The sequence below is a fragment of the Nonomuraea sp. NPDC049725 genome (assembly GCF_040674795.1).
Taxonomy (GTDB): domain Bacteria; phylum Actinomycetota; class Actinomycetes; order Streptosporangiales; family Streptosporangiaceae; genus Nonomuraea; species Nonomuraea ceibae.
Window position 1 is genome coordinate 1 of the sequence record NZ_JBFANJ010000026.1, and the last position, 54531, is coordinate 54531.

The 54531-nt window shown below is 69.2% G+C and carries 65 protein-coding genes and 2 tRNA genes (1 of these 67 only partly in view); 31 read left to right on the forward strand and 36 right to left on the reverse strand.

Features of this window, described 5'->3' with window-relative positions:
- Positions 1-658 precede the first annotated feature (658 nt).
- The 7 genes from AB0J53_RS41665 to rpmH form a co-directional block, all read right to left on the reverse strand.
- Complete coding sequence (locus AB0J53_RS41665) at positions 659-1579, reverse strand: ParA family protein (RefSeq protein ID WP_219504372.1); 921 nt, start codon at positions 1577-1579, stop codon at positions 659-661.
- 137 nt (positions 1580-1716) lie between these two features.
- Positions 1717-2388, reverse strand: coding sequence for a 16S rRNA (guanine(527)-N(7))-methyltransferase RsmG (gene rsmG / locus AB0J53_RS41670; protein WP_219504370.1), 672 nt, complete (start codon positions 2386-2388; stop codon positions 1717-1719).
- Between the two features lie 195 nt (positions 2389-2583).
- Positions 2584-3072, reverse strand: coding sequence for a R3H domain-containing nucleic acid-binding protein (locus AB0J53_RS41675; protein WP_219504368.1), 489 nt, complete (start codon positions 3070-3072; stop codon positions 2584-2586).
- A 20-nt stretch (positions 3073-3092) separates the two neighbouring features.
- Positions 3093-4040: a membrane protein insertase YidC gene (gene yidC / locus AB0J53_RS41680; protein WP_219504366.1), complete on the reverse strand. Its 948-nt coding sequence runs from the start codon at positions 4038-4040 to the stop codon at positions 3093-3095.
- A 4-nt stretch (positions 4041-4044) separates the two neighbouring features.
- Positions 4045-4323: a membrane protein insertion efficiency factor YidD gene (gene yidD, locus AB0J53_RS41685; protein WP_219504364.1), complete on the reverse strand. Its 279-nt coding sequence runs from the start codon at positions 4321-4323 to the stop codon at positions 4045-4047.
- Positions 4320-4682, reverse strand: coding sequence for a ribonuclease P protein component (rnpA, locus tag AB0J53_RS41690; RefSeq protein WP_219504361.1), 363 nt, complete (start codon positions 4680-4682; stop codon positions 4320-4322). The genes yidD and rnpA overlap by 4 nt, the downstream gene beginning before the upstream one ends.
- 62 nt (positions 4683-4744) lie before the next feature.
- Complete coding sequence (gene rpmH, locus AB0J53_RS41695) at positions 4745-4882, reverse strand: 50S ribosomal protein L34 (RefSeq protein ID WP_043614899.1); 138 nt, start codon at positions 4880-4882, stop codon at positions 4745-4747.
- A 476-nt stretch (positions 4883-5358) separates the two neighbouring features.
- On the opposite strand from rpmH, the gene dnaA reads away from it, so the two are divergent.
- The 9 genes from dnaA to AB0J53_RS41740 all read left to right on the forward strand — a co-directional run bounded on the left by dnaA (position 5359) and on the right by AB0J53_RS41740 (position 17136).
- Positions 5359-6930: a chromosomal replication initiator protein DnaA gene (gene dnaA, locus AB0J53_RS41700; protein ID WP_219504358.1), complete on the forward strand. Its 1572-nt coding sequence runs from the start codon at positions 5359-5361 to the stop codon at positions 6928-6930.
- Positions 6931-7454: 524 nt separating this feature from the next.
- Complete coding sequence (gene dnaN / locus AB0J53_RS41705) at positions 7455-8594, forward strand: DNA polymerase III subunit beta (protein WP_219504355.1); 1140 nt, start codon at positions 7455-7457, stop codon at positions 8592-8594.
- Positions 8595-8643: 49 nt separating this feature from the next.
- Complete coding sequence (gnd, locus tag AB0J53_RS41710; RefSeq protein ID WP_364182981.1) at positions 8644-9585, forward strand: phosphogluconate dehydrogenase (NAD(+)-dependent, decarboxylating); 942 nt, start codon at positions 8644-8646, stop codon at positions 9583-9585.
- Between the two features lie 78 nt (positions 9586-9663).
- Positions 9664-10896: a DNA replication/repair protein RecF gene (gene recF / locus AB0J53_RS41715; protein WP_219504351.1), complete on the forward strand. Its 1233-nt coding sequence runs from the start codon at positions 9664-9666 to the stop codon at positions 10894-10896.
- Entirely contained in the window at positions 10886-11386 is a 501-nt protein-coding gene (locus tag AB0J53_RS41720; protein WP_231618619.1) for a DciA family protein, read from the forward strand. The genes recF and AB0J53_RS41720 overlap by 11 nt, the downstream gene beginning before the upstream one ends.
- 299 nt (positions 11387-11685) lie before the next feature.
- Positions 11686-13629 (forward strand): DNA topoisomerase (ATP-hydrolyzing) subunit B, encoded by a 1944-nt coding sequence (gene gyrB / locus AB0J53_RS41725; protein WP_219504349.1) that lies wholly within the window; start codon positions 11686-11688, stop codon positions 13627-13629.
- A 21-nt stretch (positions 13630-13650) separates the two neighbouring features.
- Positions 13651-16164: a DNA gyrase subunit A gene (gyrA, locus tag AB0J53_RS41730; RefSeq protein ID WP_364182986.1), complete on the forward strand. Its 2514-nt coding sequence runs from the start codon at positions 13651-13653 to the stop codon at positions 16162-16164.
- A gap of 3 nt (positions 16165-16167) precedes the next feature.
- Complete coding sequence (locus AB0J53_RS41735; RefSeq protein WP_364182988.1) at positions 16168-16938, forward strand: DUF3566 domain-containing protein; 771 nt, start codon at positions 16168-16170, stop codon at positions 16936-16938.
- Between the two features lie 124 nt (positions 16939-17062).
- Positions 17063-17136: transfer RNA gene (locus AB0J53_RS41740), tRNA-Ile, on the forward strand.
- A 71-nt stretch (positions 17137-17207) separates the two neighbouring features.
- Here AB0J53_RS41740 and AB0J53_RS41745 read toward each other — a convergent pair.
- From AB0J53_RS41745 to AB0J53_RS41785, 9 genes are all read right to left on the reverse strand, one after another.
- A complete protein-coding gene (locus AB0J53_RS41745) occupies positions 17208-18770 on the reverse strand; it encodes an oleate hydratase (protein ID WP_364182991.1) in 1563 nt (520 codons plus the stop codon).
- A gap of 107 nt (positions 18771-18877) precedes the next feature.
- Positions 18878-19315, reverse strand: a complete 438-nt coding sequence (locus tag AB0J53_RS41750) for a GNAT family N-acetyltransferase (RefSeq protein ID WP_364182994.1) — start codon at positions 19313-19315, stop codon at positions 18878-18880.
- A 129-nt stretch (positions 19316-19444) separates the two neighbouring features.
- Entirely contained in the window at positions 19445-19657 is a 213-nt protein-coding gene (locus AB0J53_RS41755; protein ID WP_364182997.1) for a hypothetical protein, read from the reverse strand.
- Between the two features lie 272 nt (positions 19658-19929).
- Positions 19930-20322: a hypothetical protein gene (locus AB0J53_RS41760; protein WP_219504333.1), complete on the reverse strand. Its 393-nt coding sequence runs from the start codon at positions 20320-20322 to the stop codon at positions 19930-19932.
- A 62-nt stretch (positions 20323-20384) separates the two neighbouring features.
- The gene (locus tag AB0J53_RS41765; protein ID WP_219504332.1) at positions 20385-20819 is read right to left on the reverse strand and encodes a protein-tyrosine phosphatase family protein; all 435 of its coding nucleotides are present in this window, start codon (positions 20817-20819) and stop codon (positions 20385-20387) included.
- Positions 20816-21364, reverse strand: a complete 549-nt coding sequence (locus tag AB0J53_RS41770; protein ID WP_357582873.1) for a CGNR zinc finger domain-containing protein — start codon at positions 21362-21364, stop codon at positions 20816-20818. The genes AB0J53_RS41765 and AB0J53_RS41770 overlap by 4 nt, the downstream gene beginning before the upstream one ends.
- 40 nt (positions 21365-21404) lie before the next feature.
- On the reverse strand, positions 21405-22481 hold the full coding sequence (locus AB0J53_RS41775; protein WP_364183001.1) for a LacI family DNA-binding transcriptional regulator: 1077 nt from the start codon (positions 22479-22481) through the stop codon (positions 21405-21407).
- 12 nt (positions 22482-22493) lie between these two features.
- A complete protein-coding gene (locus AB0J53_RS41780) occupies positions 22494-23339 on the reverse strand; it encodes a PfkB family carbohydrate kinase (protein ID WP_364183004.1) in 846 nt (281 codons plus the stop codon).
- Positions 23339-24340, reverse strand: coding sequence for an SIS domain-containing protein (locus AB0J53_RS41785; protein ID WP_364183007.1), 1002 nt, complete (start codon positions 24338-24340; stop codon positions 23339-23341). Before AB0J53_RS41785 ends, AB0J53_RS41780 begins: the two co-directional genes overlap by 1 nt.
- 169 nt (positions 24341-24509) lie before the next feature.
- On the opposite strand from AB0J53_RS41785, the gene AB0J53_RS41790 reads away from it, so the two are divergent.
- The 6 genes from AB0J53_RS41790 (at position 24510) to AB0J53_RS41815 (ending at position 29925) form a co-directional block, all read left to right on the forward strand.
- A complete protein-coding gene (locus AB0J53_RS41790; RefSeq protein WP_364183010.1) occupies positions 24510-25832 on the forward strand; it encodes an ABC transporter substrate-binding protein in 1323 nt (440 codons plus the stop codon).
- 8 nt (positions 25833-25840) lie between these two features.
- Positions 25841-26716, forward strand: a complete 876-nt coding sequence (locus AB0J53_RS41795) for a sugar ABC transporter permease (RefSeq protein WP_357582883.1) — start codon at positions 25841-25843, stop codon at positions 26714-26716.
- A complete protein-coding gene (locus AB0J53_RS41800; protein ID WP_364183013.1) occupies positions 26713-27546 on the forward strand; it encodes a carbohydrate ABC transporter permease in 834 nt (277 codons plus the stop codon). The genes AB0J53_RS41795 and AB0J53_RS41800 overlap by 4 nt, the downstream gene beginning before the upstream one ends.
- Before the next feature lies 1 nt (position 27547).
- Positions 27548-28363 (forward strand): TIM barrel protein, encoded by an 816-nt coding sequence (locus AB0J53_RS41805; RefSeq protein WP_364183016.1) that lies wholly within the window; start codon positions 27548-27550, stop codon positions 28361-28363.
- 70 nt (positions 28364-28433) lie between these two features.
- Positions 28434-29045: an RNA polymerase sigma factor gene (locus tag AB0J53_RS41810; RefSeq protein ID WP_219504320.1), complete on the forward strand. Its 612-nt coding sequence runs from the start codon at positions 28434-28436 to the stop codon at positions 29043-29045.
- A 1-nt stretch (position 29046) separates the two neighbouring features.
- Positions 29047-29925, forward strand: a complete 879-nt coding sequence (locus tag AB0J53_RS41815; RefSeq protein WP_364183178.1) for a CU044_5270 family protein — start codon at positions 29047-29049, stop codon at positions 29923-29925.
- 3 nt (positions 29926-29928) lie between these two features.
- Here the strand turns inward: AB0J53_RS41815 and AB0J53_RS41820 are convergent, their stop codons facing one another.
- Genes AB0J53_RS41820 through AB0J53_RS41830 form a run of 3 tightly spaced genes read right to left on the reverse strand, consistent with a single transcriptional unit; the run spans position 29929 to position 32451 of the window.
- Positions 29929-30537 (reverse strand): response regulator transcription factor, encoded by a 609-nt coding sequence (locus tag AB0J53_RS41820; protein WP_364183019.1) that lies wholly within the window; start codon positions 30535-30537, stop codon positions 29929-29931.
- Positions 30538-30595: 58 nt separating this feature from the next.
- On the reverse strand, positions 30596-31798 hold the full coding sequence (locus AB0J53_RS41825) for a HAMP domain-containing sensor histidine kinase (RefSeq protein ID WP_219504314.1): 1203 nt from the start codon (positions 31796-31798) through the stop codon (positions 30596-30598).
- A complete protein-coding gene (locus AB0J53_RS41830; RefSeq protein ID WP_357582891.1) occupies positions 31795-32451 on the reverse strand; it encodes a response regulator transcription factor in 657 nt (218 codons plus the stop codon). The genes AB0J53_RS41825 and AB0J53_RS41830 overlap by 4 nt, the downstream gene beginning before the upstream one ends.
- A gap of 155 nt (positions 32452-32606) precedes the next feature.
- Between AB0J53_RS41830 and AB0J53_RS41835 the strand changes: the two genes are divergently transcribed.
- From AB0J53_RS41835 to AB0J53_RS41850, 4 genes are read left to right on the forward strand one after another with little or no spacing between them, the layout of a single operon-like run.
- Positions 32607-33098 (forward strand): hypothetical protein, encoded by a 492-nt coding sequence (locus tag AB0J53_RS41835; RefSeq protein ID WP_364183022.1) that lies wholly within the window; start codon positions 32607-32609, stop codon positions 33096-33098.
- Entirely contained in the window at positions 33098-34231 is a 1134-nt protein-coding gene (locus AB0J53_RS41840) for a peptidoglycan-binding protein (RefSeq protein WP_364183025.1), read from the forward strand. Before AB0J53_RS41835 ends, AB0J53_RS41840 begins: the two co-directional genes overlap by 1 nt.
- Positions 34228-34911 carry an ABC transporter ATP-binding protein gene (locus AB0J53_RS41845; protein WP_364183028.1) on the forward strand — a complete coding sequence of 228 codons (684 nt, stop codon included), beginning with the start codon at positions 34228-34230 and terminating at the stop codon, positions 34909-34911. The genes AB0J53_RS41840 and AB0J53_RS41845 overlap by 4 nt, the downstream gene beginning before the upstream one ends.
- The gene (locus AB0J53_RS41850) at positions 34908-36110 is read left to right on the forward strand and encodes an ABC transporter permease (protein WP_364183031.1); all 1203 of its coding nucleotides are present in this window, start codon (positions 34908-34910) and stop codon (positions 36108-36110) included. The genes AB0J53_RS41845 and AB0J53_RS41850 overlap by 4 nt, the downstream gene beginning before the upstream one ends.
- A 226-nt stretch (positions 36111-36336) precedes the next feature.
- Here the strand turns inward: AB0J53_RS41850 and AB0J53_RS41855 are convergent, their stop codons facing one another.
- On the reverse strand, positions 36337-36747 hold the full coding sequence (locus tag AB0J53_RS41855; protein WP_364183034.1) for a hypothetical protein: 411 nt from the start codon (positions 36745-36747) through the stop codon (positions 36337-36339).
- A 75-nt stretch (positions 36748-36822) separates the two neighbouring features.
- The gene (locus tag AB0J53_RS41860) at positions 36823-37035 is read right to left on the reverse strand and encodes a DUF397 domain-containing protein (protein ID WP_364183037.1); all 213 of its coding nucleotides are present in this window, start codon (positions 37033-37035) and stop codon (positions 36823-36825) included.
- A 143-nt stretch (positions 37036-37178) separates the two neighbouring features.
- On the opposite strand from AB0J53_RS41860, the gene AB0J53_RS41865 reads away from it, so the two are divergent.
- On the forward strand, positions 37179-37442 hold the full coding sequence (locus AB0J53_RS41865) for a winged helix-turn-helix domain-containing protein (protein WP_357583687.1): 264 nt from the start codon (positions 37179-37181) through the stop codon (positions 37440-37442).
- Between the two features lie 21 nt (positions 37443-37463).
- On the opposite strand, the gene AB0J53_RS41870 is transcribed toward AB0J53_RS41865, so the two are convergent.
- The 4 genes from AB0J53_RS41870 to AB0J53_RS41885 all read right to left on the reverse strand — a co-directional run bounded on the left by AB0J53_RS41870 (position 37464) and on the right by AB0J53_RS41885 (position 40490).
- A complete protein-coding gene (locus AB0J53_RS41870) occupies positions 37464-38150 on the reverse strand; it encodes a hypothetical protein (protein WP_364183040.1) in 687 nt (228 codons plus the stop codon).
- Positions 38151-38200: 50 nt separating this feature from the next.
- Positions 38201-39343, reverse strand: coding sequence for a Dyp-type peroxidase (locus AB0J53_RS41875; RefSeq protein WP_364183043.1), 1143 nt, complete (start codon positions 39341-39343; stop codon positions 38201-38203).
- Complete coding sequence (locus AB0J53_RS41880; protein WP_364183046.1) at positions 39343-39864, reverse strand: copper chaperone PCu(A)C; 522 nt, start codon at positions 39862-39864, stop codon at positions 39343-39345. The genes AB0J53_RS41875 and AB0J53_RS41880 overlap by 1 nt, the downstream gene beginning before the upstream one ends.
- Positions 39865-39935: 71 nt before the next feature.
- A complete protein-coding gene (locus tag AB0J53_RS41885) occupies positions 39936-40490 on the reverse strand; it encodes an MFS transporter (protein ID WP_364183048.1) in 555 nt (184 codons plus the stop codon).
- Positions 40491-40638: 148 nt separating this feature from the next.
- Between AB0J53_RS41885 and AB0J53_RS41890 the strand changes: the two genes are divergently transcribed.
- Together AB0J53_RS41890 and AB0J53_RS41895 are read left to right on the forward strand one after the other, a co-directional pair.
- Entirely contained in the window at positions 40639-41319 is a 681-nt protein-coding gene (locus AB0J53_RS41890) for a hypothetical protein (RefSeq protein ID WP_364183051.1), read from the forward strand.
- 87 nt (positions 41320-41406) lie between these two features.
- Positions 41407-41925 carry a universal stress protein gene (locus tag AB0J53_RS41895; RefSeq protein ID WP_357582910.1) on the forward strand — a complete coding sequence of 173 codons (519 nt, stop codon included), beginning with the start codon at positions 41407-41409 and terminating at the stop codon, positions 41923-41925.
- Positions 41926-41930: 5 nt separating this feature from the next.
- On the opposite strand, the gene AB0J53_RS41900 is transcribed toward AB0J53_RS41895, so the two are convergent.
- Positions 41931-42137: a heavy metal-associated domain-containing protein gene (locus AB0J53_RS41900; protein WP_364183055.1), complete on the reverse strand. Its 207-nt coding sequence runs from the start codon at positions 42135-42137 to the stop codon at positions 41931-41933.
- A 227-nt stretch (positions 42138-42364) separates the two neighbouring features.
- Between AB0J53_RS41900 and AB0J53_RS41905 the strand changes: the two genes are divergently transcribed.
- From AB0J53_RS41905 to AB0J53_RS41915, 3 genes are all read left to right on the forward strand, one after another.
- Positions 42365-42484 (forward strand): DLW-39 family protein, encoded by a 120-nt coding sequence (locus AB0J53_RS41905; RefSeq protein WP_013130296.1) that lies wholly within the window; start codon positions 42365-42367, stop codon positions 42482-42484.
- A 15-nt stretch (positions 42485-42499) separates the two neighbouring features.
- Positions 42500-43219 carry an HAD family hydrolase gene (locus tag AB0J53_RS41910; RefSeq protein WP_364183058.1) on the forward strand — a complete coding sequence of 240 codons (720 nt, stop codon included), beginning with the start codon at positions 42500-42502 and terminating at the stop codon, positions 43217-43219.
- A 29-nt stretch (positions 43220-43248) separates the two neighbouring features.
- A tRNA-Ala gene (locus tag AB0J53_RS41915) sits at positions 43249-43321 on the forward strand.
- 129 nt (positions 43322-43450) lie between these two features.
- Here AB0J53_RS41915 and AB0J53_RS41920 read toward each other — a convergent pair.
- Together AB0J53_RS41920 and AB0J53_RS41925 are read right to left on the reverse strand one after the other, a co-directional pair.
- A complete protein-coding gene (locus AB0J53_RS41920; protein ID WP_364183061.1) occupies positions 43451-43699 on the reverse strand; it encodes a tyrosine-type recombinase/integrase in 249 nt (82 codons plus the stop codon).
- Entirely contained in the window at positions 43692-44657 is a 966-nt protein-coding gene (locus AB0J53_RS41925) for a hypothetical protein (RefSeq protein ID WP_364183064.1), read from the reverse strand. The genes AB0J53_RS41920 and AB0J53_RS41925 overlap by 8 nt, the downstream gene beginning before the upstream one ends.
- A 264-nt stretch (positions 44658-44921) precedes the next feature.
- Here AB0J53_RS41925 and AB0J53_RS41930 point away from each other — a divergent pair, with 264 nt between their 5' ends.
- The 3 genes from AB0J53_RS41930 to AB0J53_RS41940 all read left to right on the forward strand — a co-directional run bounded on the left by AB0J53_RS41930 (position 44922) and on the right by AB0J53_RS41940 (position 47014).
- Complete coding sequence (locus AB0J53_RS41930) at positions 44922-45575, forward strand: hypothetical protein (RefSeq protein ID WP_364183067.1); 654 nt, start codon at positions 44922-44924, stop codon at positions 45573-45575.
- A complete protein-coding gene (locus AB0J53_RS41935) occupies positions 45572-45733 on the forward strand; it encodes a hypothetical protein (RefSeq protein ID WP_364183070.1) in 162 nt (53 codons plus the stop codon). Before AB0J53_RS41930 ends, AB0J53_RS41935 begins: the two co-directional genes overlap by 4 nt.
- Positions 45734-46567: 834 nt before the next feature.
- Positions 46568-47014 carry a hypothetical protein gene (locus tag AB0J53_RS41940; RefSeq protein WP_364183073.1) on the forward strand — a complete coding sequence of 149 codons (447 nt, stop codon included), beginning with the start codon at positions 46568-46570 and terminating at the stop codon, positions 47012-47014.
- 275 nt (positions 47015-47289) lie between these two features.
- On the opposite strand, the gene AB0J53_RS41945 is transcribed toward AB0J53_RS41940, so the two are convergent.
- The gene (locus tag AB0J53_RS41945) at positions 47290-47844 is read right to left on the reverse strand and encodes a TetR/AcrR family transcriptional regulator C-terminal domain-containing protein (RefSeq protein ID WP_357582918.1); all 555 of its coding nucleotides are present in this window, start codon (positions 47842-47844) and stop codon (positions 47290-47292) included.
- An 82-nt stretch (positions 47845-47926) separates the two neighbouring features.
- On the opposite strand from AB0J53_RS41945, the gene AB0J53_RS41950 reads away from it, so the two are divergent.
- On the forward strand, positions 47927-49012 hold the full coding sequence (locus AB0J53_RS41950; protein WP_364183076.1) for a GNAT family N-acetyltransferase: 1086 nt from the start codon (positions 47927-47929) through the stop codon (positions 49010-49012).
- A gap of 37 nt (positions 49013-49049) precedes the next feature.
- Here the strand turns inward: AB0J53_RS41950 and AB0J53_RS41955 are convergent, their stop codons facing one another.
- Positions 49050-49667: a DUF6461 domain-containing protein gene (locus tag AB0J53_RS41955; protein WP_364183079.1), complete on the reverse strand. Its 618-nt coding sequence runs from the start codon at positions 49665-49667 to the stop codon at positions 49050-49052.
- Between the two features lie 167 nt (positions 49668-49834).
- Between AB0J53_RS41955 and AB0J53_RS41960 the strand changes: the two genes are divergently transcribed.
- Positions 49835-50299 (forward strand): hypothetical protein, encoded by a 465-nt coding sequence (locus AB0J53_RS41960; protein ID WP_219504266.1) that lies wholly within the window; start codon positions 49835-49837, stop codon positions 50297-50299.
- 17 nt (positions 50300-50316) lie between these two features.
- Here the strand turns inward: AB0J53_RS41960 and AB0J53_RS41965 are convergent, their stop codons facing one another.
- A complete protein-coding gene (locus tag AB0J53_RS41965) occupies positions 50317-50880 on the reverse strand; it encodes a DUF6461 domain-containing protein (RefSeq protein ID WP_364183082.1) in 564 nt (187 codons plus the stop codon).
- Positions 50877-51869, reverse strand: coding sequence for a WYL domain-containing protein (locus AB0J53_RS41970; protein WP_364183085.1), 993 nt, complete (start codon positions 51867-51869; stop codon positions 50877-50879). The genes AB0J53_RS41965 and AB0J53_RS41970 overlap by 4 nt, the downstream gene beginning before the upstream one ends.
- Positions 51870-51994: 125 nt before the next feature.
- Between AB0J53_RS41970 and AB0J53_RS41975 the strand changes: the two genes are divergently transcribed.
- Positions 51995-52945, forward strand: a complete 951-nt coding sequence (locus AB0J53_RS41975; protein WP_364183087.1) for an alpha/beta hydrolase — start codon at positions 51995-51997, stop codon at positions 52943-52945.
- Between the two features lie 45 nt (positions 52946-52990).
- Here AB0J53_RS41975 and AB0J53_RS41980 read toward each other — a convergent pair whose 3' ends face one another.
- The 4 genes in view from AB0J53_RS41980 to AB0J53_RS41995 are tightly spaced (at most 26 nt apart) and all read right to left on the reverse strand, a layout consistent with a single transcriptional unit that may run on beyond the window.
- Positions 52991-53179, reverse strand: a complete 189-nt coding sequence (locus tag AB0J53_RS41980) for an antitoxin (RefSeq protein WP_357582931.1) — start codon at positions 53177-53179, stop codon at positions 52991-52993.
- Between the two features lie 26 nt (positions 53180-53205).
- Complete coding sequence (locus AB0J53_RS41985) at positions 53206-53589, reverse strand: hypothetical protein (RefSeq protein WP_357582933.1); 384 nt, start codon at positions 53587-53589, stop codon at positions 53206-53208.
- Positions 53586-54206, reverse strand: coding sequence for a hypothetical protein (locus AB0J53_RS41990; protein ID WP_364183091.1), 621 nt, complete (start codon positions 54204-54206; stop codon positions 53586-53588). Before AB0J53_RS41990 ends, AB0J53_RS41985 begins: the two co-directional genes overlap by 4 nt.
- Positions 54206-54531, reverse strand: partial view of a hypothetical protein gene (locus AB0J53_RS41995; RefSeq protein ID WP_357582937.1) — the 3' end only. It continues 433 nt past the right edge of the window; 326 of the gene's 759 nt are visible here — the last part of the coding sequence; the start codon falls outside the window, past its right edge — the gene reads right to left on this strand; the stop codon is at positions 54206-54208. The genes AB0J53_RS41990 and AB0J53_RS41995 overlap by 1 nt, the downstream gene beginning before the upstream one ends.

The window sequence follows — 54531 nt, forward strand, 5'->3', positions numbered from 1 at the left end:
GGCCCCTTCCAGCTCCCGACGTGCGTGCCGCTGCAGCCGTACGCCGCCGCGCCGGCCGCCGTGGGCGTGGCACGGCGGCCCGCCGATGGCCCCGCCGACGGGCGACCGTCAGTCGGTGGCGGCCGCACGCGGGGCAGTCGACGGCGGAGAGTCGAGACGGCGGGCGACGAGCGACCGGGACGGGTGGCCGGCGGCGGCGACGATCCGGCGCGCGCGACCAGCGAGACCACCAGCGCAGCGAGCGCGATCAGTGCGGCAGGCGGCCGGCGCGGCGAGCGGCCGGCGCGGCGAGCGCGGCAAGTGCAGGGGCGCGACCAGTGCAGAGGGAGACGGGCGGTCGGCGGGCGCGAGCAGTGCAGCGGGAGACCGGCGGTCGGCGCCCCCCGGCGGTCGGCGGCCCCGCCGGGGGCGACCGGCGGGGCGGGCAGCAGGCGGCGGGCGACCGCGGGCCGACCGGGACGCACGCACCTGACGGGACAGACGCGACAGCGCGACAGACGCGACGGGCGGCAGGCGAAGAGCGACGGACGGCGGACGGCGGGTGCCGAAGGCGGGGAGGCCGGGGGCCGAGACCAAGCGCCGAAACCGAGCGCCGAAACTGGAGACCGGAGGGTGGAGACCGGGGCGGGGGTCCTCGATGGGGAAGCCCCGGTCGGGGTTAGACCAGGGCGCGGTGGGCGATCTCGCGGGCGGCGTCCATGTAGGCCATCGCACCGCTGGAGCCCGGGTCGTACGTCATGACCGACTGCCCATAGCTGGGCGCTTCGGACAGGCGGACGCTGCGCGGGATGACCGTGTTGAGCACCGTGTCCCCGAAGTGCGCCCGGACCTCGTCCGCCACCTGCGAGGCCAGCCGGGTGCGGCCGTCGTACATGGTCAGCACGATCGTGGACAGCCGCAGCGTGGGGTTGAGGTGCGCCTTGATGAGGTCGACGTTGCGCAGGAGCTGCCCGAGGCCCTCCAGCGCGTAGTACTCGCACTGGATGGGGATCATGACCTCGTCCGCGGCCACGAGGGCGTTCACCGTGAGGAGGCCGAGCGACGGCGGGCAGTCGATGATGATGTAGTCGAGGTCGAGCGCGTCGTAGGCGGTGAGGGCACGCCGGAGGCGGGCTTCGCGGGCGACCAGGGAGACGAGCTCGATCTCGGCGCCGGCCAGGTCGATGGTCGCCGGGGCGCAGTAGAGGTTGGGCATGTCGGGGACCTGCTTGACGATGTCCGCCATGGGCAGGTCGTCCACGAGCACCTGGTAGACGTCGGGGATGTCGCCGCGGTGCTCGGTGGCCAGGGCGGTGGAGGCGTTGCCCTGGGGGTCGAGGTCGACGACCAGGACGCGTTCGCCGTTCATCGACAGGGCGGCGGCGATGTTGACGGACGTCGTGGTCTTGCCGACACCACCCTTCTGGTTGGCAACGGCGATCACGCGGCACTTGGCGGGTTTGGGCCACGAGTCCTGGCCGGTGTCCGTCTGGGTGGGCAGCTGAGCGGTAGGTGTTTCACGTGAAACCACTGAGTTGAGCGCCTCTCGTACCAACGGAGAATCACCTGGGTTCAGGGGGGTCTTGGTCACGGTCGCCATCCTTTCAACCCGTGGCTTATCGGAGCCGGGAATCTGCTGTCGCGAAACGCCCGATCCGGGCCAGCCGACCCCTCGGGGGCTCTCGGACAGACGGCTGTCCGGCCAGCCAAGACCGCTCTGAGCGACCGGCACGACCGTCACCTCCTTCGTCGCCGCCTGCTGTGCTCCGGCTGGCGACCCGCTATCACCCGAACCAATGTTGCAGGCGGCTCGACCTTACCGTGCCCGACGGTCACAAGCTCGGCCGTTGTCGCCCCGCTGGCGCGCAATTGCGGCTCCGCCTCGGCGAGTTCTTCGGCGGCGCGCTCCCCCTTCATGGCGATGAGCTCGCCGCCCTCGCGCAGCAGGGGCATGGCCCACTTCAGGAGCCGGTCGAGCGGCGCCACGGCGCGGGCGCTGGCCACGTCGAAGACGCGCTTGCCCGCCAGCTCTTCGGCCCGGCCGCGCAGCACCTCGACGTTGTCCAGCTTGAGGGTCTCGACGCACTCCTGGAGGAAGACGGTACGGCGCAGCAGCGGTTCGAGAAGGGTGACCGTGATGTCCTGCCGGACGATCGCCAGCACGAGCCCCGGCAGTCCGGCGCCCGAGCCGATGTCGACCAGGCGCACGTCCGGCGGGATGGCCTCGGCGACGACGGCGCAGTTGAGCAGGTGGCGGTCCCAGATGCGCGGGATCTCGCGGGGACCGAGCAGCCCGCGTACGACGCCGGGGCCGGCCAGCAGCTCCGCGAACGCCTCCGCCCGGTCCCAGGCGTCGCCGGTGAAGACGTCCCGCGCGATGTCCGGCGGGGGCGGCAGCTCGTCGCTCACTGCTGTGATGGCCCTTTCGTAAGGATTCGGGATGCTCCCCCCAGGCTAGGCGGGAGATCGCACTGTCGAAGACTAGCGGGATGCCCTGAACGGAGCCTTGGAGCGCGCCGCCTTATGGGCATCGAAAAGGCGTTCGAAACGCGAACGGCCGCCAGGCGCACGAGGCGGCTGGCGGCCGGGCGGGTCGTGGGCCGGTCAGGCGGGCAGGACCACCACGTAACGGTTGGGCTCCTCACCCTCGGACTCGCTGCGGAGCCCGGCGGCGGCCACCGCGTCGTGGACGATCTTGCGCTCGAACGGCGTCATCGGCTGCAGCGGCTTGGGCTCGCCCCGGTCCTTGACCTGGTTGGCCATCTCGGTGCCGAGCTTGGTGAGCTCGGCCCGGCGCCGCTCGCGGTAGCCGCCGACGTCGAGCATCAGGCGGGACCGCTCCCCCGTCTGGCGGTGGACGGCCAGCCGCGTCAGCTCCTGGAGCGCTTCCAGCACCTCACCGGAGGGGCCGATCAACTCGGTGCCCTTGAGCCCGACGACGGAGACCATCGCGCGGTCGCCCTCGACGTCCATGTCGATGTCACCGTCGATGTCGGCGATGTCGAGGAGGCCTTCGACGTAGTCAGCCGCGATCTCGCCCTCCTGCTCGAGCGCGCTGATGTCAGGAGCCTTCTCCTGCTCGGCCTCGGTCATGGCCGGCCTCTCCTTCGTAATCACGACTTCTTGCTGCCGGTGCGCTTGCTACGGGACTGGCGGCTGGGCTGGTTCCTGACGATCTTAGGCGCAGGAGGCGGAGGAGGGGGCTCCTCTTCGGGAGTCTTGCGAAGCTTGGCCATGAGGCTGGGCTTCGTCTTGACCGGGATCACGTTGCCCTTGGCGTCGAACTGGGGCATCGGGTTGCGGCTGTAGAACCAGTGCTGCTGACCGAGCGTCCACACGTTGGTGGTCACCCAGTACATGATCAGACCGAGCGGGAAGTTCAGGCTGAAGAAGGCGAAAAGCGGCGAGATGTACATGAGCAGCTTCTGCTGCTGCGCCATGGGGTTGTCGGGCATCTGCGCCATGGACCGGGTGACGCTCTGCCGGACGGTGAGGAACGTGGTCAGCGAGCTGACGGCCACGAAGATGCCCAGGACGATCTTCGTCTGGAGCGGCACGGCGTCGAGCGCGATGATGTCCTGGTCGGACATGAAGAAGGTGGCCGGCACCGGCGCGCCGAAGACGTGCGCGGCCCGGGCGCTGGCGACGAGCTCCGGCGACATCCCGTACACCGCACGGCCGTTGGCCATGGCCTGCAGCACGGTGAACATCGAGATGAAGATGGGGAACTGGGCCAGGATGGGCAGACAGCCGCCGAGCGGGTTGGCCCCGGCGCCCTGGTAGAGCGCCATGACCTCCTGGTTCATGCGCTGCTTGTCGTTCTTGTAGCGCTTGCGCAGCTCCGCCACCTTGGGGGCGAGCTCCTGCATCTTCTTGGAGGACCGCATCTGCTTGAGGAAGAGCGGGAAGATGAGGATCCGCATGAGCACGGTGAGCGTGACGATGGTCAGCAACCACGTCAGGCCGCTATCCGGGTTCAGGAAGGTGCTGTAACCCGTATGGATCCAGGTGATGACGAAGGCTACGGCTTCATAGAGCCAGCTCAGCCAGGACAGCTCCACCGAGCTATCTCCCTTGCGTTTCGTGGGACCGAACCGGGCGTGGGGGCACCGGGTCTATACCTCCGGGATGGAATGGGTGGCACCGCCCGATGCGCCGGACAGTCAACCATGTGCCGCGCAATGCTCCGTGAACGGCTATCGCCTCGAGCCCGTACGCGCTGCAGGACGGGTAGAAACGGCAGCGTGGACCGAGCATCGGGCTGATGAACGCCCGGTAGAACCGGATGGGCACGAGCAGCACCCGAGCGGGGAGGCTCGCTGTCCCTAGCGGTTGCTCCGTCATCTCCGTCCATCCGTCGAGGACTCGCGCCGCCTGAGCAAACGGTCGAGCGCGAGGTCGAGCTCGGCGGCTAGGTGCTCGGATCGCGCTGACGCGGCCGGGGGGTTGGCGCGTACCACAAGCAGGCTACCTCTCGGAAGCCGGTGGAGACGGTCTCGCATCAGGTGTCGAAGCCGACGCTTGACCTTGTTGCGGACGACCGCGCCTCCGACGGCTCGGCTCACTACAAAACCCACCAGAGGTGTCCCTTCCCCTGAAATGGTGAGATGCACCACCAGGGTGGGGCGACCCGCGCGTTTACCGCGCTTGATGGCCGCCTTGAACTCCTCCCCGCGCCGCATGCGGGACTGTCGGGAAAGCACCGTATACGCCTATCGCCCGCCGGCGGAGTGCACCGGCGGGCGGACGATCACGCGCAGGACGGTCAGGCCGACAGCTTCTCGCGACCCTTGCGGCGGCGAGCGGCGAGGATGGCGCGACCGGCCCGGGTGCGCATCCGCAGCCGGAAGCCGTGGGTCTTCGCGCGGCGACGGTTGTTCGGCTGGAAAGTACGCTTGCTCACGAGTGGGCTCCAGGCTTGAAGGTGCGCACGAGGCGCTGAACACACATGGCTGGCCTGCCGAGTTAGCGAGGCACGCGAAATAGCCGTCGCGCGACAGACCGACCTCCGTACGGTACGGGGCGGAGCGGCCCAGGTCAAACCGGAACTGGTTATCCACGTATCCACAGGCGACTTTTCCACCGCCCCCGGGACGTCCACAGTATGTGCACCCAGGCACCGCTAGGCTGTGGACAACGTCTTGAACACAGCTGTGCACGAAGATACTGTCGGGCCTTTCGGAGCCACTTCAGGCTGTGCACAACCTGTGGATCACCTGTGGAGATCCTGGGCATCCAGCCCGGGCGCGGCGCTGTGGACGACAGGGGCCGGCCGCCGCCGCGGCGAGTCCCCGATGTGGATAAACACGCGTGTGGACGACCACGCGGGTGGATGAACGATCGCGGGGGGCCGCGACAGGGAGGAGGGGGAGCCGCACCATGAACGGTGTCGACCTCGACACGGTATGGAAGAGGGCGCTGGGCAACTTTCTCAATGAGAACGTGCCGGTCCAGCAGCGCACGTGGCTCTCCATGGTCCGCCCGATCGCCCTGGCGGACGACACGATCGTGCTGGGCGTCCCCAACGACTTCCTGAAGGACCTCATCGAGGGCAAGCTGCGGCCGCTCGTGGCGCACGCGCTCTCCCAGGAGCTCGGCCGGGCGATGCGGCTGGCCGTGATGATCGACACGACGGCTCCCGAGCAGCCGATGCAGGACCTTCATCCACAGCCTGTGGTTCAGAATTATCCCCAGAGCCCGGACCCCCAGCCGCGCTATCCCCAGGGGCCGTCGTCCCAGCACTACCAGGCTTCCGAGCCTCCGCAGTTCTATTCTCCACAGCCCGAGCCGGCGCAGTCGTCCACCGAATATCCACAGCCTGCCTTCACTTTTGAACAGGCACAGCCCGCTGTGCAAAAGGCGCCGGAGCCCACCCAGAACAGGTGGGAGGCCAAGAGCAACAAGCCCAGCGAACCGGCCAGACTCAACCAAAAGTACACATTCGAGACATTCGTCATCGGAGCCAGCAACCGTTTCGCCCACGCCGCGGCCGTGGCCGTCGCCGAATCCCCCGCGAAGGCGTACAACCCGCTCTTCATTTACGGCGACTCGGGGCTGGGGAAGACCCACCTGCTGCACGCGATCGGGCATTACGCGCAGAGCCTGTACGACGGCGCGCGGGTGAGATACGTGAGCTCCGAGGAGTTCACCAACGACTTCATCAACAGCATCCGCGACCACAAGGCCGACGGCTTCCGCGGACGCTACCGGGCGATCGACATCCTGCTGGTGGACGACATCCAGTTCCTGGAGGGCAAGGAGCAGACGCAGGAGGAGTTCTTCCACACCTTCAACACGCTGCACAACGCCAACAAGCAGATCGTCATCTCCAGCGACCGGGCGCCCAAGCAGCTCATCACGCTGGAGGACCGGCTGCGCAACCGGTTCGAGTGGGGCCTGATCACCGACGTCCAGCCGCCCGAGCTGGAGACGCGGATCGCCATCCTGAGGAAGAAGGCCATACAGGAGGGCCTGGCCGCGCCGCCCGAGGTGCTCGAGTACATCGCCAGCCGGATCTCCACCAACATCCGGGAGCTGGAGGGCGCGCTGATCAGGGTGACCGCGTTCGCCAGCCTCAACAGGCAGGGCGTCGACCTCCAGCTCGCCGAGGTCGTGCTGAAGGACCTGATCACCTCCGACTCCGGGCCGGAGATCACGGTCGCCACGATCATGGCGAAGACCGCAGAGTACTTCGGCATCAGCATCGACGACCTGTGCGGCAGCTCGCGCAGCAGGGCGCTGGTGAACGCCCGGCAGATCGCCATGTACCTGATCCGGGAGCTGACGGAGCTGTCGCTGCCCAAGATCGGCCAGCAGTTCGGCGGCCGTGACCACACCACCGTGATGCACGCCGAGCGCAAGATCCGCTCGCTCATCGCGGAGCGAAGGTCGATGTACAACCAGGTCAACGAGCTAACAATGCGTATCAAGCAGACATCGCCCGGGGCCTAGTCGTTATGCACAGCCTGTGGAAAACACTGTGGATCTGGGAAAACGTCGGAAGAGGCCCGTCGTACGCCCCATATTGCCCAGGAAAATTCCGCACAACGGCTGGGGATAACCCTGGGGACATCCTGAGGACAACTTGGGGACAACATGTGGATGACCTGTGGACGCCCTGTGCACAGTCGATCTGGGGCTCCAAAAGAGGGGTCTCTACCCCGTGGATAACCTGTGGAAACCTCGTGGATAACCGGTGGACGAAGGCACCAAGATCTGGGGATGGCCTGTGGGCGAAGAATCCCCGTCCACAGCCGCGAAAGTTACCCCCAGGCGTCACCCACAGCCCCGGTGGATGAAAACAGGGGCGCTGAGCAGGGAAGACGCGGGTTATCCACACTATCCACCGCCCCTAGTGTGATGACTTCACTTATCTCTTAAGAAGAAACTCAAGACCCATAGAGGGGTTCTCCCGGATCTCAGGTGCGGGAGACGAGACACTCAAGATTCATCGACGACCCAGGAGGCTGATCACCGTGATGTTCCGAATCGAGCGAGACGTCCTCGCTGAGGCGGTGGCATGGACGGCACGCAGCCTTCCCGCACGGCCGTCGGTCCCCGTCCTCGCCGGCATGCGCCTCGAGGTCACCGAGGAGCAGAAGCTCAAGCTGTCCGGCTTCGACTACGAGGTCTCCGCCGAGGTAACGCTGGAGCTGCACACCGGTGAGCCCGGCGTGGTCCTGGTCTCCGGCAAGCTGCTCGCCGAGATCACCCGCGCGCTTCCCGCACAGCCTGTGGATTTCGTCGTCGACGGAGCCAAGGCGGTCGTCACGTGCGGCAGCGCCCGCTTCACCCTGCTCACCATGCCTGTGGAGGACTACCCGTCGCTCCCGGCCATGCCGCCCGCCGCCGGCCGTGTCGGCAGCGACGTGTTCGCCTCCGCCGTCAGCCAGGTCGCCGTCGCCGCCGGTCGTGACGACACGCTGCCCATGCTCACCGGCGTGCGGATGGAGATCGAGGGCGACACGGTCACCCTGGCCGCCACCGACCGCTACCGGCTGGCCGTGCGCGAGCTCAAGTGGCAGCCGGGCCAGCCCGACTTCTCGGCGATCGCGATGATCCCCGGCAAGACGCTCGCCGACACCGCCAAGGCGCTCGGCGGCACCGGCGCCGAGGTCGAGGTCGCGCTCAGCTCCGCCGGAGGCACCGGCGAAGGCATGATCGGCTTCTCCAGCGCCGGCCGCCGCACCACCACGCGCCTGCTCGACCCCGAGTTCCCCAAGTACCGCTCGCTGCTGCCGACCGAGTTCTCCGCCCGCGCCGACCTGTCCACAGGCCCGTTCGTCGAGGCGGTCAAGCGCGTGGCCCTGGTGGCCGAGCGCAACACCCCGGTGCGGCTGGCGTTCAGGAGCGGCGAGGTCGTCCTGGAGGCGGGCAGCGGCGACGAGGCCCAGGCCGTCGAGGCGCTGCCGGTCGACTACGACGGCGACGAGATGAACATCGCCTTCAACCACCAGTTCCTGCTGGAGGGTCTCGGCGCGATCGACTCCGACATCGCCAGGCTCCAGATGACCACGTCCACCAAGCCCGCTATCCTCACCGGGGGCAAGCCTGTGGAAGGTGACGGGGCCCCCGACTACCGTTACCTGATCATGCCCATCCGCCTGTCAGGCTGAAATCCGCGTCGGGGATGATGGAAGCCTCACAAGGGGGTAGTAGGGCACCATGCAGATCGGCTTGGTTGGACTGGGCAAGATGGGCGGCAACATGGCCGAGCGGCTGCGCCGCGGCGGCCACGACGTCGTCGGCTACGACCGCGATCCCGCGATCAGCGACGTCGGCAGCCTCAAGGAGCTGACCGAACGGCTCAGCGCCCCCCGGGTCGTGTGGGTCATGGTGCCGGCCGGCAAGCCCACCCAGCAGACCGTGGACGAGCTCGGCGATCTGCTGTCCGAGGGCGACGTCGTCATCGACGGCGGCAACTCCCACTACGTCGACGACCAGAAGCACGCCGCCGAGCTGGCCACCCGCGGCATCGGCTTCGTCGACTGCGGCGTGAGCGGCGGCGTGTGGGGCCTGGAGAACGGCTACGCCCTGATGTGCGGCGGCGACAAGGCCCACGTCGAGCGGCTGATGCCGATCTTCGAGACGCTCAAGCCCGAGGGCGAGGACGGCTTCGTCCACGCCGGCGACGTCGGCGCGGGACACTTCGCGAAGATGGTCCACAACGGCATCGAGTACGGCATGATGCAGGCGTTCGCCGAGGGCTGGGAGCTTCTGGAGGCGTCCGACGTCGTCAAGGACGTCCGTGGCTCCTTCAGCAGCTGGCGCACCGGCACGGTGATCCGCTCCTGGCTGCTCGACCTGCTGGTGCGGGCGCTGGACGACGACGAGAAGCTGGAGCAGCTGCGCGGCTACGCCCAGGACTCCGGCGAGGGCCGCTGGACGGTCCAGGCGGCCGTGGACCACGCGGTCCCGCTGCCCGTGATCACCGCCGCGCTCTACGCCAGGTTCGCCTCCCGTCAGGACGACTCGCCGGCGATGAAGGTGGTGGCGGCGCTGCGCAACCAGTTCGGCGGCCACGCGACCACGGCGGTCGAGGGCTCGACCGAGAAGGGCGCCGACTCGCCCGGCGCCGACGTCACGCCGCCGCGCGAAGCGGAGTGACCCGAAGGTTCCCGGAGTTTTCCACAGGGTGTGCGCCGGTGACCCCAGTGGCCTGTGGGGCGCACTAACCTTCATGGGGTGCACGTCGCCCACCTCTCGCTGACCGACTTCCGGTCCTACGCGTCCGTGGAGCTCGGCCTGGAGCCGGGCGTCACGGCCCTCGTGGGGCCCAACGGCCAGGGCAAGACCAACCTGGTCGAGGCCCTCGGCTATGTCGCGACGCACTCCAGCCACCGGGTCGCCAGTGACGGCCCGCTGGTGCGTCAGGGGGCGAGCCGGGCGATCGTGCGCTGCGCCGTCCACAGGGACGACCGGCGCGCGCTGGTCGAGCTGGAGATCAACCCGGGCCGGGCCAACCGCGCCAGGCTCAACCGCTCCCCCGTGTCCAGGCCGCGCGACGTCATCGGGCTGCTGCGCACGGTGCTGTTCGCCCCCGAGGACCTGGCGCTGGTCAAGGGCGACCCGTCGGAGCGGCGCCGCTTCCTCGACGACCTGCTGGTGTCGCGGGCGCCTCGGTTCGCCGCCGTGCGGGCCGACTACGACCGGGTGCTCAAGCAGCGCGGCGCGTTGCTCCGCACGGCCTCACAGGCCCGCAGAGGGGCCAGGAGCGGCCGGCGGGCCGAGAGTGACACGGGGTTCGCCGCGGCGGGCGCAGGCGACGTCCTGAGCACGCTGGAGGTGTGGGACGCGCACCTCGCCCGGCACGGCGCCGAGCTGTTGCGCGCCCGGCTCGATCTGATCGACGCGCTGCGCCCGCTGGTCGCCGGAGCCTACGCCGCGCTGGCCCCGACGAGCGCCCCCGCGACCCTCGCCTATCGCAGCACGTTGTCCACAGGTGGGGACGGCGGTGAGGACGAAGTCCCCGGTGAGCGCGGATCTTCCGATGCACAGACGTTATCCACAGACCTGGGGATAACCCTTGAAGAGCGGCTTCGCGAGCGGCTGCTGGAGGTCCGCCAGGCCGAGCTCGAACGCGGCGTCACGCTCATCGGCCCGCACCGCGACGACCTGATCCTCGGCCTCGGCGAGCTGCCCGCGCGCGGCTACGCCAGTCACGGCGAGTCCTGGTCGTTCGCGCTGGCGCTGCGGCTGGCCGCCTACGACCTGCTGCGCGCCGACGGCGGCGATCCGGTGCTGATCCTCGACGACGTCTTCGCCGAGCTCGACTCGCAGCGCCGCCGCCGCCTTGCCGAGATCGTCGCCCCGGCCGAGCAGGTGCTCATCACCGCGGCTGTGGACGACGACGTGCCGGCCGAGCTGGCCGGTGCCCGTTTCGACGTCGCCGAGGGGAGCGTACGACGTGTCCGATGACGACAATCCGACGGCCAGGGGCGCCGCGATGGCGCGGGAGAAGCTGGCCCAGGCCAAGGCCGACGCCGCCAGGCGGGGCCAGCTCCCGCGGCGCGAGCCGAGGCGCAAGGCGGCCGGCCCGCGCCGCGAGGGCGGCGACCCGCAGCTGTTCGGGCGGGCGATCCGCGACCTGCTGTCCGACCGGGGCTGGGAGCGGTCGGCGGCGGTCGGCGCGGTGTTCGGGCGGTGGATCGACATCGTCGGCCCCGACCTGGCCGCGCACACCAAGCCCGAGTCGTTCGACGACGGCGAGGTGCTCGTGGTGGCCGATTCCACGGCGTGGGCGACGCAGGTCAGGCTGCTCGCGCGCACCCTCGTGCGCAGGCTCAACGAGGAGCTCGGCGACGGCACGGTGACGAAGGTCAAGGTCAGGGGCCCGCAGAACGCGCCGCGACCGGCGGGGGGATTGCGGGTGACCGGAAGCAAGGGCCCCGGCGACACCTACGGTTAGGCGCGGCAGGCGATCAGAGAGCCGCAGACGCGTTGACCCCCCAACCCGGAGGGGGGATGCTTGAGCGGGGGCAAAACGAGCTAGAGAGCATCACAGGCGCGTTCGTTGCCACCTTCGGCCCTCGGAACCGGTAGAATGAAAGCGGATTCCGGACACGTCCGGTTGCGTGTCACCCCGGCAGCATGCCGACTCCCCTGGGTGACCGCGCACGGGGCACTCACGACGGTGACGGGCACGGCAGGGGCAGCTTTGAGCAAACGCCTCCCCCGCCGCGTGTCCGCGGCAGGAGGATTTCGCAGTTGTCCTACGACGCTAGCTCAATCACCGTACTCGAGGGGCTTGAGGCCGTCCGCAAGCGCCCGGGTATGTATATCGGGTCGACCGGTGAACGCGGCCTGCACCACCTCGTCCAGGAGATCGTCGACAACGCCGTGGACGAGGCCCTCGCCGGCTACGCCGACCGCATCGACGTCACGCTCCTGGCAGACAACGGCGTCCGGGTGGTCGACAACGGCCGGGGCATCCCGACCGGCATCCACCCCGTCGAGAAGCGCTCGGCCGTCGAGGTCGTGCTCACCACGCTGCACGCGGGCGGCAAGTTCGACAGCCAGGCCTACGCCGTCTCCGGCGGCCTGCACGGCGTCGGCTCGGCCGTCGTCAACGCGCTGTCGACGGCCATGGAGGTCGAGGTCAAGCAGAACGGCTACTACTGGCGGCTGTTCCTCGACCACTCCAAGCCGAGGGCGCCGCTGGAGCGGGGTGAGGAGACCGACGAGACCGGCACCACCATCACGTTCTGGCCCGACCCCGAGGTCTTCGAGACCACAACGTGGAACTACGAGACGCTCTCGCGCCGCTTCCAGGAGATGGCCTTCCTCAACAAGGGCCTGACCATCACGATCACGGACGAGCGGCCCGACCACATCAACGGCGAGGTCCACCGCGACGAATACCACTACGAGGGCGGCCTGGCCGACTTCGTCCAGCACCTCAACGCCAAGAAGGAGCCGGCGCACGCGTCGATCGTCGCCTTCGAGGAGGAGGGCGACGGCATCGCGGTGGAGATCGCGCTGCAGTGGAACAACTCCTACTCGGAGTCCGTCTACACCTTCGCCAACACGATCAACACGGTCGAGGGCGGCACCCACGAGGAAGGCTTCCGCGCCGCGCTGACGTCCATCGTCAACCGCTACGCGCGCGAGCAGAAGTTCCTCAAGGAGGGCAAGGACGACAACCTCAGCGGCGAGGACGTCCGCGAGGGCCTGACCGCGATCATCTCGGTCAAGCTGTCCGACCCGCAGTTCGAGGGCCAGACGAAGACCAAGCTGGGCAACACCGAGGCCAAGTCGTTCGTGCAGAAGGCGTGCAACGACCACCTGCGCGACTGGTTCGAGCGCAACCCCGGCGAGGCCAAGGACATCATCAACAAGTCGCTGCAGGCCTCCCGCGCCCGCATGGCGGCGCGCCAGGCCCGTGACCTGACGCGGCGCAAGTCGCTGCTGGAGTCGGGCAGCGGCCTGCCCGGCAAGCTGGCCGACTGCCAGTGGAACGACCCGGAGAAGTGCGAGCTGTTCATCGTCGAGGGCGACTCGGCGGGCGGCTCGGCCAAGGGCGGCCGCGACTCGCGCTTCCAGGCGATCCTGCCCATCCGCGGCAAGATCCTCAACGTCGAGAAGGCGCGGATCGACAAGGTCCTGAAGAACAACGAGGTCCAGGCGCTGATCACGGCGCTCGGCACCGGCGTGCACGACGAGTTCGACATCGCCAAGCTGCGCTACCACAAGGTCATCCTCATGGCCGACGCCGACGTCGACGGCCAGCACATCAACACGCTGCTGCTGACGCTGCTGTTCCGGTTCATGCGGCCGCTGATCGAGGCCGGGCACGTCTACCTGTCCTGCCCGCCGCTCTACAAGATCAAGTGGGACCGCAAGGGCGAGGACGCCTCCTACGCCTACTCCGACGCCGAGCGCGACGCCGTCATCCAGGCGGGCATCGCCGCCGGCAAGCCCGACCCGCGGCCGCGCGACAACGTCCAGCGCTTCAAGGGTCTGGGCGAGATGAACGCCGGCCAGCTCTGGGAGACCACCATGAACCCGGCGACGCGGCTGCTGCGCCTGGTCACGCTCGACGACGCGGCGCAGGCCGACGACCTGTTCAGCGTGCTCATGGGCGAAGACGTGGAGGCCCGGCGCGACTTCATCATCCGCAACGCCCGCGACGTCCGCTTCCTCGACGTCTAGCCACACTAAGGACCTTCACCAGTGACGGAAGTGAACACCACTCCCCCGGCTGACCGCATCGAGCCCGTGGACATCCAGTCCGAGATGCAGCGCAGCTACATGGACTACGCGATGTCCGTCATCGTGTCCAGGGCGCTGCCGGACGTGCGCGACGGGCTCAAGCCGGTGCACCGCCGCGTCCTGTACGCGATGTACGACGGCGGCTACCGGCCGGACCGGGGCTACTTCAAGTGCGCCCGCGTCGTCGGCGACGTCATGGGCACCTACCACCCGCACGGCGACACCTCGATCTACGACGCGCTGGTGCGCCTGGCGCAGCACTGGTCGCTGCGCTACCCGCTGGTCGACGGGCAGGGCAACTTCGGCTCGCCGGGCAACGACCCGGCGGCGGCGATGCGCTACACCGAGTGCAAGCTCGCGCCCATCGCCATGGAGATGCTGCGCGACATCGACAAGGACACCGTCGACTTCCGGCCCAACTACGACGGCAAGTCGCAGGAGCCGGACGTGCTGCCGGCCCGCTTCCCGCAGCTGCTCGTCAACGGGTCGGGCGGCATCGCGGTCGGCATGGCCACCAACATCCCGCCGCACAACCTGCGCGAGGTCGCCGCCGCCGTCAAGTGGTGTCTGGAGAACCCGGAGGCGAGCGACGAGGAGCTGCTGGAGGCGTCGATCCGGCTCGTCAAGGGCCCGGACTTCCCCACCAGGGCGCTGATCGTCGGCCGCCGGGGCATCGAGGACGCCTACCGCACCGGCCGGGGCTCGATCACCATGCGGGCCGTGGTCGAGGTCGAGGAGGACGGCAAGGGCCGCCAGGCGCTCGTCGTCACCGAACTGCCCTACCAGGTCAACCCGGACAACCTGGCCCTCAAGATCGCCGAGCTGGTCCGCGAGGGCAAGCTCACCGGCATCGCCGACGTGCGTGACGAGAGCTCCTCCCGGGTCGGCCAGCGCCTGGTGATCGTGCTCAAGCGCGACGCCGTGGCCAAGGTCGTGCTCAACAACCTCTACAAGCACACCCAGCTGCAGGACACCTTCGGGGCCAACATGCTGGCGCTGGTCGACGGCGTGCCGCGTACGCTCCGGCTCGACCAGTTCATCCGGCACTACGTGGCCCACCAGATCGAGGTCATCGTCCGCCGGACGCGCTACCTGCTGCGCAAGGCCGAGGAGCGCGCCCACATCCTGCGCGCGCTGCTCAAGGCCCTCGACCGGCTCGACGAGGTCATCGCGCTGATCCGGGCCTCCGAGTCCGCCTCGCACGCGCAGCAGGGCCTGATGGGCCTGCTGGAGATCGACGAGATCCAGGCGCAGGCCATCCTCGACATGCAGCTGCGCAAGCTCGCCGCCCTGGAGCGCCAGGCGATCCAGGACGAGTACGAGCACCTCATGGAGCAGATCGCCGAGTACAACGCGATCCTGGCCAGCGAGGCCCGCCAGCGGGAGATCGTCAACGAGGAGCTGGGCGAGATCGCCGCCAAGTACGGCGACGACCGGCGTACCGAGATCATCGCGCACGACGGCGACATGTCGATCGAGGACCTCATCGCCGAGGAAGAGATCGTCGTCACCATCACCCGCGGCGGCTACGCCAAGCGCACCAAGACCGACCTCTACCGGGCGCAGAAGCGCGGCGGCAAGGGCGTGCGCGGCGCGCAGCTGCGCCAGGACGACATCGTCGACCACTTCTTCGTCACCACGACCCACCACTGGCTCCTGTTCTTCACCAACAAGGGCCGCGTCTACCGGGTCAAGGCGTACGAGCTGCCCGACGCCGGGCGTGACGCGCGCGGCATGCACCTGGCCAACCTGCTGGCCATGCAGCCCGACGAGACGGTCATGGAGGTCCTCTACCTGCGTGACTACGAGGTGGCCCCCTACCTGGTGCTCGCCACGCGCAGCGGCCTGGTCAAGAAGACCCGCCTGTCCGAGTACGACTCCCCCAGGACCGGCGGTCTCATCGCGATCAACCTGCGCGAGGACGACGAGGTGATCGGGGCCCGGCTCGTCTCCGAGGAGGACGACCTGCTGCTCGTCTCCAAGGGCGCCCAGTCGGTCCGCTTCACCGCATCGGACGAGGCGCTGCGCCCCATGGGCCGCGCGACCAGCGGCGTCATCGGGATGCGGTTCCTGGAAGGCGACGAACTTCTCGCCATGAATCGGATCGGCGACGGTCAAGATGTGCTTATCGCCACCAAGGCTGGGTACGCAAAGCGGACACCGATCGACCATTATCCGGTGCAAGGACGTGGCGGCAAGGGCGTGCTGACTGCGAAGATCGTAAGTGCCCGTGGCAAGCTGGTCGGAGCCGTCATGGTGAACCCCGAGGATGAGGTCTTCGCGATCACATCCGCCGGCGGGGTGATCCGGACGAGCGCCGGAGAGATCAAGCAGTCCGGCCGTCAGACCATGGGAGTGCGATTGATGAACCTCGCCGAAGGCGACAGCGTGGTGGCCCTCGCCCGTAACGCCGAGTCCGTGGTCAATTCCATGGACACTTCGGCGGATACCGAGGCTGACGGGGGAGGAGAGTAAGTCATGAGCGCCCAAGGTGGCCCCGCCAGGACCAAAGCGTCCGGGGAGAACGGCCGGCAACAGCCCAAGAAGTCCTCGGAGCCCGAGATCTTCCAGCAGGTTGACGAGGAGGAAGGCTCCACCAGACCAGCGACCCAGCCCGGCCCCAAGCCGGGTCCGCAGCAGCAGCCGCCCGGCCCTTCGGGACCATCGGGGCCGTCCGGGCCGCCGGGTGGCCCGCCGGGCCGTCCCGACGGCCCGCCGCCCGCCGGTCGGCCGCCGACCGGCCCGCCGCAGACCGGTGACGGCGCCAACGACACGCTGCGGGTACGCCCGTCGGCGCTGACCACCGAGGCGCCGCCGTCGGTCGAGCTGCCCGGCAAGAAGAAGAAGTCGTCGGGCTCCTCGGCCCGGATGCCGCGCAAGGCCCACCTGGTGCTGCGCCGGATCGAGCCGTGGTCGGCCATGAAGTTCAGCTTCGTGGTCTCCCTGGTCTGCTTCGTGGTGCTGTTCGTCGCGGTGGCCGTGCTCTACGGGGTGCTGTCGGCCCTGGGCGTCTTCGACTCGCTCGTCGACCTGGTCAACCAGCTCGGCCAGGGGGAGCAGGGGCAGAGCGCGATCCCGATCGACATCGCGTCCTGGTTCGAGCCGGTGCGCATCCTCGGCTACACGGCCCTCATCGGTGCCGTGAACGTCGTTCTGATCACCGCCCTGGCGACGCTGGGCGCGGTCATCTACAACGTCGCCTCCGACCTCGTGGGCGGCGTCGAGGTTACCTTCAGCGAGGCCGAGTAGTCCTCTCCGGTCGCTGCTCGCACCGCGGGTGCGGCGCGAGCAGCTTCCGGAAGGCGGTAAGCTTTTCCCGTCCGAACAAACCGGTTCGCCTCTCTCACAAGGATGCGGTACGGTTCGGGTGCGCGGGGCTATAGCTCAGACGGTTAGAGCGCTTCCCTGATAAGGAAGAGGTCCCAGGTTCAAGTCCTGGTAGCCCCACCCAGCCAGAAGGCCCGTCGGAATCATCCGGACGGGCCTTTGTCGTTGCCGGAGCCGGTCGGCGCCGCGGGTCAGCCCAGGGCGGTGCGGAGGGCGGAGGCGGCGATGCGGGGGTCGTTCATGCCGTGGTACATCGGCGGGATCTTCTTCTCGACGCCGTAGTGCCGGTAGACGGCGATCATGGCGGAGCGCACCGAGTATTCGACGGTGAAGACGACGTCCTCGGGGATCTCGACGAACTGGCCGAGGAAGGCGTAGTTCGTGGCGCCCTTGGGGATGACGCGGGGGCGGTCGCCGGGGGCGCGGCGCTGGAACTGGGCGTCGATGTAGGGCATCTGCACGGTCGTGATCTGCGTGGTTTCGCGGACGTGGTCGGCGATGTCGTCGAAGCCGAGGTGGCCGAGGAGTTCGTCGAGGATCTCGGCGCCGGTGCAGTCGTCCATGGGCTTGTCCACGAAGTCGCCCGGCACGTCGCCGAACAGCGCGTAGCCCCAGAGGGTGAAGGTGTCGGGGTCCTGGTGTCGGAAGTGCGGCTGGGCCGGGACGACGATCGACAGCAGCCAGCGGGAGTCCTTCCAGGTCATGAGGGCGCCTTCGCCGGGGACGTTGCCGGTGTACTGGGTGATGCGGTCGAGCAGGGCGGGGCTGTGCATGGTGAGGGTGAAGGACTCCCATTTGGTCTCGGGGATGGAGCCGCAGAAGACGGCGGGGCGGCCGAAGTCGGGGGCCTTGCGGGCGATCGACTGCCACAGCCGCCAGGAGCCGTCGCGTTTGTCGCGGATCAGCTCGGGGACGGTGTCGCGGTCGCCGTACGTGGTGTCGGCGGTCATGGAGCCCAGGGTGAGGAACACGCGGTCGCCGGGGCCGACGTCGATCGGCCCGGCGCTGGTGTCGAGGGAGGCGAGGGTGCGGCAGGCGGGGTCGGTGAAGTGCGCGTCGTCGACGGTGACGCCGAACTCGGTCGTCACGCCGTGGGTCTCCAGCCGGCGTTGGATCGGCAGGATGATCGAGTCGTACTGGTTGTAGCGGCTTCGTCGTACGCCGGAGAGGGTGTGGATGCGGTCGAACTCCTGGACGAAGGCCAGGAAGTAGCGTTTGAGCTCGATCGCCGAGTGCCAGTTCTGGAAGGCGAACGTCGTACGCCACATGCACCAGAAGTTGCTGTCGAAGAACTCCGGCTGGAAGAAGTCGTCGATGCGGCGGCCGCCGATGACGTGTTCGGGCAGGGCGAGCAGGCGGGTCAGGTCCAGGCGGGCGCGGTTGTCGAGGCCGAGGCGGGAGGCGTCGGGGATGGAGCGGTCGCGCAGGATGATGCGGGCCTTGGCGTTGGTGGGGTGTTCGATGTTGAACGCCTTCATCTCCTGGCGGACGGAGATGGCCGGGTCGTCGAGGGTGGGGATGGTTTCCAGCAGGTTCCACAGGCAGACGTAGTGCTCTTCTTCGAACATGCGGCCGCCGCGCGTGACGTAGCCGCCTTCGGCGGTGGGGGCCTTGGCGCCGTCCATGGAGCCGCCGGTGATGGGGAGCTGTTCGAGGATGCGGATGGAGTCGCCGGGCACGCCGGCGTCCCGGACGAGGAAGGCGGCGGCGGCCAGCCCGGCGATGCCGCCGCCCACGATGTACACCTGCGCCATTGGCTGACCGTCCCCGGCTTGGGCGGGGGCCGCCCCCCGCTTCGGGAAGGATCTTCCCGGTGGGCGGTCGAGTCAGGTCCCGTCGGCGGCCAAACCCCGGCAAACAGCTACGGGGTGACGTAGTGGTGGAGGACGGCGGGCTCGCCGGTGCTGTCGAGCCAGTCGGCGCGGGTGGTGGCGACGCGGCGCCAGCCGGTGCGCTCGTAGAAGGCGATCGCGGCCTGTCCTTCGGCCGAGACCTCCAGCTTCAGCGGCCTCCGTACGGCGGCGCGTACGGTGTCGAGGAGCCGGGCGGCCAGGCCCTGGCCGCGTGCCGCCGGGGTGACGAACAGGCGGGTGATCTCGGCGTCCGCGCCCAGGCCGACGTGCCCGTGCACCGCGCCGCCGGCGTCGACGGCGATCCAGGCGGTCGTCAGGCCGGTCGGGGTGAGCCAGGCGCCGGGGTCGGCGGGCCAGTCGACGGGGTAGCGGTCGGCGGCCTGGACCTGGGCGAGCGCCTCGACGCAGGCATCGAGGTCGGCGGGGGTGCGGGGGCGGATCCTCATGCCGGCGGCCGGGGGCCGGCCCGGTCGTGGAAGGCGCGGCGGTCACCGTGGCCGTCACCCGGCCCGTGTCGTCGGTGCCGGTGAGCTGCCGCTGCTCCAGCTCGCGCAGGGCGCCGGCGGACGCGTCGTTCACTTGGCGCCCTCCGCGGTGGCGGGCCGCCAGTTCTCGACCTCGGAGACGCTCTGGTCGAAGTGCAGGTCCCGGGTTCCCAGCGCGGGGTTGCCCATCTTGTAGAAGAGCCCCTCCAGGTCGTTGAGGTCGCTCTCGTACTTGTTGCAGACGTCCGCGAACTGCTTGAGCAGGTTGCCGGCGGCGGTGAGGAAGACGCCGGCCTGCGCCATGAGGGCGACGCGGCCGACACAGGCTGGGCCCGCAGGCTCGCCGGGGGAGGACATTGCGGCGTGTGCGCGCACGGGCTGAGCCCCGGGGAGACATCGCTGGGCACGCGGGGCACCTTCCTGCGAGGACGTGGCGTCGGAGGCGCGGGAAGCCTCCGTGACCTGCAGGGGAAAGGCGAGGACGCCGGTGGCTGCAGATCAAGCGTCAGTGTAGAGGCCGATCTTGAAATGCGTCCACGCCGTACATACCGCCCATGCCGCCCACGGGACGGGGCTCAGGCTTCGGCGAGGGCGAGCCGGTCCCGGGCCCAGGCGGCCGCGGCGTCGGGGTCGACGGTGCCGAGGACGGCCAGGCCGCCCGGGCCGGGGTTCTGGACGAGGTCGGCCAGCGAGGGAGTGGCGACGATGCTGGCCATGCCCGCGCACCAGGCGGCGATCTCCTCGGCGTGCTGGGCCCAGAAGCCGTGCAGGATCTCCGTGGCGCCCTTCTCGGGGGCGCTGCGCTCGCGCTGGTCCATCACGATGGCGAACTGCCGGTTCTCGGCTTTGGCGCGGTCGAGGGTGGTGCGCAGGGCGTCGGCCAGTTCGGTGGCGTCCTGGACGGTGAGCCTGCCGTTCTGGCCGGCGTTGACGAGGGGCCAGGCGGTCAGGTCTACGAGGTTGCTCACGTGGTCTCCTACAGCAGAAGGGGCAGGAGATTAGGTTAGGCTTACCTCGTTGATTGTCAACGTCAGCGCGGGAAGCGGGCTATCCAGCGGCGTTGCCACGGCGTCTCGACCGCCCGCCGGTGATGGTGCTCGCGGGTCCAGCGCACGGCCTCGGGCGGGGTGAGGCCGGACAGCACCGCGAGGCAGGCCAGGACGGTGCCGGTGCGGCCGATGCCGCCTCCGCAGGCGACCTCGACGGCCTCGCCCGCGCGGGCCCGGCCGTGCAGGGCGCGGATGTGCTCGACGGCCGCGTCACGGTCGCGCGGCAGCAGGAAGTCGGGCCATTCCAGCCAGTCGTGCGCCCACGTCAGGCCGGCGTCGTGCTCGCGGCGCATCCGGGCCGAGCCCAGGTAGAGGCCGTAGGCGGGCACGGGGCCGGGCGGCAGCGGGTTGCGCAGGCCGCGGCCCCGGACCCAGGAGCCGTCGGGCAGTTGGAACGCCCCTTCCAGCCGGGTCATGAGCCGACCCGCTGACGCTCGCGGTGGTTGGCGACGTTGAGCCGGTTGCCGCACAGCTCGGGCGTGCAGTAGCGGCGCCGCCCGGCCCGGCTGACGTCGGCGAACACGCCCCGGCAGCCCGGCGCGAGGCAGGCGCGGAAGCGCTCGTGGCCCAGGGCCCGCACGACGCCGAGCAGCGCGACGCCGACCACCGTGGCCAGCGTGTCGGCGAGCGAGGCGTCGGGGGCGGTGGGCACGTACCACTGCCAGCGGCCGGCGGCGTCGCGGTCGAGCACGGGGGTGAGGCCGGCGCGGCGGGCCAGCACGGTGGCGCCCATGACCGCGTGCTCCTCGGTCTCGGTCTCCAGGACGCCGCGCGCCTCCCGGCGGAAGAGGTGGATCGCGAACAGGTCGTCACCGGACAGCGGCAGCTCGTGGCGGGCCAGGAACTCGGCCAGCGCCTCCGCGGTGGGCAGGCCCTCGGAGCCCCGTACGGTGGGCGAGGTCGACACGAGGTCGTTGGCCACCGCTGCGCCGTGGGCGTAGTCGGCGATGGGTATCAGCAAGAAACGCCTCCCTGTAACTGTTATAGGGAGACTATAACCCTTACACGGACGCGCGGGCGATCAGCCGGGAGCGCAACGTATGGGTCTCACGGGCCGGTTCGGCGCCCTCCAACGCGTCGAGCAGCACCTGGGCGGCCTTGGCCCCCAGCTCGTGCACCGGCTGCTCGATCATCGTCAGCGGCGGCTCCATCACCGCCGCCCACGCGCTGTCGTCGAACCCGACCAGCGCCACGTCACGCGGATAGGCCAGCCCGGCCGCGCGCAGCGCCCGCAGCGCGCCGGTCACCGCGTCGGTCTCGGTGCAGAACAGCGCGGTGGGCCGGTCGGGCATCGCGAGCATCCGGCCGACCTCCTCGGTCGCCTGCTCCTCGATCTTGCGCCCGACCATCACCAGCTCCGGATCGAACGGGATGCGCGCGTCGTCGAGCGCGTCGAGATAGCCGCGCAGCCGCTCGCCGTCGGTCCACAGGTTGCGCGCGGCCTCGGCCAGCAGCTCGCGCCGGGTGGCGGGCGGCCGGGCCATCGGCGGCCCCCACACGAACCCGATCCGCCGGTGCCCCGCCGCGATGATGGTCTCGACGGCCTCCCGGGCGGCGTCGCGGTTGTCGATGACGACGGTGTCGAGGTCGAGCGCGGCCACCGCGCGGTCGACCAGCACGACCGGCACCCGCTGCGTCGCCGCCCTGATGTGCGCGACCTCGTCCTTGCCGACCGCCGCCGACGACAGGATGACGCCGTCGACCCGCTTGTCGAGCAGCACGTTGACGGCCGCGACCTCCTCTTCGAGCTTCTCGTACGTGCTCAGCACGATCGTGTCGAAGCCCCGGGCCCGCGAGGTGTCGCAGATGCCGCGCACCACGCCGGCGAAGAACGGGTTGCCGATGTCGGCGACGATCACGCCGAGCGTGTGGCTGACCCCGGTCGACATGCTGCGCGCGAGCTTGTTGGCGCGGTAGCCCAGCTTCTCGGCGGCGGCGAGCACCCGCTCGCGCAGCTCGGGGCTGACGTATCCATAGCCGCCGAGCGTGCGCGCCGCCGTGGCGCGGCCGACGCCGGCCTCGGCGGCCACCTCGGAGATCGTCGGCTGGCCCGCCGCCTGCCCCCGATCAGCGGGCATGGATGCCGTCCCTCATTTCTCGATTCTAGACAAGATCGGCCGCCCGCCGCCGAACGCGCCCTCGACCAGGCACTGTTCGTAGGCGGCCGTCGCGCCGTCGCGCAGCGCCCGCTCCAGCGCCGCCCGCTGCCAGCCGGCGCGCAGCAGCGAGACCGCGAACCCGGCCAGGAACGCGTCGCCGCAGCCCATCGTGTCGACCGGCTCGGCCACGGGCAGCGCCCCGGCCGACACGGTCACCTCGCCGTCGTGCGCGATCGCGCCCGCGACGCCGCGGGTGGCCAGCGCGATCCCGGCGCCGCGCCGGACGACCTCCGCCAGCAGCGCCTCGGTGGCGGGCACGTCCAGGTGGGAGCAGGACAGCAGCACCAGGTCGGCGTGCGGGCAGACCCGGTCCAGGTAGGCGGGGGTGCGGAACTCGTCCTCGCTGGACAGGTCGTAGCTGACCCGGGTGCGCAGCTTGGGCAGCTCGCTCTCGCTGCGCGAGTAGACGCTGGAGTGGACCAGGTCGAAGGAGGAGGCGTACGCGACGAGCTCGGCGTCGAGGACGAGCGGTTCGCGCACGGTGACTCCCCCGCCGTTCCAGCCCAGGAAGACGCGGTCGCCGTCGTCGACCCGCAGGTGTGACACGCCGGTCTCGCCGGGCCGCACCACGCACCGGTCGACGGCGACGCCCTGGGCGGCGATCGACTCGCGCAGGAACGGCCCGAGCTCGTCGTCGCCGAACACTCCCAGGTACGCGGCTTCGACGCCGAGGCGGCGGGCGAACACCGCCACGTTCACGCTGTTGCCGCCCGGATAGTCGATGCCGCGGTCGAGGAACCGGTCGACGATGTTGTCGCCGAAGCCGAGCACCTTCATCAGTAGTCCATCACCCGGTAATAGCGGCGCAGGTCGAGCGAATGGTCACGGACCCGCTCCAGGTGCTTGCTGACGCGGCTCAGCACGGTGTCGAGGACGAGCGGCCCGAGCAGGCCGCGGAACTCGGGGCTGATGCCGTCGAGCGGGTAGTCGCGGGTGTCGAAGACGGTGACGTCCTGCGACACGCGGCGGGCGAAGGCGATGGCCCGGTCGGTGAGCGGGCGCGACTCGTCCTCGCCCTGGAAGATCAGCACGCTGGTGCCGGCTTCGAGCAGCTCCAGCGAGCCGTGGAAGAACTCGGCGCTGTGCACACGGGTGGTGCGCAGCCACTGCATCTCCTCCAGGATGCACATCGAGTACAGGTACGTGAACCCCCACAGATTCCCGCCGCCGATGAGGAAGTGGTAGTCGGTGTCGCGGTGCGCCTCGGCGAAGGCGGCGGCCACGGGTTCGGCCTGCTTGGCCACCTCGACGAGGACGCGCGGGATGTCGGCCAGCTCGCCGGCGAGCTTGGCGTAGCCGTCGAACTCGCCGCGGCGCTCCAGCAGCCGGCCCATGAACAGCAGCATCTGGAAGTCGAACGGCCACGTTTTCGGCTCGCTGATCAGCGCCTCGTCGACCTGCTGGGCGACGGGGGAGTCGGCGTAGCCGGTGAAGCCGATCGTGCGGGCGCCCTTGGCGCGGCAGAACTCGATGGCCCGCACCACGTCGTCGGTGGTGCCGGTGACCGAGGTGAAGACGGCCACGGTGCGCTCGCCGAGCCTGGCGTCGCCGGTCACGACGAGCTCGGCCGCGATGGCCGAGCGCACGTCCAGCGTCGAGGTGCGCCGGGCCAGGTGCTCGTACGGCCACATCTGGGCGTAGGTGCCGCCGGCGCCGACCAGCAGCAGGTTGTCGAACCCCTCGTCCACCAGCCGATCGACAAGCTCCTCGATCTTGGGGCGCAGGGCCACGGCGCTGGCGGCCTGCTTGACGAATTCCGGCTCATCGAACTTGAGCATGTTGCGCGTCCTTTCAACCTGATACCGGTATCACGCGGTGGTCACGGTGGCATATCTCGGCGGAACCCGTCAACACGTCGGCAAACAGAAGATCTTGAATTCAGGTCTGGTACCGGTATCAGAATCGCTGTAATGTCGCTCGGCACCAGCTCCGAGAGAAAGGAAGCCCATGCGCTCTCGCGCTCTGACGACGCTCGCGGCACTCGTCGGGACCTCGGTGCTCACCCTCGCAGGCTGCGCAGGAGAGCCGGCCCAGGCTCCCCAGGCAGCCGACGTCGCCGCCACGCCCGAGTTCTCCGGCACCCTGAGCGTCCTCACCAAGTTCGCCGGGGAGCCGCTCAGCCCCTACTTCGAGAAGCTCGCCGCCGAGTATCAGCGCGCGCACCCCGAGGTGAAGGTCGAGCTCATCCAGGAGACCGACCAGAGCATCAAGGACAAGCTCAAGACCCTCACCGCCTCGAACGCGCTGCCGGACGTCTTCTTCACCTGGACCGGCAACTGGGCGGAGAACTACGTGCGCGGCGGCCGGGCCGCCGACCTCACCAAGGTGATCGGCCCCGACACACCCTGGGGCAGGACGTTCAGCCAGGCGTCACTGTCGGCCTTCGCCTACGACGGCAAGTTCTACGGCATCCCGCTCTACAACAACGGCAAGTTCATGGGCTACAACAAGGACGCCTTCGCCAAGGCCGGCATCGAGGTGCCGAAGACGTTCGAGGAGCTGATCGGGAGCTGCGCCACGCTGCGGAAGGCCGGCTACGAGCCGATCACGTTCGGCAACAAGGACGGCTGGCCCGCGCTGCACTACCTCCAGCAGCTCTTCGCCTACAACGTGCCGCCGGACACGCTGCGCGCCGACTTCGCCCCGGCGACGGCCAAGCTCGACCACCCCGGCTACGTGGCCTCGCTCAAGCAGTTCAAGACGCTGGTCGACCAGTGCACCGACACCCGCGAGGGCACCAACGGCGTGCTGTACAGCTCGGCGCAGGAGGCGTTCTCCAACGGCAAGGCGGCCATGTACTACCAGGAGATCCTGGAGTTCGACAACGCCACCTCCGGCAAGGTCGTCAAGCCGGACGACTTCGGCATCTTCCCGCTGCCGGTCCCCCAGGGCGCGGCCGGCGACCCGAAGGTGATCGAGGGCGCGCCCGAGGGCTACCTGATCAACGCCGCCTCGCCGCGCGCCGCGCTGGCCGTCGACTTCATGAAGTTCGTGACGAACCCGGACAACGCCAAGACCCTGTCCGCGCCCCCGTACGGCCAGCCGAGCACGGTCGTCGGAGCCGTCACCCCCGAGACCTCCAGCAAGGCCGTGTACGAGGGCATCGACCTGGTCAACAAGGCGTCCGGCCTGGCCATCTGGCTCGACACCGTCACCGTGCCCGAGGTCGCCGACGCGTGGCTGTCCGGCGGCGAGGCGCTCATCAGCGGCGGCAAGACTCCCGAGCAGGTGCTCGACAGCGTGCGCCAGGCCTCGGCGTCCGCCAGGTAGGCGAGCCGGTGCGCGCCATCATCCGCCTGACCTGGGTCGTCCCCGCGCTCGTCCTCGTCGGCGTGTTCGTCTACCTGCCGCTGGTGCAGAACTTCGGCTTCAGCACGCTGGAGTGGGACATCTACAGCGGCAGCCGCGAATACGTCGGCCTGGACAACTACCGCAAACTCGTCGGCGACCCGGTCTTCTGGTCCTCCTTCGGCAACAACCTGCTCTACGCGGCGATCTCCGTCGCCGTCCAGGTGTTCGGCGCGCTCGTGCTGGCCGCGCTCATCGAGAGCGTCCGCTCCGAGCGGTGGCGGCGCGGCCTGCGGGTGGTCTACTTCATCCCGTCGGCGATCTCCCTGACGGTCGCGGGCCTGCTGTTCTACTTCCTGTACGAGCCCAACCTCGGCGTGCTCAACCACGCGCTGGAGGCCGCCGGGCTCGGCCATCTGGCCCAGGCGTGGCTCGGCCAGGAGGACACCGCCATGCTCGCCGTCATCGCGATGAGCCAGTGGCAGGGGTTCGGCTACTCGACGCTGCTGTTCGCGGTGGCGATCCAGCGCATCCCGTCGGAGATCTACGGGGCCGCCGCCATCGACGGGACCGGGCCGGTGCGCCGCTTCTTCAGCGTGACGCTGCCGCTGGTGCGGGAGATGACCGGGCTGATGACCATGGTCACGATCTCGGGCGCGTTCCAGGTGTTCAACGAGGTCATGGTGATGACCGGCGGCGGGCCGGACAACTCCACCCAGGTGCTGGGGACGTGGCTGTACCGCAGCGGGTTCGTGCGCAACGACTTCGGCTACGCGGCGGCGATCGCGACCGTGCTGTTCGTGATCACGCTCGCGGTGGCGCTGGCGCAGCTCTGGGTGACCAGCAGGAGAAGGGTGGAGTGGTGAGCCGGCTGAGCTTCGCGGGCGCGCTCGCGCGCGTCTTCATGTGGGCGTTCCTGCTCGCGCTCGTGGTGGTCGTGGTCTATCCCCTGCTGTGGATGGTGCTCAACGGGTTCAAGACCAACGCCGAGCTGTTCGGCGACCCGTTCGCGCTGCCGGTGGACTGGAGCTTCGCCAACTACGCCAAGGCGTGGAATCGGGGCGTGAGCGGCTATCTCACCACGAGCGTGCTGGTGACCGTGACCTCGACGGTCGCCACCGTGTTCGTCAGCGCGTGGGCCGCCTACGGGCTGACGCGGGTGGACATCCCGCTCAACAAGGTGTTCACCGGGCTGATCCTCGGCGGGCTGATGCTGGCCCCGACCGTGGCGCTGGTGCCGCTGGTCAAGATGTTCCAGTCGATGGGGCTCTACAACAGCTTCTGGGCGCTGCTGATCCTCTACACGGCGTTCCGGATCCCGTTCACGACCTTCCTCATCCGCGCGTACATGATCGACCTGCCGCGCGAGGTGGACGAGGCGGCGGAGATGGACGGGGCCAGGAGGTGGACCGCGTTCTGGCGGATCATCCTGCCGATGTGCAAGCCGATCATCACCTCGGTCGTGCTGCTGCAGATCCTGTTCACCTGGAACGAGTACCTGTTCGCGATGGTGTTCACCAGCGGCAGCGGCGTGCAGACGCTGCCCGTCGGGCTGACCAGCCTGATGAGCAAGCACGGGACGGAGTTCCCCGTCGTGTTCGCCGGGATGGTCATCGCGGCGGTGCCGGTGGTGCTCTTGTTCCTTTTCGGTCAGCGTTACATCGTCAAAGGACTGGCGGACGGGATTGGGAAATAGCGTGAACATCACCGGATCGAACTTCTCCTACCAGCACCTGCCGTTCGAGCGGTTCCTCGACGACGCGGCCGGCCTCGGCCGGACCGAGCTGGAGCTGTGGGGGATCGCGCCGCACCTGCACGTGCCCCGGGCGAGCGACGCCGAGGCGCGGGCGATCCGGCGGCAGGCCGAGTCGCGCGGGCTGCGGGTGCGCTGCCTGACTCCCGAGCAGGTGATGTACCCGGTCAACGTGGCCTCGCCGGTGACCTGGCTGCGGGCCGAGAGCGTCGCGATGTTCCGCCGCGCCGCCGAGCTGTGTGTGGAGCTCGGGGCCGAGCTGCTGCTGCTCACGCCGGGGCGCGGGTTCGAGGACGAGCCGGTCGAGGCCGCCTGGCGGCGCTCGGTCGACGCCGTCGGCGAGATCGCCGCCTACGCGGGCGCGCTGGGCGTCACGTGCGTGCTCGAACCGCTCCAGCGGGTGGAGTCCAACCTGGTCAACGACTCACGCACGCTGGCCAGGATGCTGGACGAGATCGGCGCGCCGAACCTGGGGGCGGTGCTCGACACCGTCGGCATGGCGACGGCGGGGGAGAACGTGGACGACTACTTCGACGCGCTCGGCGACCGGGTCCGTCACGTGCACCTGATCGACGGGAGCCCCGCCGGGCACCTGGCCTGGGGTGACGGGGAGCTGCCGCTGGGCGACTACCTGGAGGCGCTGGGCCGCCGGGGGTACGGCGGGGCGATGACGTTCGAGCTGTTCGGCGACGGGTCCTACGCCTTCGATCCGCGCCCGGTGGTGGAACGCTGCCTGGAGGCCGTCCGTACTTTTTCGTGAAAAAGCGGGAACCGTGACCGCGCGGGGTGGCAATCACTCATGTCAGTGTCCACCCCGAAAGGTCCTTGAGATGCGACAACAGCGCTCGCCGCTCGCCGAGCCCGGGACGGCCGGTGACGCCGAGGTGATCGCGCGCTCCCGGCACGATCCCGAGGCGTTCGCCGCCCTGTTCACCCGGCACGCGCCCGCGCTCAAGCGGTACGTGGTCCGCCGGCTGGGTGTCGAGGCGGCCGAGGACGTCGTGGCGGAGACGTTCACCGCCGCCTTCCGGCAGCGCGGCACGTACGACCTGACCCGTGCCGACGCGCGGCCCTGGCTGTACGGGATCGCCACCAACCTCATCGGCAGGCACCGCCGCAGCGAGATCTCCCTCTACCGGGCCCTGAGCCGTACGGGGGCGGACCCGGTCGTGGAGCCGTTCACCGATCGCGTCGAGGGCCGGGTGGCCGCCGCCGAGGTGCGCGGCCGGCTGGCCGCCGCGCTCGCGGGCCTGCCCGCCGGGCACCGGGACGCGCTGCTGCTGGTGGCGTGGGGCGAGTTCAGCTACGAGGACGCGGCCAGGTCGCTCGGCGTGGCCGTGGGGACGGTCCGCTCGCGGGTCTTCCGGGCCAGGAAGAAGCTGCGCCGGGCACTGGGCGAGGTCGATCCCACCGCTACGAGCGAGGAGTACGGACGTGGATGAGATGGAGCTGCTCACCCGGCTGCGGGACGAGGTTCCGCGCGACCTGGACGTACGCGCCGAGGAGGCCCGGCTGAGGTCGGCCATGACGGCCGCGGCCGGCGGGGGCGCGCGCCGGCTTCCCCGCTGGCGGCTGGGGGTGGCCCTGGTGGGGGCGTTCGGGCTGGCGGTGGCGGGGTTCGCGGTGCTGCATGACGACGAGCCCGCGGCGAAGCCGCCGCCGCTCACCGCCGCCGCCGTGCTGGAGGACGCCGCACTCGTCGCCGAGAAGTCCGACATGCCGGATATCCGGCCCGACCAGTGGATCTACATGAAGGAGGGCCAGCCGATCCCCGAGCTGCCCGTGTACGAGTCCTGGACCCGGATGGACGGCAAGCTGGCGGCCACCCGCAAGCCCGGCGGCAAGATCAAGATCAGCAAGGCCGAGAAGGGCCCGGCGAACCCCGGCAAGACACAGGCCGAGCTGGAGAGCCTGCCCGACGACCCCGACCGGCTGCTGGCGCACATCCGCACGCTCGCCCCCCGGGCCGGCTCCATCTGCCAGCCGAACTGCCCGCCCGGCACCGAGGACGACGTGAACGCCTTCGGCACGATCCAGTGGTACCTGAAGTTCGGGCCGATCATCCCGCCGCAGAAGGCCGCGGCCATGTTCCGGGCCCTGGGCAGGATCCCGAACGTCCGGATCGAGGAGAACGTCGACGCCGGCTTCGGCCGCAAGGGCCTCGGCGTCGTGCTCGACCTGGGAGAGGCGGGGAAGGGCTACACGATCCTGGACCCCGTCGACTACGACTACCTGGGCTGGAAGGCTGTGCGCGACGGCACGGAGTTCGCGATGCCGGTGCTGGCCACGGCCCTGGTGGACGAGGCCGGCCAGGTGCCCTGACGCTCACAGCCAGCCGCGCTCGTCGGCGATCCGGACCGCCTCGGCCCGGGTGCGCGCTCCCGTCTTGCCGATCGCGGACGACAGATGGTTGCGCACCGTGCCCTCCGACAGGCTGAACCGGCGGGCCAGGTCGGCGACGGTCCCGCCGTCGGCGGCGGCGAGCAGGAGCTCCCGCTCCCGCCAGGTCAGCGGGCAGGGACCGCCGGCCAGCGACTCGGCGGCCAGCACCGGGTCCACCACGCGCAGCCCGGCGTGCACCTTCCTGATCGTCTCGACGAGCGCCTCGGGGGAGACGTCCTTGACCACGAACCCGGCCGCGCCCGACGCCATCGCCCTGCTCAGGTAGCCCGGCCTGCCGAACGTCGTCAGCATGATCACCCGGCAGCCGAGCTCCGTCAGCCCGGCGACCGTGGTCAGGCCGTCCCTGCCGGGCATCTGGATGTCGAGCAGCACCACGTCGGGGCGCAGCCGGCCGGCCGCGGCCAGCGCCTCGTCCCCGTCGGCCGCCTCGCCGACGACCTCCAGGCCGGGCTCCAGCCGCAGCAGCGCGGCCAGCGCGCGGCGCAGCAGCGTCTGGTCGTCGGCGAGCAGCACCTTGATCGCGCTGCGCATGATGATCTCAACATAACCCGGTCGGAATCCCGTGTTAAGGGGCCTCGTCCGGCCGGCGTCACGGCATCCAGGTCGCCGCTCTCGGCAGCGTCGCCGTGATGATCAGCCCGCCGCCCTCGCGCGGGCGCGCCGTCACGTCGCCGCCGTGCGCGCGCGCCACCGACCGGACGATCGACAGGCCCAGCCCGGCGCTCCGCCCCGTCACCAGCCGGTCCCCGCCCAGCTTGCGGAACGGCTTGAACAGCTCCGGGATGTCGTACGGCGGCACGACCGGCCCGGTGTTGACCACGGTCACCGTGACCTGCCCGCCCGACGCGCTCCGGCTCGACACCCTGACCCAGCCGGTGCCGTCGTGCGTGTTGTGCCGGATGCCGTTCTCCACCAGGTTCGTCACCAGGCGTTCGAGGAGCAGCGCGTCACCGCTGGTGGGCGCGGGGAACGCCTCCTCGTGCACCGTCACCTTCTCCTGCGCGGCCTCCGGCGCAGTCTGCCCCACCACGTGCGACACCACGTCGGCCAGGTCGACCGGCGAGCGGTCGGCGATCTCGTGCTCGGCGCGGGCCAGCAGCAGCAGGCCCGAGATGAGCCGCTCGTGCCTGGCGTTGATCTCCAGCAGGCTCTCGCCGAGCTGCTTGACGTCCGCGGAGGCCGTACGCCGGTGCATGGCCAGCTCCACCAGCGCCCGGTTCAGCGTGAGCGGGGTGCGCAGCTCGTGCGAGGCGTTGGCGACGAACCGGCGCTGCCCGTCGAAGGAGTGGGCCAGCCGCTCCACCATCGTGTCGAAGGTGTCGGCCAGCTCCTTGACCTCGTCCCTGGGGCCGTCCAGGGCGATCCGCGCGGCCAGGCCACGGTCGGCGATCGGGGCGGCGGCGATCTGCCGGGCGGTCGCGGTCACCCGGTGCAGCGGCGCCAGCACCCGGCCGGCCACCAGCCAGCCCAGCCCGAACGCCAGCACCCCCACCACGGCCAGCGCGATCAGCCCCTGCACGATCAGCGACGTGAGCGCCGCGCCGCGCAGCTCCTCCTCCTGCTGCCGGATGAGCGCGAGCGACGCCTCCGGGCCGAGCGGCACCCCGTCCACCATGATGCTGAGGAACTTCCTGTTCCCGCTGTCGTCCCGGTCGCCGTACTTGTTCTCGAAGATCCGGGTCACCTCCTGGTTGAACAGCAGGTACGTGACGCCGAGCAGCACCAGCCCGGCCACCAGGAACACCGCGCCGTAGACGACGGTGAGCCGGACCCGTAGCGAGATCGACCTCATGAGATGCGGTATCCGGCGCCCAGCACGGTCTCCACGATCGGCGGGTCGCCGAGCTTGCGGCGCAGCTTGAGGATCGTCAGCCGCACCACGCCCGTGAACGGGTCGGCGTGCTCGTCCCACGCCTTCTCCAGCAGCTGTTCGGTGGACACCACGGCCCCGTCGGCCCGCAGCAGCTCGGCCAGCACCGCGAACTCCTTGTTCGACAGCGGCACGTACCGGTCGTTGCGATAGACCTCGCGGCGGGCCGGATCGAGCGTGATCCCGGCCCGCCGCAGCACCGGCGGCGCGGCCGGGCGCGCCCGCCGCCCCAGCGCGTGCACCCGCGCGGCCAGCTCCACGAACGCGAACGGCTTGGCCAGGTAGTCGTCGGCGCCCAGCGACAGCCCCGTCACCCGGTCGCCGATCTCCCCGGCGGCGGTCAGCATCAGCACCCGCGCCGTCGACTCCGACGCCACCAGCTCCCGGCACACGTCGTCGCCGTGCACGAGCGGCAGGTCCCGGTCCAGGATGACCACGTCGTAGTCGTTGACCGCGATCCGCTCCAGAGCCGCCTCGCCGTCGTGCGCGGTGTCGACCGCGTGCGTCTCGTCCCGCAGCCACTCGGCGATCGCGTCGGCGAGAATCCGCTCGTCCTCCACCACCAGCACGCGCATGCCCATGCCCTTCCGTTGACCTGGGACGATCGTGACGGATGTGATGTTTACTCCCCGTTAGCGCCGACGGAAACAGCGGAGAAACAGCCCGGCCTGTTCTCTTGCGTCTCGACGGCAGGCACCCGACCGGCCGCGCGGAACGAGGAGAACACCGGATGCGAACCCTTGGCGTGATCGCCGTGCTCGCACTGTCACTCACGGCCTGTGGCGCCGACGCCGGCACCGGCGACGGCGTCGCCTCCGTCAGCGGCGGGCAGTCCACCACCAGTGCCCAGCCCAGCCTCGACCCCGGCGCCCAGGGCGTGAAATGGGCGCAGTGCATGCGCGAGAACGGCATCGACATCGAGGACCCCAAGCCCGGCCAGGGCGTCAAGATGACGATGGGCCCCGGCAGCAAGGAGGCCATGGACAAGGCCCAGAAGGCCTGCGAGGACCTGCGGCCCAAGGGCGGCATGGGCGGCAACGGCAACCCGCAGGGCGCCGAGAAGCTCCGCAAGCTCGCCCAGTGCATGCGCGACAACGGCGTCGAGGAGTTCCCCGACCCCGACGGCGGCATGCTCAGGATGACCAAGAACGTCGCCGACGACCCCGACTTCGAAGCCGCCCAGAAGACCTGCCAGATGGACGACACCATGGGAGGTTCTTGATGGGTCCGGCCGCCCTCGACGACCAGACGGGCTCGACGACGGACGCCGACCGGCCCCGCCGCCGCCGCGGCCGGGGGAGGAAGATCACCGGACTGCTCGTCGCCGTCGCCCTCGCCGGCGCGGCGGCGGCCGTGACCGTCCGCATGCTCGACCGCACCGGCGAACCCGCGAGCGCCGCCGCCGCGCTCCCCCCGGCCACCACCCAGATCGCCAAGGAGACCCTGGAGGACACGCTGGAGGCCGACGGCGAACTCGGCTACGGCCCCGCCACCACCGCCGTCAACCGCAAGCCCGGCACCATCACCTGGCTGCCGGACAGCGGCGACACCATCACCCGCGGCCGATCGCTCTACCGCGTCGACAACGATCCGGTCGTCCTCATGTACGGGTCCACGCCCGCGTACCGGGACCTCCGCGACGGCGTCGAGGGCCGAGACGTCGAGAACCTGGAACGCAACCTCAGCAAGCTCGGCTACGACGGCTTCACCGTCGACGACGAGTACACCTACGCCACCGCCGCCGCCGTCATGGAATGGCAGGAGGACCGCGGCCTCGAACAGACCGGCGTGGTCGAGCTCGGCCGGGTCGTGTTCGCCGACGGCAAGGTCCGCGTCGACACGCTGGACGCCCAGGTCGGCCAGCCCGCCTCCCCGGGCCAGAAGGTGCTGTCCTACACCGGCACCACCAAGGTCGTCACCGTCCGGCTCGACGCCGAGGACCAGCGGCTGGCCAAGGAGAAGGCCAAGGTGTCCGTCACGCTGCCCGACGGCCGCACCGCGCGCGGCAGGGTCACCGAGGTCGCCACCGTCATCGTGCCGGGGGAGGGCAACCAGGACCCGGAAACCAAGATCGAAGCGCTCGTCACGCTCGACGCCAAGGACAGGAAGAAGGCCGCCGGCCTCGACAACGCCGCCGTCGACGTCACCTTCACCGCCGACAAGCGCGAGAACGTCCTCACCGTGCCCATCGCCTCACTCGTCGCCCTGCGCGAAGGCGGCTTCGGCGTCGAGATCGTCGAGGGCGCCACCACCCGGTACGTCGCCGTCGAGACCGGCCTGTTCTCCGGCGGGCGCGTCGAGATCGAAGGCGAGGGCCTGGCCGAAGGCATGACCGTGGGGACGGCCGCCTCATGATCTCCCTGACCGACGTGAGCAAGACCTACCCCGGCGGCGTCACCGCGCTGGCGTCCGTCTCCCTGGAGATCCGGCACGGCGAGCTCGTCGCCATCGTCGGCCCGTCCGGGTCCGGCAAGTCCACGATGCTCAACACCATCGGCACCCTCGACCGGCCCACCAGCGGGACCGTGCGCATCGACGGCCACGACGTGTCCACGCTGTCGGACAACCAGCTCTCCGCGCTGCGCGGCACCCGTATCGGCTTCGTCTTCCAGCACTTCCACCTGGCCGCCAGGGTCCCCGCGCTGGACAACGTCGCCGACGGCCTCCTCTACAGCGGCCTGCCCCTCGCCGAACGCCGCCGCCGCGCCCGCGCCGCCCTCGACCGCGTCGGCCTCGGCCACCGCATCGACCACGAGCCCCACGAACTGTCCGGCGGCGAACGCCAGCGCGTCGCCATCGCCCGCGCCGCCGCCGCCGACCCGCCGCTCCTGCTCGCCGACGAACCCACCGGCGCCCTCGACTCCGTCTCCGGCGCCGGCGTCATGGAACTGCTGCACGACCTGCACGCCGCCGGCACCACCATCGTGATCATCACCCACGACCGGGAGATCGCCGGCGGCCTGCCCCGGCAGGTACGCATGCGCGACGGCCGCATCGTCGCCGACTCCGCCGCGCTCACCGGAGCCACCAGATGACCGCCCCCCTCACCGTGGCCAGGATGCGCCCCCGCGACGTGATGCGCGTCGGCGCCGTCGGCCTGCGCACCCGCCCCCTGCGCGCCTTCCTGTCGGCACTCGGCATCGCCATCGGCATCGCCGCCATGATCGGCGTCGTCGGCATCTCCTCCTCGTCCGGCGCCGAACTCGACCGCCAGCTCTCCGCCCTCGGCACCAACCTCCTCACCGTCTCCTCCGGGCAGACCATCATGGGCGAACAGGCCAAGATGCCCGTCGACGCCGAAGCCATGATCGAACGCATCGGCCCCGTCCAGGCCGTCTCCGCCATGGGCGAGATCCCCGAAGCCAAGGTCTACCGGTCCGAACAGATCCCCGCCGCCCAGACCGGCGGCCTCGCCGCCTACGCCGCCCGCCTCGACCTGCCCCAGGTCCTCGGCGCCACCCTGCGCAGCGGCACCTGGCTCAACGCCGCCACCCACACCTACCCCGCCGTCGTCCTCGGCGCCACCGCCGCCCAACGGCTCGGCATCACCGCCGCCGGCCCCGACGCCCAGGTCGTCATCGGCGGCGAACGCTTCACCGTCGTCGGCATCCTCCACCCCGTCGCCCTCGCCGCCGACCTCGACACCGGCGCCCTCGTCGGCTGGCCCGCCGCCGAACGCATCCTCGACTACGACGGCCACCCGACCACCCTCTACACGCGCGTCGACGAAAACCGGATGGAGGCCGTACGGTCGGTCCTCGCCGGCACCGCCAACCCCGAGGCGTCCAACGAGATCGACATCTCCCGGCCCTCCGACGCGCTGGCGGCCAAACAGGCTACGGAGCAGGCGTTCACCGGGTTGCTCCTGGGTGTGGGCGCGGTGGCCCTCATCGTGGGCGGGGTGGGGGTGGCCAACACCATGGTCATCTCAGTGCTGGAACGGCGCTCGGAGATCGGGCTGCGCAGGTCGCTCGGGGCTACCCGGGGGCAGATCCGGACCCAGTTCCTCGCCGAATCGCTGCTGCTGTCGGCGATGGGCGGGGTGGGAGGCGTGTGCATCGGGGCGGTGGTGACCGTGGGATACGCCATGTACGAGGGGTGGCCCAGCGTCATTCCGGCCGAGGCCACGGCGGGCGGGTTGGCGGCGACGCTGGTGATCGGGGCGGTGGCGGGGCTCTACCCGGCCATCAGGGCGTCACGCCTGTCGCCTACGGAGGCCCTGGCGGCCCCTTGACGCCACCCGTTGGCGGTGCTCGCTGTCTGCCCCCAACCCACCCGTTGACCGTCTGAGGGGTGGGGCCCGCCCTGGCGAGCGGGCTTCGCCGTCGGCGCTGTCGCGCCTGGGGGCTCAGGCGTTCGTTCCCAGTCGGGCCACGGGGCCCGACCCCTGGCGGTCCTCGCTTCGCTCGGGCTGCCTGCCAGGACGGGCGCCTGGCGGCGCCCGAGCTCCAGGGGGCCGATCACCGGGCGTGGAGACGGGATGGGCATGGATGGGTGACGTGGCGGTTAGGGCAGCAGATCAGGCCGATCGTGACGAACCGGCCGCCGTGCAGCCACTCACCCCATTGCACGTCAACGCCGCGAGGCAGCAGGTCGCGAGCAATCGCCAGTCGATCCTCCAGCGGGAGACCCTCGGGCCGCAGCAGAGTGTTACGCACCTGGCCATACTCCGAGCCAAGCCAGGACATCGCCGCGTCGATGTTGTCGAACGTCGCTCGGATCTGTGCGGCGGGTTTGGCGAGCCAGTCACCGGTCCGCATCGGTGACAGCATCGACGTGGAGAAGCCAGGCGAACTGGGCCGTCGCTCGGACTCGTTGCCGCGGTCGGCTCCGGCGCCGATCCACTGATAGGCGTGCCAATGCATGCTCAACAGCGCTCCCGGTAATGTGTGGGTGGCGGCCCCTGCTTGCTTCGATCAGGCAGGGACCGCCTATTCCGGAGATGCCTAGAGCATGGCCAGGCCGGCCGCGCGAAGCTCGTCACCGGTGAACCGGAGTGTTCCGGCATCCGGGTTCTTCGAGTCGCGCAGGGCGTAGGCGTCGTCAGCGCCGGGAATCCGAGCGATCAGGACGCAGGTGTCCATCTCCTCCTCTTGCTGGTTGCCGCCGCACATCTTGGTGAACGGCACCTCTCCGAGGGGCTCGCCGTACAGATCCATCACTTCATCTCCTCCGCCTTTCGTTCCTTGGGTGGCACGAACTTTAACCACGCCTATACCTACCTGTCTAGTCCTATCCCCTGCATGACCTGTACTGTTGTGTATATGTCCGTAAGTCAATGTCGGTCTAAGGTCTGCCTGTGATGTTGCCTGACGCGCCCTGGACGGAAGAGGACTGGAACCCTGAGCTTTACCGGTACGAGCAGATAGCCGAATGGGTCACGGCAGGCATCCGAAACGGCACCTACCCGCCGCGTACCGTCCTGTCGGAAGTGCAGCTCCAGAGCTATTTCGGCGTTGGCCGTGACACCATCCGCAAGGCGTTCGCCATCCTCCGCGAACGCGACCTGATCATCACCAAGCCTGGCCGAGGGTCCGTCGTCCGCCGTGCCCACGCCGGATCGTGAACCGATTCCCGTAGCCGGAGTTCACCGGGACTTGAGCCGTTCGACCAGTTCGGTCACCGTGGCGGACTCCAGCCAGGCCGGTCCGCCGTGGTCGAGCCGGTCCATCCCGCCCACCAGGACCCCCAGCGCGGCATCCTCCAGGACCACCCCCTGCGGCGGCATGGACATGATCCTCGCCCCCTCCGGCAGCGGATCGCCCGGCTTCACGATGTTCCCGAGCGGGGGACGCGGGTCGCCGAACAGCACGACCTTCGTCCCCGGGGGAATCGCGCGCCGGTAGTCGGTGACGTCCTTCGCGGGCAGCCAGTCCGCTGCGGCCCTGGCGGCATCCCTGACCACCGCGCCCTGGTCGAACCCGGCGAACACGTACGAGCCGGCCGTGGCGCCCTTCACCGGATCGGTGACCCGCACCCGCATGAGCATCAGGTAGTCCAGCGGCCCGCCAGGGTAGGTCGCAGCCGCCGGCCCCTGCTGCCAGTCGTCGACGACCCCGCCGACCACCGTCCCCTCCTGGGCGGCCAGCGCTTCGGGCGTCTCCACGGCCGGGTAGTCGGCCCAGGACGTGATCAGGGAGACGTCCAGGGACGAGTGCTCGATCCGGGCGCGGTAGCGCAGCACGTCCTCCGCCGTCACCTCGCGCTCGCCACCGCCGCACCCGGACACCGCGAGCGGGAGCGCCAGGAGCACCGCCATGATCACCCGGTTCACGGGCACCACTATGCCGTGGCCCGCACCAGGCGGCACGGGCCACGGCCGGGTCATGACAGCAGCCTGTCCCCGATCCAGCCGTCGGCCGTGCAGCCGGGCGGGACGGCGAACACGGCCGAGCCGATCGTCGTCACCCATTCGTTGAGCAGGTCCCCCTCCGCCAGCCGCTGCTGGACGGGGACGAACTGCCGCTCCACGTCCGCCTGGTAGGAGGCGAACAGCAGCCCGGAATCCGAGGTCCCGTCCGCGCTGATCCCTTCGTCGTAGTTGTACGGTCTGCGCAGGATGCGGAGGCTGGGATCGGCGGTACGGGCCCGCCTGATGTGCGCGTACTCGGAGATGACCGGGAAGCCGAACCCGTTCAGCCGGTCGAAGTCGGGCTCGTCGTGCTCGGCCCGGCCGGTCAGCGGGGCGCCGGTGTCGAGGCGGCGGCCGATGGTGAACTCCCTGGCCACCCGGTCGGCGGCGTCCCAGGTCTCCAGGTTCATGCGGATGCGCCGGAAGACGAGCGTGGTGCCGCCGCGCAGCCATTCCGGGCCGTCGGTGATCCAGACGGCCTTGTCCAGGTCCGTCGGGTTCACGGTGCCGTCGAGCTGGCCCATCAGGTTGCGTTGCGTGACGCCCGGCGCTCCGGCGGAGCTGCGGAAGCCGCGCTGCGTCCACCGGACCCGGGCGAAGGACCGCGCGTCCTTGACGATCATCCGCAGGGCGTGGGCGACCGTCAGGTTGTCGTCGGCGCAGATCTGCGCCAGCAGGTCGCCGCCGTTCCACCGCTTGTCCAGCTTGTCCGTCTCGAACGCGGGCAGCGGCCGCAGGGGCGACTCCGCCTTCGCCGCCTTGAACAGTCCCGGCCCGAACCCGAACGTCACGGTCAGCCGTGCCGGACCGGCGGCCAGCTCGGGCTCGGTGTCGGCCAATGCGGGCTGCCCCTGGGTGAGGCGGCGGGCGTCGTCGGTCAGCAGCGGCAGCAGCCGGGTCAGCGCCTCCCTGTCGGTGCCTGGCAGCAGGTCGAAGGCCACGAACACGGCGTGCGCCTGCGGAGCCGTCGCCACCCCGGCCTGGTGCGTCCCGTGGAACGCCTCCACCCCGGAGCCCGCCGACGCCTGGGCGCTGCCGCCCACAGCGGCGGCGGCAGTGGCGGCGGCGGTGGCGGCCCCGGCCACGAACAGCCCACGCCGGCTGATCCCGGACATCAGTGCTCCATGCCGGGCTGGTAGTCCTCCTTGCCACCGGCGAAGTCCTTGCCGATGGCGGTGAACTCCAGCGGCGCCCCGCCCGTCACGGTGAGCGTGAACGGGATCCGCGCGCCCGGCTTCACCTCTTCGGTGACGCCCATGAGCATGATGTGGTCGCCGCCGGGCCGCAGCTCGTGCTTGCCACCGGCCGGGACGACGAACCCGCCCTCCTTCGGACGCATCACCATCTTCCCTCCCGAGTCGACCACCTCGTGGAGCTCGATCGTGGGCGAGAGCGGCGAGGCCCCGGCGGTGACGGTCAGGTCGGCGCCGGTGTGGTTGACGAGGGTCCCGAAGGCGGCGGTCATGCCCTTCTTGACCGTCTTCACCCAGGGATCGGTAATGGTCAGCCCCTGGGCCGCGGGGACGGCGGCGGCGGTGGACCCTTGGGTCGCGGTGGCCGTGGTGCTCTCGGTGGCGGCGCCGCACCCGCTCAACGCCACGACGGCAGCCAGCAGGAGCGCAGGACGAACGTACATCGGACATGCCTTTCTTCACCCTGTGACGCGCGCGTACGGCATGCACAGGGTGTGGATCGTCGGAAGGAGAATCAGTGGGTTCCGACGACCCGGGGCGGCCCGCGCAGGCTGACGACGTGCCGCAGAACGGCCGAACGCAGCACCGGCGGCTCGACCGTACGAGGGGCGGAGAAAGGAGTGTCGAGCACCGGCAGCAGCACGGCGAGCAGCCGCGTGACCAGCCGCCGCAGCAGCCCCCACAGGGCCGCCTCGCCGCGCGCCAGCCAGAGCGCGGTCAGCGCGGTCGCCCACCCGTGGGCGACCAGCATGCCGAGGCCGGGCACCAGCCCGGAGGAGGAGGCATGCGCGACGTGCGCCACCGCCTCGGCCGCCGACCCGGCGTGCGCCAGCGAGAACAGCACGTGCAGCACGGCCTGCGCCGTGCCCAGCAAGGGCATGATCACGTACGCGCCGCGCTCGCGCCCCGCGACGGGCAGCGCCAGGCAGAACGCCGCCGCGAACCCCGCCACCAGGGCGGACCCGGTCACGTTCCCGCCGCCGAACACGTGCGCCACCACGCCCAGCCCGAGGCACACCCCGGCGAACACCGCGGTGCGGATCAGGCGGAACGGCAGGCTTGAAGACACGATGTCGCCATCATGACACGCCCGCCCGCCGCCCGTCCGCCGAGGGATTGCCCCGGCACGAGCCCCGACGAGCTCGGTACGGCCCAGCTCGTCGAGATCTTCCTGCACGGCGCTCTGAAGGAGGGGAGCGCTGCTTAAATGACCCCCAATGCCGAAATTTCCTGACCTGCCGTCATTCGCCGCGGCCATCGCGCCCGTCATCGACGCGGTCCACGTCAACGTGCACGCCTCCGCCCGCCGTCCCCCCGACGGGCTCCTGAACGACCTCCGCTACGTCCTCCCGCTCCGCCCCGTCACCCGTGACGACCTCGCCACCGTCTACCGGTACGGCGACGCCGGCGAACGCGAGCGGGACCTCCGGGCCCACCTCCACGAGGGCGCCCTCACCGAGCAGGACGGCGTACTGCGCCTCACCGACCAGGGCCTGACGGCCGTCCACGACCTCTACGCCGCGCACGCGGCCGCCGTGACCCGCATCTGGCCGGACGTGACCGGCCCCGCCATCCTGGTGGGCCGGGTGCTCGACGAGGCAAGACGCGACCCGGGCGGCGCCCTCGCCGTCATGGCCCCGCCGTACGAACCGGACGGAACCCCCTCCGGCGTGCTCCTGTTCAACCGCCTGGCCGCGCTCCGCTACCACCGCGCCGACTGTCACGCCGCGTCCTGGCAGGCCGAAGGGCTCACGGCGGCCGAGATCGTCGCCCTCCGCCCCGGCCCGCTGCGCGACCGCGTCGAGTCCGGTACGAACCGCCGCGCCGCCCGCCCGTACGCGACGCTCACGGAGCAGGAACGCGCCACTCTTTACGACGACTTGCTCAACCTGGTCTAGGAGTAAAGAGGTTCGCGATTCCCACCTCCCGGTAACGGGCTGGAGGGAGCAATATGGTCGGGTACCTCAACCACCCGAGGGAGGGGCGTGGTGGATCAGGACCTGCCTGGCGGCCCGAGGCTGATCGTGGGAGTGGACGAGTCCCCGGCCTCGCGCTGGGCGCTGGCCTGGTCGATCGGCGTGGCCAGGCTCCACCGCATGGCGCTGGTCGCCGTGCACGTCAGCCGGGCTCCCGTGCATCCGTTCCCCGAGGCGCTGCCCGTGCAGCACGCCGTCAGACAGGGGGAGGAGGCCCGCTGCGCGGAGGTGGTGGCGGGCGTGTTCGACGACGTGGCGGGCGGTGTGCCCGACGACCTCACCGTCGCCATGCTGGCCAGGGTGGGCGACCCCGGCTATCACCTCGTCGACCTGGCGGGCGAGGGTGATCTGCTGGTGCTCGGCCGGGGCAGGCGCGGGCTGATCAGCAGGATGTTCCTGCCCTCGACCAGCATGTACTGCGCGCGGCACGCCCGTACGACCGTCGTGATCGTACGGCAGCCGACACCGCCGGACGACGCGCCGCTCTCCGGCGACCGCGCCCGGCGGTTCTTCGGCCGCCGGCACTGAGCCGCCTACCCGGCCAGCTCGTAACCGGCCTCTTCGACGGCCTTGCTGATGTCGGACCGGTCGACGGGGGCGTCGCTGACCACGGTCAGCAGGCCGCTCGCCAGGTCGACTTCGACGGACGTGACGCCGGCGACCTCCTCGACCTCCTCCTTGACCGAACTCACGCAGTGGCCGCAGGTCATGCCGTTCACGGTGAAGGTGGCGGTGCTCATGTCGTGCTCCTTCGTAAACTCGTGCTGTCTGCTCTGCAGACTCTAACACCCTACCCCCCTGGGGTATGCCCGACGGAGGGGACTTTCTTCCTCGCGCACTCACCCGCCGCATTTGGCATGATCCAACTGATGGGTACGTAGGACCGCTGCCATCACTTGCTAGGCTGCAAGTCAACCGTTGGGTCTCACCCCGGCAGGTGAGACCGTCGAAGAAGTGGGGTCACACCGTGAAGAAGCTGCTTGTTCTGGCGCTGGTCGCCCTTGGGGGGTTGCTGATCTGGCGCAAGGTGCAGGCTGACCGCGCCGAGCTCGATCTGTGGACCGAGGCGACCGGTAGCGAGAACTAACCGACCGGCGAGGCGATGAGTGACGTCATCCCCATCAAACTGGCGTGCCTGGACCTTTCAGGCACCACGGTCGGTGACATCGCCATGGTCGAGCGCGCGTTCGCCGAGGCGATCGCGACCCAGGGCATAGTCCCCGGGACCGGGGCCTACGCACGTGCCATGGTTCACGTGCACCGGTCCCGGGGCCGCCCGACCATCGATGTCTTCCGCGGGATCTTCCCCGACAACGAAGCACAGGCCCAGGCGGCGAACCTCACGTTCGAACGCTCCTACGAGGGCGCCATCGAACGCGCCGGCCTCATCCCGACGCCCGGTGTCATCGAGGTCTTCGACAAACTCCGGGGCTCCGGCGTCCACGTCGCCCTGATCACCGGCTTCAGCCGCACCACGCTGAGCCGGGTCCTCGCCATGCTCAACTGGCATGACAAGGTCGACCTCGCCATCACCCCCGAAGACGCGGGCGGCCGCGGCCGCCCCTGGCCCGACATGGTCCTGCACGCCGTGCTCCGCCTCGGCATCCCCGACGTCCGTCAGGTGGCGGTCGCGGGCGACTCCGAAAGCGACATGCTCTGCGGCCGCAGCGCCGGCGCCGCCATCGTGGCCGGCGTCCTCACCGGCGTCCACAGCCGCGAACGCCTGGTCAAAGGCGGCGCCACCCACCTCCTGGAATCGATCAACAGCCTCCCCGACCTGATCCTCACGGACGACCTCGGCACGACGCAGGTACCCGCGTAGGTTCGGTAAGCTAGCTTTCGTTCGCTCAAGGGGCCTTAGCTCAGCTGGCAGAGCGCCTGCTTTGCAAGCAGGATGTCAGGAGTTCGAATCTCCTAGGCTCCACTCATATGAAAGCCCAGGTCAGCGGCCTGGGCTTTCGATCTTTGTGGGGCTGGTTCTGGTGCCGTGCCCGATGGCTTCTTGGCCAGTGCGCCGCGTGCGAGGGCGTCAAGCTCGCGCGCCACTTTCGCGCTAGCGCTCGTCGGTGGAGTGCTGGTAGATGAGCGCTGCCCGGGTGCTGGAGTGTCCCATGCGGGTCATCAGATCTCGGGTGGACGCGCCCACGCTGGCGGCCAGGGTGTTGCCGGTGTGCCGCAGATCGTGGAAGTGAGTCTTCGACACGCCCGCGTCTTCGAACGCCTTGGCCCAGACGCGACGGTTGAAGCTGGTGTTGCGCAGCGCCCCGTTGTCCGGTCCGGCGAAGATCCAGGGTCTAGACATCCGGCAATTCCGGTACCCGCCAAGTGATCAAAAAGCGCTGCTCGGGGGGAAGACCCGGCCGGCCGACTGTCCTGCCCTCTTTGACGAGGTAGGTAAAGACCAGCAAGTGGGCCTCCTCGGAGACTTCCAGCCAGCTCTCCGGGGAGAGCGTCATAACCTCCCTCATGAGGCTCGGGTCCGACTCTGCGCGCAAGATCTCCTCGCGCTCCTCCTCGTCCAGGCTGTCATCGCTATGAAACGCCTTGATCGAACGCGCCAGCAGGTTCGGCTCGGCGCGCAGGCGCCGCAGAATCTGGCCGCAGGCGAAGTCGAAGGCCTCGCGGGCCGTGTCTTCATCCATCTCCTGGCTAGGGGACTGGTAGCCGTAAGGGCTACCCCCCTCTTCGCCGACGTACTCGCCCTTCAAAATGCGCAGTAGAGCGTACAGGAAGAACTCAGCGCCGTGCTGCTCGATGACGCGGAGGTTGACCTTCACCCACTCCTCTTCCGAGACCAGAGGATCGTGCCTGGCGGTGAGCGCCGGGTCGAGCTGGACCGCATTGAACGGGTTGATCATCACTCCCGCGACCATCTCGGGAGTCCAGGAGCCGCCATCATCACCCCAGCCCTGCGCTAGGACGAATTCCCGGGCTGACTTCAGGGCGCCCGCGTCGCCTTCCTTGACTGCGCGCCACAGCGGAAGGAAGCGCGCCACCTCGATGTCAGGGTCCCGCGGCGGTCGGCAGCAGCCCGCGAGGAACGAGACGATCGACTCGACGGTCTCCCAGCGGGGCGAGCGCAAACCTTTGAGCGTGCTTCGAACACCCTCGTGGCTAACCGTCGCAGGATAGGGACCATCCTTGATCGAATCGCTGACTCGGCGGTGGCTGGGCCGCCCCGCCGCCCGGTGGAGCTCCTGAAGCGCCATTGTCAGCTTTCCAAGAGCCTCGTGACTTTCCAGGTGCGGTGAGGTTGACATGGGCAGCGCCCTTGATCCTTTCAGGCGTCAGATCTTGTCAACAGCCTAAGGAGGGTAGGGAGCGTGTGAGTCAGCTTCCGCCAATTTCCGCGATCGGCTGTCAACAGTCGACACCCTCGGCCAGGGGGCGCTGAAGATGGTTGAGGCGGCAGAAAGCCGCTCGCGCCGTTCAGCGATGGAGGGGCCATGCATATACCCGCGTACGCTCAGAATGAGCTCCTGAACGCAATGCCGACTACAACGAGCAAGAACCAGGAGCTGGGCGTGAATTGCGCCCTGTGCGACGAGCCCTTTGCAAGTCCGGGGAATCAGCGCATCGCGGTGGAACCCGGCAACGACGATTCCCTCTACGCGTGCCGCGACTGTCTCACTGCATTCGTCGCCCAGGTTCGCCGGGAGCGCCACGCTGCGAGTGAACGCGCTGTGGAGAGCGCTGGCGACACATTGCCACCAGCGCTGAAGCGCTACCTGTCGTCGGTCGAGAATGTCCGGCGCGCGGGAGATGCGGTAGAGCGCCTTGCCGAGGCTGGGAATCTGGAGCCACTGCAACTCGCGTGGCTAGTGGTTTCACTGGAGTCCGCCCACGCATGGGCGATGGAGGAGCGACCGGTGCCACTATCTCCCGAGGGCGGCGCTGAAGTGAAACGCATTGAGTTCGCACTCTTCCTCCAGATGCACCAGGTCAGGAGCCTAGTGGCGAACATCTTCACCTATTACCTCATTAATCAGGCTGCCCCAGCCGAGCCTGAGACGTGCGCTGAGTTCGAGTGCCCGTCGGACTGCCAGGGGCGCCACGACGTCGAACACATCGACTGCGGTCCCGACGAGATCTACGAAGCTTTGGAGGGACACGGCGTGATCATTCGGGATGAGGACGCTGACCGAGAGGACGATATGAACGCGGAGGTGTCCTCGTGAACTGGAACACCCTGACACTCTTCATGCTCGCGGGCTTCGGCTTCCTCACCCTCATGATCACCCAATTGAGGGAGGTCTTGGCCAAGCTCCCGGAGCTGATCCGGATGTTCCGTGCAGTTCGCCATGCGATCGACAAAAAGGCGAATAGGCAGGAGTAACTGGTTGTGCTGGTCTCTCAGCCTTCTCGGAGGATCGTTACGGCCGACGTCTCGTAGTTCGTTGGGGAGTGCTGCGTAGCAGCGCCACGGCAACACGGTCACCTTCGACCACACAGCACGGCCCGTATCGACTGCTTAACAAGTGCGGGAGGAAGCTCACGAGGCGTCCGCCCTTCCCAAAGGGGCAGATGACGATCAGCGGTTGCAGCGGAACTACGTACAGCAGCCCGATACAGCAACGCCGGCGTACAGCAGCATGCTTAACCAGTCACCATCGACCGCTTGACCAGGCGAAAGACCGCTCGACCTTGTGACTGGCTCCCGTTTGCAAGTTCGAATCTCCTAGGCTCCACCAGGACAAGCGCCTCGCAACCGATCTTGGTGCGGCGCGTTTTTGCCATTGATGCGCTACCAGCCTCCGGTGACTCCTGCTGTCCGGCCGCCACCTGGGTGCGGCGCGGCCACTGTCCTGGCCCATACGGACCTTGAGCCCGGCCAGGCTCGCGCCCGCCGTACGTGGCGAGGTGTTGGGTCAGGGCGGGGACGATCGCCAGGGGAATGCTGCACCTGCACCTTCCGGGGCGTCGAAATCGATGCTGCTACGACGAAGCGCCCCAGCGCAGGCTCGCGAACATGGACAGCAGGACCCGGGCATTGAAGCGCCGGTCAGCCAGTTCGAAGACCTGGGCCACGGTGAGGACCGGACGCTCGGGCGTGTGCTCGCTGTCGGCGCCCTTGATCCGACACGGGTTCCGCGGGATCGGCTCGCGCTCAGTGGGGGTAGCACAGCGACGAACCGGTGCACGATCATCCTGTACGTGGCGATGCTTTCGGTTGCTGGCGATCGGCCTTCTCAGTGGTGTCGCAGTGCTGCCGCTCATAAGGCTCCAGCGCGGCGAGAACTTCGAGCATGCCCGACTCGCAGCCTTGACGGCGCTGGACGCCGGACAGGTCATAACCGTTCCGCTCGCGCTGCTGGTGGGCGTCGTGCTGACCGCCAAGCGGTCGTGGACGCGTACACCTGGCTACACTCTTGGCTCGATCACGACGCTGTTCGGCGTGGTCGTCGCAACGCAGGCGTGGGCGGCGATGAACTGGGTTGAAGGACGACCTTCCGGGATCGGTGATCCGGACGGGGAGTTCGTCGTAGCCGTCGTCGCCCTGTTCTCCGGCGTGATCACGACCCTTGTGGGCGCACTCGTCCTCCTCTTTCGAAGGACCGGCTACGAGTCGCAGACGGCATCGTCGCGCCGTCAGCGCTCGGCGCGTCTCCGTGGATGAGACTTCGCTGCATACCTTCACGAGGTCTTCTTGTAGAAGTGCGTAGAAAGGGACGAGCAGAACCAATGACGACGTTCAAGAAGTGGAACCGCGCCGATCACATTGAGCAGGCCGGAGGAGAAGAGGCCCTCGCTGCGACCCGGCGCATCGTTGACGAATTCATCGCTGATCGGCAGCTACACGTCGACAAATTTGGGCATCGCTCCGCTCGGATTGCGCCTCGTCCATTGAGCTGTTCCGGATTGGTACCACGGCGTGCTGGCTGGGCTCGGCGGTTATCGGTGCAGGAGGGCGTCGAGTCCCGCCTCGATGATGGTTTCGGTGTCCACTGTGTGGGCCGCGTGCAGTGATGCGTAGAGCGGGGCGATTTCGTGGTCGACAGGGGCGTCTCGCTCGTGGCCTGCCGTCGGAGTCGTTGTCGCGCTGCCGATGACGAAGTTCGACAGCGCGTACGCATCGCTGAGGGGGTCGGTCGCGCCGCGCTCGGCGAGCAGGACGCACATGCGCTCGGAGAGGCGCAGGTAGTTCGGCCCCCTGGGGGCGCGCATGGCGATGACCTGGCACGCCCAGGGGTGCCGTACGAGATGGCGGTAGTAGGCGAGCATCAGGGCGTGGAGCCCGGCCTGCTTGAGGGCTTCCTGCAGTTGCGTGTCGCGCCCGAGTGCGTCATCGAGCGCGAGGTCGTAGAGGTCGTCGACCGACGTGACTCTGGAGTACAGGCTGGCAGGAGCCACTTCCAGCCGGAACGCGACGGCGCGGACGGTGAGCGCTCGCAGTCCGCCCTCGTCCAGCAGCTCCACGGCCGTTCGTGCGACGTCGCGCACGTCCACGGCGCGCGCTCTGCGGACAGGCTTGCGGCGCTCCCAATAACTCACATGACCACTTTATCCGAACTATGTTAGCTTACCCGGTATGTTGGATGCCAGCCTTCTCCCGCTTCGCAACAAGGGTGCAGTGTTGCGTGCTATGCGCCCCGCCGACGCCGGCGCGTATGCCGCGGGCACAGCCGACCCCGCAGTGCGTCAGTACGCGCATCTGCCGGAGCCCGAGTACACCGAGGCGTCCGTGAAAGCGTCTATCGAGGGGACGATCCGCGAAGGGATGGAGCGCGGCGACCTCGCGGTGCTGGCCGTCGCCGACCCCGCCGACGATGCCTTCGCCGGGAGTCTGGTGCTGTTCGGCGTGGAGGAAGGCTCTGTCGAGGTCGGCTTCTGGGTGCACCCGGATCACCGGGGCAAGGGCGTCGCCGCGGCGGCGCTGGATCTCGCGGTCGAGTTCGTCAGGCGCAGCGGATTCACCAGGCTCGCAGCCCGTACCGTTCCTGAAAACGAGGCGTCTCGGCGGGTGCTCGAACGGTCCGGCTTCGGCCGAGGCGAGGAGACCCGTGGCGTCGCCCCTTCGGGCCAGGAGGTCGTCGCGCAGCACTACGCTCTCGACCTCGAACCGATCACGCTGTTTCCCTTGGAGACGGAGCGGCTACGGCTGAGGCTGTACCAGCAAGCCGACGTACACGCATTGTGGCGCACCTACAGTCGTCCCGACGTCGCCCGCTATCTTCTCGAAGAGCCGTGGTCGGAGGAGGACGCTGCCCGTCGTATCAGCGAGCGGATGGTGCGGACGGGGCTCGACAGCCGGAATGCCGCTCTTGCCCTGATCATCGAGCATGAGGGCGCGGTCGTCGGCGACGTGGCGATCTGGCTGACCGACGTGGAGCGTCGAGTCGCCGAAATCGGCTGGGTGATGGACCCCGCCCACAGTGGCCGAGGGTTCGCGACAGAGGCCGTGCGAGCCGTGCTCCGGCTGGCATTCGAGCAGTACCGGGTGCACCGGGTCGTAGCGCAGATGGACGCTCGCAACGAGGCCTCCGCACGACTCGCGCAGCGCGCCGGAATGCAGCGCGAAGCCCACCTCCGGCAGGACTGGTGGAGCAAGGGCGAGTGGACGGACACCTTCGTCTACGGCGCTCTCGCCACCGACTTCCCCGCCGGAAATCCTTGATGAGCGATGGGGCGCGCCCCGAACGGTCGTGGCGTGCTCATCGGGGCGGAGGCACCAGGCCGCACAGGTAGGTGGACTCCTCCAGCAACTGTGGCGTCAGCTTGACCCCGGTGACGTGCTCGGCCAGTGCGAACGCCGCCTTGTCGTGATTATCGGAAACGCTGTCGTCGCCGGCAAGGTCGAAGCCGACTCGTTGCATGACCTCCACGAGTTCGTCCGGGGAACTGCCGTGGCGGGAGTAGGGGAAAAGCGGGTCGAAGAAGAGGCGAATCTCCCCGTCTTCCACCCAGTAGAAGTAACCGACTGCGTTGACGTTGCGGGAATGCGAAACGAGTCGCGTATCGGCCGACAACGGCAGGATGGTTTTCCTGCTCACGCCCAGGTGCCCGTTCACCTCGACGATGAGCAGCCAATCCCCGAGGGAGACGGTTCCGAAATGCTTGCCGTCCCGGGTGCCGAATGTGCCAGGGTCGGGGTAGGAAGCAGTGATCAGCTCATCGAGCGTCTTACGAGGGGAAGCTGCGGCCTGGGCACCGAGACGGGTCATCAGTAACTCGGGGGTCATGTCGCGGACAAGGGTGAAGCAGTACGAGTCCGCCAGGTCGGGGAACCGGTCGTCGTTGAACCAGAGGTAGTCGACAGCATTCGGGATCATTTCGGCATCCTCTCAGCCGCAGCCAAAGGCCGGGACCGAGGCTGAGCCAAAGCTAAGCGCTCGGGCGCCGGGGTGAACGTTCCGTACTGATCAGCTCTGGCGAGGTGACTGGACAAGAACTGTCTAGCTCACTAGCCATGAATGGCATATCCCTCTACGCTGACGTCATGCGCTCACGTTCCGATGAAATTCTCGACGAATTCGGGCCCGTGGAGAACATCGGCGAGAACGAGCCCGAAGCCATCACCTACCAGGCCACCGTCACGCGCATCGGCAAGCACTGGACCGCCACCGTTCGTGACCTCCCCGGTGGGCAGACAGCCCACGTACAGGGTGCGAGCTGGAAGGAGACCAAGGAGAACGTCGTCGACTGCGTCCTCAAGCTCCGCGAGGACAAACCCGACGCCGTCGCCGTTCAGTTCGTCCCCGGTGACCCTGAGGTCGCTGCCGCGCTGGCCACCGTCTCCGCGGCTCGCAGCGCCCGTGTCCAGGCCGAGCTGGCCGAGCGGGATGCGGTCTATCGGGCCGCTCGTCTTCTGGTCGGCAAAGGGTGGAGCACCCGAGACGCGGGCAGCGCACTGGGCTTGTCCCACCAGCGCATCTCCCAGATCGCTCCACGCCCGGCGAGCTAGGCGGCCGAGGTCCGGCATCACGTTCTGGGGATGGCGCCCCACCGGAACGTGCAACCTTTCAACAATTCCTCCGTCAGCCTGATCCCGGTCAGGTGCTCGACGAGAAGGAAAGCCGGCCCCTTGTAGAGGTCGGGAAACGACGGGTAGAGCCGGTCGATTTCGGCCATCGTCTCCACGAGCTCGTCCGGTGTTCCGGTCGGATCATTCACATCGGCTCCGTGGCAGAACCTGATCTCGCCGTCCTCGCACCAATAGAAGTAGTCCAGGCCCTTCAGGCTGAGCGCGGCCTGGGAGACGAGGCGGGTGCCTCGGGAAAGCTCGGCGATCAGGTTCTCGTCGATGACGAGCCAGTACGAGTCGAAGACGAACGTCCAATCCCCGATGGCGGTGACGCCGAGAGGATCCCCAGGGCGTGGATATTCATCCGGGTCGCCGGGGAAGGGGCCGGGCGTGAAGTTCTCCCATTGGCCGCCGAGGCGGGCAATCACCTGTTCGGGCGCGGCACGGACGTAGATGAAGCTGTAGCACTCCCCGGCGTATTCGTCGCAGAGCCACGAGACGTCGAGAGGTCGCAGGGTCATGGCGTCATGCTGTCAGCCGCTACCGACAGGGCCGGGGGCAAGCAGGCGTATCGCTCGACGAGTGCGTTGCCGATCGCGGCCAGGTGGTCCCGCACGCCTGGAGGGCCGGTCACCTCGAGCCATTCGGTCAGCCCGGCGAGCTCGACGGCGAGCGCGTACTCGTTGTTGCCGCGGATCACGACCTCGATGCGGCCGTCCACCGTGGGACCTCCGACCTGGAGCCGACCGCCGAGCAGCGCCCGCAGCAGCCCTATCCCCTGGGGCGCGCATACCGCCTGGGTCTCCAGGGGCGTCCGCCTGCGGTCGATCTCGTCGGCGATCTCGCGCCAGCTCTCGGCCAGGTCGAAGCCCGGGGGCCGGTGCACGGGATCGCCAGTCGGGTCGGCGGAGGACACGCGGTCGATCCGGAAGCTCCGCAGGCCGGTCCCGGTGTCGGAGACGAGGTACCAAGACGGGCCTTTGGCGACGATGCCCAGCGGGTGGACGGTTCTCTCGGTTTCCGCGCCTTCGCGGTCGACGTAGCCGAGCCGCACCTGGACGCCGCGGATCACCGCGTCCTGGAGCTCGTCGAGGAAGCGAGGCGGCGGGTGCTCGACCCGGCTCGACCCCCATCGTTCCGGGTCCCTGGCCAAGGAGGTCGCCGCCGTTTCGGCCTGCACCCGGAACGGCTCCGGCAGGGCACGGACGAGCTTGCGCAGAGCCGCTTTGACGGCCGGCGTCGTAGCGGAGGCCGGGCCGGCGACCAGGAACAGGGCGCGGGCCTCACTCTCGGTCAACCCGGACAGGTCGGTACGGGCGCCGCCCACGAGACGCCAGCCGCCGCCTCGGCCCTGCGTGGAGTAAACGGGCACCCCGGCCCTGGCCAGGGCGTCGAGGTCGCGGCGGGCGGTGCGTTCGGAGACCTCCAACTCTCGGGCGACCTCTGCCGCCGTCACCTGCTCGCGTCGTTGCAGCAAGAGGAGGATGGCCACCAGCCGGTCAGTTCGCACGCCGACGACACTTTCACAGGAAACCGGTCATGAGGTGACCGGTTTCGCTCGCAGGATGGGGACGTGGTCTCACCGAAGAGTCCCACTACGACGTCTGATCATTCGAAGAGACGAGAGGAAATGCAATGTTCGATCCGGCCGATTTCCCCGAACCCGTCATGGTTTCCGTCAACGGCGTACAGCTCGAAGTCTTCGAAGCGGGACAGCAGAACGCGGGAAACCCCATCGTGCTCTGTCACGGCTGGCCGGAGCACGCCTTTTCCTGGCGCTATCAGATGCCCGCCCTTGTCGCAGCGGGCTACCACGTCATCGTCCCGAACCAGCGCGGTTACGGCAACTCGTCCCGCCCGGCCGAAGTAACGGACTATGACATCGAGCATCTGTCGGGTGACCTGGTCGCACTGCTCGATCACTACGGATACGAAGACGCCGTTTTCGTCGGCCATGACTGGGGGGCGATCGTCGTCTGGGGGCTGACCTTGTTGCATCCGGACCGGGTGAGCAAGGTGATCAACCTGAGCGTGCCCTACCTCGATCGTGGAGAGAAGCCCTGGGTCGAGTTCATCGAGGACGCGCTCGGCAGCGACTTCTACTACGTCCACTTCAATCGGCATCCGGGCGTCGCGGACGCCGTGTTCGACGAAAATGTTCACCGGTTCCTCCGCAACATGTACCGGAAGAACGAGCCTCCCAGGGAGCCGCAGCCGGGCATGGCGTTGATCAACCTGGCCAGGGAAGAAACGCCACGCGGTGAGCCCTTGATGAGCGAAAGGGAGCTGGCCGTGTTCGTCTCCGCTTTCGAGACGTCAGGGTTCACGGGCGGGATCAACTGGTACCGGAATGCTGATCGTAATTGGCACCTGCTGGCGGACGTGGAGCCGATCATCCGGCAGCCCGCCCTCATGATCTACGGCGACCGGGATGTGGTCCCGAAATCCGACAAGCTGGCGGAGTTCGTGCCCGACGTGGAAGTGGTGAACCTGGACTGCGGCCATTGGATCCAGCAAGAGAAGCCGGAAGAAACGACCCGGGCGATTCTGGGATGGCTGGAGAAGCAGGCCGGCCTGAACGGGTGAGGCGCCCGGCGGTTCTCGCCGGGCGCCTCCGAACCTGTTCAGAGGTTATGCGTCGTCGTCAGCTCCGTCGAAGGTGCGTTTGACCTCCTCCAGTCCCTTGGTGATCTGCTCGTCGTACTTGTGGCCGGTGTCGTCCTCGACGAACTCCTCGGCCCGCTTGAGGATCTCCGCCGATTCGGCGGGGTGTTCCTTGGCCACTTCTTCGGCCTTCTTGATCCAGTCCCTGATTCCCATGCGTGTTTCTCCTCGCGGTTCGGTGGTCATTGCTGGAGCGCCCAGGCGCCGGTTCTGTCGACGCGGTAGTTGCCTCCTCCCTGGGCCACGACCGCCTGGGCGGCCGGGTAGTTCGTGGCGCAGTAGTCCAGGAATCGCTGGCGGTCGTTCGACGACAGCGACTGCGCCGTGAAGAAGGCGATGATGCGGGTGCCGGCGGCGTTGGGCACCGCGTTGAACAGGGACGGCAGGTTGATGGCCTGGAATCCGCCGGACCCGTGATAGCCGCGGACGTTCTGATACTGGCCGTGGGCCTGGTTCCAGAGGACGACCACGGAGACGCAGTCGCCCATCGGGCCGGTGATGACCGTGTTGTCCCCGGCCGGCAGGTCCTGGGCCGGGTCGGGCGTGGATCTCTGTTGCAGAATCATCGGGCTTTCCCTTCTGGTCGCAGCGGGATGACCGCTGCCTTTCTCATCGGCGCGACCTTGGCGGCCAGCGCCTGACTGAAGGCGGTGGTGAACACCATCCGGTTCATCGCCGCCGATCCGGTGAACTGGGCGAGCGTGCCCGCCTCGGTGAGCGGGGCCGACGGGTATCCCGAAGCCGGCTCGGCCGGGGTGAGCTCGCTGTAGTCGTACGCGAGCACCGGGACGCCGCTGTCGAGCCTGGCGATCATCAGCAGGCCGGGCGGGGCCTTCCACGCCTGGCGGGCCGCCGGGCCGGCCCCTTCCAGCGCGGTGACGAGCTCGTCGACGAGCGCGCCGGGCGCGAGCTTGGCCAGCTCCCCCGTGATGGACGTCAGGGGCGCGCTCCCGGCGGCGAGCTGGGTGCTGTGCGTGGCGATGTCGGTGCTGGTCCAGCCGATGTTGCCGAGCGCCTGGCACAGCGCGTCGGCGTAGCCGCCGGCGTCGGACGCCACGGTCTGCGCTGCCACGTGCCTGGCCAGCAGGACCGAGTTGACCACGTCGTCGCCCTGCTGCGCGGTGAGAGCGCCGTCCAGCAGCAGGAACGCGCCGTCGACCAGCAGCGCCGTCGTGGCGTTCACTAGCTCCCCAGCGACGGCAGGTTGGCGATGTAGCTGCTCGCGTGGCTGCTCATCTTGTCCGTCACGGCCTGCCGTACCGTGGCGTAAAGGGTGTCGTTCAGGACGAGCGTGGTCTGGCCCTGCTGGATGTGCACGGACGTGGACGAGTACGACATCCACAGGAACTTGGTGGCCGTCTCGTCGCCGGTGAAGTGGAAGGCGGACAGCTTGACGGCCACGTTGTTGTTGGTCTCGGTGGCCAGGCCGATCGAGAAGCTGCCGTTGTTCTCGCTGGTGGACTGGCTGTGATAGAGCTGCCACGGCGCCCCGTCGGCGTTGGCGGACG

Coding starts and splice junctions, on each gene's coding strand:
- AB0J53_RS41665 (WP_219504372.1), bottom strand. CDS start 1,579: ATGGCGACCGTGACCAAGACCCCCCTGAACCCAGGTGATTCTCCGTTG.
- AB0J53_RS41675 (WP_219504368.1), bottom strand. CDS start 3,072: ATGACCGAGGCCGAGCAGGAGAAGGCTCCTGACATCAGCGCGCTCGAG.
- yidD (WP_219504364.1), bottom strand. CDS start 4,323: ATGACGGAGCAACCGCTAGGGACAGCGAGCCTCCCCGCTCGGGTGCTG.
- dnaA (WP_219504358.1), top strand. CDS start 5,359: ATGAACGGTGTCGACCTCGACACGGTATGGAAGAGGGCGCTGGGCAAC.
- gnd (WP_364182981.1), top strand. CDS start 8,644: ATGCAGATCGGCTTGGTTGGACTGGGCAAGATGGGCGGCAACATGGCC.
- AB0J53_RS41735 (WP_364182988.1), top strand. CDS start 16,168: ATGAGCGCCCAAGGTGGCCCCGCCAGGACCAAAGCGTCCGGGGAGAAC.
- AB0J53_RS41745 (WP_364182991.1), bottom strand. CDS start 18,770: ATGGCGCAGGTGTACATCGTGGGCGGCGGCATCGCCGGGCTGGCCGCC.
- AB0J53_RS41750 (WP_364182994.1), bottom strand. CDS start 19,315: ATGAGGATCCGCCCCCGCACCCCCGCCGACCTCGATGCCTGCGTCGAG.
- AB0J53_RS41755 (WP_364182997.1), bottom strand. CDS start 19,657: ATGGCGCAGGCCGGCGTCTTCCTCACCGCCGCCGGCAACCTGCTCAAG.
- AB0J53_RS41765 (WP_219504332.1), bottom strand. CDS start 20,819: ATGACCCGGCTGGAAGGGGCGTTCCAACTGCCCGACGGCTCCTGGGTC.
- AB0J53_RS41775 (WP_364183001.1), bottom strand. CDS start 22,481: ATGCCCGCTGATCGGGGGCAGGCGGCGGGCCAGCCGACGATCTCCGAG.
- AB0J53_RS41780 (WP_364183004.1), bottom strand. CDS start 23,339: ATGAAGGTGCTCGGCTTCGGCGACAACATCGTCGACCGGTTCCTCGAC.
- AB0J53_RS41785 (WP_364183007.1), bottom strand. CDS start 24,340: ATGCTCAAGTTCGATGAGCCGGAATTCGTCAAGCAGGCCGCCAGCGCC.
- AB0J53_RS41790 (WP_364183010.1), top strand. CDS start 24,510: ATGCGCTCTCGCGCTCTGACGACGCTCGCGGCACTCGTCGGGACCTCG.
- AB0J53_RS41810 (WP_219504320.1), top strand. CDS start 28,434: ATGCGACAACAGCGCTCGCCGCTCGCCGAGCCCGGGACGGCCGGTGAC.
- AB0J53_RS41815 (WP_364183178.1), top strand. CDS start 29,047: ATGGAGCTGCTCACCCGGCTGCGGGACGAGGTTCCGCGCGACCTGGAC.
- AB0J53_RS41820 (WP_364183019.1), bottom strand. CDS start 30,537: ATGCGCAGCGCGATCAAGGTGCTGCTCGCCGACGACCAGACGCTGCTG.
- AB0J53_RS41825 (WP_219504314.1), bottom strand. CDS start 31,798: ATGAGGTCGATCTCGCTACGGGTCCGGCTCACCGTCGTCTACGGCGCG.
- AB0J53_RS41830 (WP_357582891.1), bottom strand. CDS start 32,451: ATGCGCGTGCTGGTGGTGGAGGACGAGCGGATTCTCGCCGACGCGATC.
- AB0J53_RS41835 (WP_364183022.1), top strand. CDS start 32,607: ATGCGAACCCTTGGCGTGATCGCCGTGCTCGCACTGTCACTCACGGCC.
- AB0J53_RS41840 (WP_364183025.1), top strand. CDS start 33,098: ATGGGTCCGGCCGCCCTCGACGACCAGACGGGCTCGACGACGGACGCC.
- AB0J53_RS41845 (WP_364183028.1), top strand. CDS start 34,228: ATGATCTCCCTGACCGACGTGAGCAAGACCTACCCCGGCGGCGTCACC.
- AB0J53_RS41850 (WP_364183031.1), top strand. CDS start 34,908: ATGACCGCCCCCCTCACCGTGGCCAGGATGCGCCCCCGCGACGTGATG.
- AB0J53_RS41860 (WP_364183037.1), bottom strand. CDS start 37,035: ATGGATCTGTACGGCGAGCCCCTCGGAGAGGTGCCGTTCACCAAGATG.
- AB0J53_RS41865 (WP_357583687.1), top strand. CDS start 37,179: ATGTTGCCTGACGCGCCCTGGACGGAAGAGGACTGGAACCCTGAGCTT.
- AB0J53_RS41875 (WP_364183043.1), bottom strand. CDS start 39,343: ATGTCCGGGATCAGCCGGCGTGGGCTGTTCGTGGCCGGGGCCGCCACC.
- AB0J53_RS41880 (WP_364183046.1), bottom strand. CDS start 39,864: ATGTACGTTCGTCCTGCGCTCCTGCTGGCTGCCGTCGTGGCGTTGAGC.
- AB0J53_RS41890 (WP_364183051.1), top strand. CDS start 40,639: ATGCCGAAATTTCCTGACCTGCCGTCATTCGCCGCGGCCATCGCGCCC.
- AB0J53_RS41900 (WP_364183055.1), bottom strand. CDS start 42,137: ATGAGCACCGCCACCTTCACCGTGAACGGCATGACCTGCGGCCACTGC.
- AB0J53_RS41910 (WP_364183058.1), top strand. CDS start 42,500: ATGAGTGACGTCATCCCCATCAAACTGGCGTGCCTGGACCTTTCAGGC.
- AB0J53_RS41920 (WP_364183061.1), bottom strand. CDS start 43,699: ATGTCTAGACCCTGGATCTTCGCCGGACCGGACAACGGGGCGCTGCGC.
- AB0J53_RS41925 (WP_364183064.1), bottom strand. CDS start 44,657: ATGTCAACCTCACCGCACCTGGAAAGTCACGAGGCTCTTGGAAAGCTG.
- AB0J53_RS41950 (WP_364183076.1), top strand. CDS start 47,927: ATGTTGGATGCCAGCCTTCTCCCGCTTCGCAACAAGGGTGCAGTGTTG.
- AB0J53_RS41955 (WP_364183079.1), bottom strand. CDS start 49,667: ATGATCCCGAATGCTGTCGACTACCTCTGGTTCAACGACGACCGGTTC.
- AB0J53_RS41960 (WP_219504266.1), top strand. CDS start 49,835: ATGCGCTCACGTTCCGATGAAATTCTCGACGAATTCGGGCCCGTGGAG.
- AB0J53_RS41965 (WP_364183082.1), bottom strand. CDS start 50,880: ATGACCCTGCGACCTCTCGACGTCTCGTGGCTCTGCGACGAATACGCC.
- AB0J53_RS41975 (WP_364183087.1), top strand. CDS start 51,995: ATGTTCGATCCGGCCGATTTCCCCGAACCCGTCATGGTTTCCGTCAAC.
- AB0J53_RS41980 (WP_357582931.1), bottom strand. CDS start 53,179: ATGGGAATCAGGGACTGGATCAAGAAGGCCGAAGAAGTGGCCAAGGAA.
- AB0J53_RS41985 (WP_357582933.1), bottom strand. CDS start 53,589: ATGATTCTGCAACAGAGATCCACGCCCGACCCGGCCCAGGACCTGCCG.